Here is a 57671-nt window from a genome sequence, read left to right as displayed (position 1 = left end):
TAACAACAAAAACCAATAAAATATTTAATCTCCATTGCCTTGCTGATATTCTGTTGCCACCTAAAGGGATATAAATGTAATCTCTCAACCAAGTTCCTAATGTGACATTCCATTTCTTCCAGAAATCTCGAAATGTCCTGCTACAATATGGTGAATCAAAGTTCTCAGGAAGATCTATACCTAACAATTTACCAAATGCAATGGCAAAAATAGAATACGCATAGAAATCAAAGAAGAAAGCCACTCCATAACATAAAATGCTACATACCTCATTCAATCCATCATAGTCATCATTGCATAGGATATATAATCTGTCTGCAATGACAAATTTATAGAAACACGCAAAGATGCACATCTTGATTGGAAGATAAAGTTTCTTCAATGTAGGTTTCTTCTTCCCTCTCAGTTGCCTAACAAAATCATCGACTCTATCAATCGGGCCTGCAAATATCTTTGGAAAGAAGAATAGGTAGCAGAGAATTTCCAAAGCCGTATAATTCTTGTAATCACGATATTGGTTTATAATCAAAGATATTGCAGAAAATGCAAATACAGAATAACCTAAAGGAAGGATCAATCCCAATGGGCTTTTCAATGTAAAGAATGCCGAAACGAGAATAGCGATGTCAGTAATTACCACAGCTTTACTCAGGCTCCTTCCTATAAATTTGGAAGATAACACGATGATAACAGACATAACAAGGAACATCAAGATATACATCTTGACGAAGCAAGTCAATACACCTACACTTGACAACCATATTAATGTCTGATATAGTTTTGTCATTTTTTTAACTTTATATGGTAGATGCCATCATTGATGCCGAAGACACCTGCAAACCATAGTTCATTATCAGAAATGCCAAAAACAGGATCCCACTCATCACCAAGAGTATGTGTTATCTGTCGGCTTTGCTTCTGTTCCATGTCATAGATAAACAAATCCCAATTTGTATTCTTGTTTCCTGCATAAGCAATATACTTCCCGGAAGGTGATACCGCAATATCCCAAATATCGTATGGGTGCTTTAATACAACGCATTTCTTACCAGTTGCTATGTCATAGCTTTTAATCACAAAGTGGCTATCTTGTGTTTCTTTCTGAATATAATAGATGTGTTGATCGTCATTCGAGAATACTGGTCGCCAACACTCTACACCATCTTCAAATTGCGTTTGTCTGCCTGTTACGATATCATAAAGTACAATGCAGGGAGTCGTGTGATTCATTGTCCAGGAAGGAAAAGCTATTTTTGTTGCCGATTTATTGACACATGGAATAGCTCCCTTTGCTGGTTTCTTGTTAATGGCAACTTGATGTCCTTTAAAAAAGTCATAGAGAATAACATCTGTATTCAAAGACTCTTGTTCGCCTTCTGTAAACACAAGGTATCTACCATCATTTGAAATCATAGGATGCACCAGTTCACTAACACCTCTCCACAATTCCTCACGATTACCATTGTTCACATTCAATCTATTTATGGTATAATAGTGCTCTGTTTGAGACTGATACACCATAGTACCATCGGCATAAATCGTTGGATAACGCTCATGATAATTACCCTCACTCAAATAGTCATACCCACCACTTATTGAGCTTAACTCTTTGACAATCCTCTCTGCTATAAGCTGGTGTCCAACTACATTCATGTGCTCATCATGTGTAAAGAATGGAAATGAGTTGGATTGCCTGAACTCCGTTGTCAAATCATAAAGCTCCACTCCAAGAGCATTCGCTACCGATTGGCATAATTTGTTTGGAATAGAAAGGTCTATTTCTTCTTTGCTTATATTGTACTCATCCAAAACCTCCTTCAACAATTCTGGCGAAATCTGTTCTTTTGAAGGGATAAAGATAAGTACCAACTTACCACCGATAGATTCAACTTCTTTTTTGAATTCTGAGATACTTTCCTTGAATGCCCTCTTGTCGGCTTCCTTGTAATCAGACGTTTGTTTGAAGAAGATATTGTTGTCAATATTATCTTCCTTGTTAGGAAAGAATGGTTCCGTCCATCTGCCTAATGGCAACTCATCGCTATTGGCTATGTTATACTCGAAGTAGCGATATAGTGCCGACCACTCCATGATGTAATCCTGTAAGGATGGCTGATGTTCTCTGATATTCATAAAGTCGTTAAAAGCTCCTATCTGAAGGAACACAACTTTGGGAGACAACTTTTTGCCCTTGTCTTTGAAATAATTCAACTCATCATAAAGACCAGCACCACTTATACCTGCATTAACTATGACTTTATCGGGGAAGTCTTTATAAATCAAAGAGCTGAACAACTGATTGTATTCTACCTGAGCACCTTGTGTATATGAATCTCCGATAAATAGCCAATCACATTTTTCAATCTTCTGCTCCTGTGAGGATAAATCATCAACCCTATATCCTTGGCAATTTGTCTTGTATCGTGTTACAAATTCAGGATCATTGAACTGTTGGTCGAGATAAGGTTTATTGAAATAGTATTTCCCATGCAGTTCATACAGGTTCGGTATCTCTTTATATGCATACACCATCGTGAAAATCACCTCTGCATGAAAGAGTATACTCGCAATAGTTACAAGGTTGAATGCCCAAACTTTCAACCTCAAACTACGAACTCTCGAAATGGCTAAACCGATACTCACGATAGTTATTGTCAATAAAAAAGCAATGACCATACTCTGGTAGTATTGCCATAAAACTATTGGATTCCACAATAGCAGTAGCACCAATAGTAGGTTCATTACTTTCAGTCGCTTTCGAGTCATTCTACATTAAAAATGAAATCTGTGACTTAATCTGATTCTCAAATGCAGTTTTCTCAATGCTTTCCAGTTTGGAAGTGGTTTTCAGTACTTTTAAGTTAGAGACGTTGGGCCATGCCATAATGTCCAACAGAGGATCTAATGTTGAGAGATGCAATGTGGCAAACCTATTTCTGTTAAATTCCAACCAGCAGATGCCATCTGCCTTTCTCGCTGTATATAGAGCTATTCTACAGGTTTGTATGTTCGGAGTGATATTGAACACATTACATGCTATATAATACATGAGCGACAAACAGGTGTAGGCATAATCCCGTTGAACATCACCTTGTGCCTTTGCGCGAACAGATAACTTGCCCGTTGTCTTCAGAGTTGCTTTTTTCATTGGCATCTTCAACGAAGGATCTTCAGTCAGTTCTATGCTTACGTCAATACTCTTAGCTGCCTGATTGTATTTGTACTCCAACTCTATAATGAAAGGCACCATCAATGTATTAGAGAATGAGTGAAAGGCATCATCAACTATATGACTCTCGCCATCAATGATTTCTTGTTGCGCTCTTACACTCGCATCATATACCCTCTTGAAAGAAGCATTGGCTCTATCTGCTTGAGCTTTTTCAATGAGATTGAACAACTTCTGAATCTCATCCCATGCGTCCATACGTTGTTTCTTCACGCTCTCTAAGTTTGCCTTCACAAACTCAGATTCACTAACAGAAGAACTTTTGGGATTGTGAGCCAAATTTCTTGCTTCACTCATAACAAGCTCTTTTGTTTCGTTGTCCGTAGGTTTCTTTATATCCAATGTCTTCCACTGGTATACGCCTTGTGGTTTTACATTCTGCTGAACAGAATACGATGAAGCCAAACGTAATTTGCTCTTCTTTTGTATTGCAGTATAAGCATCCTGTGCATCCTCATACATCTTGAGCATAATGTTAGTCATTTTCTGCTCTGTAGCCTTATGGGTAGAGCTTCGTTTTGCTGTTGACTCGCCTATATCGCCATAGACTGTAAAAAGGTATTCACCATCAGGAGTCAAACGCAAGGTCGCTCTTCCCGACTTGTAAGAACTTAATACAGTGTACGTTTCTGAAAGCGAAACGATTGGCTTTGGCGGTTTTGAATATATTCTGATTTTTCCCATTATTGTATCGCTTTTAATCCTTCGTATGGTTTTATTGATGTTGTGAACAAGCCACAACACATTTCTTTCTTTTTACATTCTTGGCAGATGTCAGGATAGTCGTTCTTCCAATCTGATATGCTCTTTTGGGCAAAATCATGGAAGCTATCGGGCAAGAGGCACAACGGTATGTTGTATATACACACATTGTAGCGCCATTCATCCAGAAATTTTACTACATTCAATAGATGTGCAATATAATCCTTCGGCTCAATCCAAATATTTTTAGAATTCTTGATGGCATATCCTGTATATTCCATACCCATGAATGCTATCCATGCAACAAAAGGTAGATTCTTGTGGATAAATTCTGCCATAGGCAATAACCTTCTGTAGTTAAGCTTATTCATTACTATTCTCAGTTCAATACACGCTCCTACAGATGCCAAGTTGTACAGTCCTATTATGGTTTCCTCAAAAGCACCCTTTGCTCCTGCAATTATATCATGATCCTTGTAAAAATCGGAATGTAAAGGTATGCCGAAGATGATACGTCCTTCACCAGCTTCCACTAAAGCAGATGTGTAATCTGCATCTTTGAAATTGCGACCATTGCTAAGAATGTGAATATCAGTGTCAGGAAGTTGCTCACGAATATACTTTATGAGAGAGATTAGCTTTTCGCCTAATAAAGTTGGCTCACCTCCTGTAATACCTATTATGGGTAAATCCTTAGGAGCGTTTTGTATGCGTAACAGGTTTTCTTCGTACAACCAATCAATGTCATCAACATTTATCGGTGGTTGACAGCACATCAGACAATGATTGTTACACTGTTCCGTACAGAACAAAGTATTGTCGTTAGATAATATGTCTAATGGTCTTTGTTTCATACCAACCAACTTTTGAATATCGGCATCACCTCATCATGACGCGTTACTATTAATTCTATAATGTACTCGATGATGGCTTTGTTCTTCCTGCATAACCATGAGTTTGGTCTGTAACCATACGTATCACCTTGGGTAGAATAGTTACGTACTGGATCAGCACCACAATACACTCGTATCGGACAATCAGAGCAACCTGCTATCGTCTCGTTACACCATATCTTTCCCAATTCTCTTGCCTTCTGACCATAGACAATATCTTCATATTTGTCATCCACACTTCCCAAGCGGAAAGTGTAGTCATTGAATTCTGCCAGCATACGTGACTCATCTGATGCATATACATAGCCGTCATAATTATATACAAGGACAGAATTTATGATGCCTGCTGGTGATTGCAAGTCAACAAAACCTGTACAGAAAGGTGTTAGCATCTTTCGGAGAATGATAGCAGCAAACTCCTCAATGAAAAACTTTCCGTTAAGGTTAAGCTCTATAATGTAATTAAGGGCTTTCTTGTAGAAATCAATGAACTTGTCTGTATATACGTCCCAATCGGAATTGTCTCTTGCAAGTCCGTAAGGATTTAATGCTCTTAGGAAGATGCTGTTGAAGCCAAATCGATAGTATTCATCAACTATCTCAATAGGGTGAAAAACACCTTCTTCCGATGCGGTCATCAAAGCAGAGACTTGGTCATACCCTAATAATTCTCTTGCCTTTGTTATACCGGCAACAACCTTCTCATAACTATCTTTCTTGCCTCTGTTTCTATTATGTAGCCATTCAGGACCATCAAGAGATGTAGAAATCAGCACATGGTAGGTTTGGCAAATATCCATTATCTCCTCTGTCAGATTTATGCTATTCGTACAGAGAACGTAATCTATCTTCCTTTTCTCAGTCTTGTTTGTTTCTTCTGCGCGTTCTATGCCATATCTAATCAGCTTGGGTTCCAATGTAGGTTCTCCACCTTGAAACTCCATTGTAAGAAATGGAGAGCGAGACTTAAACATCAACTCCACAGCTTTGCCCATTGTATGAAAGCTCATAGAACAATGCTTGCTTACCTCATCTTGACTTGATGCTTGACAATACACACAATTCTGATTGCAACGAAGGGTTAAGACGAATATATGGAGTGAGGTAAAGTTGTCCAGAAAACCTTTCTTCTCTCTAAGTCTGGCGGCATAGACATTCATCAATGAGGAGAAATAATTGTTTGTTACAAAGAAATTGGCATAAAGGCTTTTGAACAACTCTTCCTCAATAACTTCCTTGTTCACTAAACGGCATGCGGTACCAGTTGGAACGACAATCATGTCTCCTAATTCATTTACCAGAACCTCTTTATTCTTGATCCTGATAAAGTTAAATGGAAGTATGTGATATTTATTAATCGAAATCATTTTCGTCTAAATTGTCAAATTCACCAAATGCCTTTGCATATAAAATTGTTTTAATGTCCTTGGTCTCTATATTGATGATTTCCCTTAACTTAAAGTCATTCATTTTATCCCAAAAATCGTTGACATCAAAATCATCGTCTGTTTTATGAATTATTGTAAGAATCTCGTAATTGTTGACAAAGGTTCTTGCTATACTAAATTTTTCAGACAATAAATATACAACCTTGGATATGCAAGAGTCCGAATATATATTTCTATCTATTTTTATTTCCATAGGTTATAGAATTTTGGAAAGAACTTCACGGGTGCATACTCCATCTACAGTCATACCATACTTTGCCTGTATATTCCTTATGCATTGCTCCATTCTAAAATCAAAGCATGTCATACCTTTGATTTTAGTCACGTGTTGTTTGTCGTATAGACTTTAGAGTCCAAAATCGCAGCTAACATATCTATGTCAGCTCCATACATTCCTTTTAAGATAGCCCTGTCTCCCAACACCATTTCTATAGGTGACCTAAATGAAGTACATCTGCTTCTTCTCCCTGAATAATGTGAGCGGTGAGAATAATGAGAACGATGGCCAGCGATCAAAGTAAACTTACCATTTCCATTTAATTTTATGACGTTTTTTATAATAGATTTCTTCTTACTCGTAACTGTTTGTTCATCATCATTATTTCCTATAGTATACATATAGTCGTTTGTATCTTCTACATCATTTCCCGATATGGAAAATACAGATGCAACTAATAAAGACTTTATTATATTTGATGCTATTTTATTCATGTTATTGTGCCTTTGTTTTTAACGCTTTGATAGTTGCCCCATTAGCTCTTCCTGTAACACTAAGGTTGTTGTATGCTTGGAAGAAACGAACTGCTGTTGCAATATCCTTAGTAAACTCTGTTCTACCATCATTTGTCATGACAATCTTCTTCGGATCAGGAGCGAATCCAGCCTTGGTCAACAAGTTCACAAGTTCTGTCACATCAGTACCCTTATCGGTTGATGATTCTGAATACGATAACTCACGAGTACCAAGGATAACGGTTGTCTTGCTATTATTCCATGACTTCAACTTATTAATGGTAGTTTGGTCTGCAATACCAGTCTGAGGTAAACCTGCATCCTTTTGGAAGTGCTTGACAGCGGATGCTATGGTAGCATCATAGAGACAATAGCCCTCCTTTTCCTTTATCCAAGAGCGGTTGATGTATAAAGCTGTTGCAAGGTAGCCTGTAAGTGAGGTTACGTCACTTCCATGGATACCTGTCTTTAATGTTCTATCACCGATTGAATAATCACCTGCAGTCTTTGGCTTAGGTTTGCTGTAAGAATACGAGCTGCTACGAGAACTTGATGAGTAATGACTTGAACCACCTCCGTATGATGAATAATGAGAGTAGTGTGACCTGTGACCAGATCCACCACCGCCACCACCTGAACGATGTGACATGTGCGAACGATGGCTTGCAATGTATTTCACCTCACCATTCTTATCGAGTTTTGCTATATTCTTGAATACCTTTCCCCATGAGCGTTTAGTCTCACCGAAGAAATCATCATTATTGCCAAGGTCAGGCATAAAAGTGGCGGTTTCTTCTGCTTGAGCATGAGTTGGCAATAATGCCGCAGCAGCAGAAAGCAACAATGCCTTTATTTTGTTTTTTGCTGAATTCTTCATTTTTCTTTCGTCTTAATAAGGTTCAACCAATAGTTGTCGGGAGATACAGCCAAAAGTTGATCAAGGTATTTCTTACCGTCCTCCGTTAGATGACCTCCGTTGAACGAAATTATTTCTGCCAGTTGGTCAACTTCTTCTGCTACTGTGTTTTGCAGATCTATTTTGGTCTTTTCAATCCAGTCGCTCTTATTCTGATTTGCAGCCAAGTATTCCGTTGGAATAGAATTCATAAGGGCAAGTATCTGTCCGTATTGCTTTCCATCTATCAAAAGGGTTACTTGGTCTTGCATCTTTGCGAAACAAACATCTGCCTGTGACAATGCTTCATCCTTATAAGATGATGTTCTGAAACTTCCGTCATACTGGTTGGAGGCTTGTATAAAACCTGCAATGGCTTTTCCGTAATTTCCATTAGCAAGATAACCGTCTGCTGCTTTCATCCTTTGCTCATAAGCGTTGATTTCGTCAGTAGATACTGCATAAGTTCCGCCATAATAGCCAACTCCGCAGAACATGGCTGCTGGCATTGCTATCTTCAACAGCATCTGACGAAGGCGACTACTATCAGAAACAACGTATGGTGACAAGATTCTGTTCTTTTCTATTTTGCACCAATCATCATACTTAACACCCATTTCACCATATAGACCTTTTATCTCTGATTCCAATTTTTCGATGTCAGACAGTTTATCAGAAGCATAGTGTCCAGACTTGCTGATGTAGGAAGCTGATGGCTTGACAAGTGCGGTATTCAATAGGTTAGTGAAATCTATCTTCTTTGCATCCAATACTTCTTTGACAGAGTTTACCTTCCTTTGTCTATGACTGTTCAAAGTCTTTTCCTTCAGATTCTTGCACCAGTTGTTATCGTTGATACCCAATTGATTGCTGATGACATGAATCTTGCCTTCTATCAAATACAGCTGATTCTCTGCTGACGCTGGATAATAAGCAACTGCATCCCAAATAATATCTTTTGGAAGTACAAGAAGGGACTTCAACGCCTCATCATATTCTTTCTTCAACTCTGCCAACATTCCTGGAAGTTTATCCAGTATGTTATCCGACTCGTTTATGTATGGATCAAAGCTATTGCTTGAAGGTTCCTTGACGGCTGTCTTTAGTCCTAAGCCGTAGCATATAGAGTCGAACACATAATTGACAACGTCTTTCTTGAACTTTGATTTTTTACTGTAATCTTGCTTAATCATTTCTATTTCCGCAAGATAATTTTTGCCAGACTCATTGAAGGTATTGTAAATGCGTTGCCCATAACCAGTGGTCAGTACATCTTTCAGAACAACCTTAGTGGCAGGATATTCATCGTAGGCTGAATAGTCAGCAAGGATATTAGCCAACTGAACGGTTCGAATGGGTTCTATACCATTCGTTTGGATAATATCCTTTATGCCTGTATGTAATTGATATTTCTTATTCATGTCATATGTCGAATTTATACATCGGATGACTCAAAACTCTCAAACGTTTTCTTATTTGTTCAGCAGTCAGAGTTTGGAGCTTTTCCTCCTCCTTATACTCATATAATCCTATTTCGTCATCGTAATCTGTATGAGACGATGTTGATGGGAGTTCACTTGTGAATCGGTTATACTTGGTAGCTAGTTCTCGTTTGGAAATAAACAGTCGTTCAATATCTGTCTGAGCATACTGGGCCTCTATCAATTCCTTCTTTGTATAAATTTTAAGAGGGGAGTATTTCGACATCTTAGCTTTTGCTACCAGAATTTTCTCATTAACAGCAGCAATCTGTTTCTCCACGTTGCTTCTTTGCCATAGTATGAGCTTAGGTAGAATGGATTCTAATTCCTTTTCGTCATATAGGCAAGCTACAGACATATCGTCCTGACTTCCAATCTTGCTTAACTGCGGAAGCGTATCTTCTATTTCTTTCTGTGCATCATTGTTTGACGTGTTAGCAATGAGCTTCAATATCTGAATATAGAAGTTCGCCTGATTGTATGACTCTCCGAAAGAGTCGTCCAATCCATCAGAAGCAAGGAAAACAGCTACAGGATAATCTCCATTGCCTTGATAGCAATAGCGGAATTCAGATAGCACATCTGTATCACAAATGGATGTTGTCTTATTCAGAAAACATCGTTCATCCCAAGGGATAGGTTCATTCCAATTACCATCTCCATCAAAAGAGAAACACTTCCCATCTCCGAGGTGGAAAGCAAACCAGTACATTGGTGTTCTGACATAACACATCAATGTACAGCCGTATGTCATGTCTATGGAGTGAGGATCTTGTGGGTCGGTAATCAACTTAAGTTCTTCATCGGTAAATGGATTTTCTTTTACATGTTGTTCTACCATAGTTCTCCATCCGAATATGATTGACTTAAACAACTGGTTCAGTTGATCATCCACTTTACTGTTCTTTCGTAGATTCTCTTCTTTGCGCTCGGTAGTCAACGCCGATACTGCTGTAAATGGTTTTCCCTCAAATATGCTGGAATCTATATTTTCAACAAATCCCATTACTTTCTTGAAAGCACATTCAACTATTGTCTTTGAACCGACATCACTTCTGAAATACCTGCTGCCACCATGTCCATCACTCAAGACAGCCACTGCAATACCATTATCAGTACTACACATTGCATAGTCCTGACATACTTTACCTGTTGCTTTATGGCTTTCTCCTTGACAAAAATGAACTAATTTCTCCATCAAAGAAAACTTGGTTTAATCCCAATCGTCGTAATTATCAGTATAATTCGCAGGAGCAGCCTCTGACTGAGCTCCGTCAATATCCTTGGTTGCTTCGGTTACATCCTTGATAACCTGTTCCTGCTTTGTGGTATCGCCAGCAGTACTACTCTTGCTACCAATCTGCGAAGAGGTAACGGCTACAACTCGAATGATTTGCTTTAAGGCATCAATATTGTGAACTGTAAATACTGCCTCATTCGTTCCAGTGAACTGAGTGAGAACATCCTTGTCTGCATCATCACCAATGGCGATAGCTATCTTAATCGCATTCTTGAACCAGTTGTTTGCCTTCAGTTTTGACAAACCTCCATAGAAATCGTCTGTAGGCCCACCATCAGAAAGGAGAATAATTGCAGGAGCAAAACTTCCGCTTGGGGTCTGCATAAACCCATTGCGAGAGAGTTTTGTGTTGAGCTCCTGACAAGCAGCACCAAGTGAAGTTAGACCACTTGCACTTACATCCTGCCATACAAACTCTGATGCAAGCTTTGGTTCGTCATAAAGCCAGTTACAGCCACTTGAAAACTCAAGAGCTGCTACCTTGATTTCGGCATCTGGATTGGATGCAGAAATCTCATCAAGTATAGGAAGTACGTTCTCAACAGCATCATTAACGGCACCAATCTTGTTACCTGCCATACTACCTGATGTGTCGATTACAAAGAAAAGTGTCATTGTTCTGCGTGGGACACTTACCACGTCATCTAAAAGTCCCATTGTTGTAAAAATTAAATATTTGTCATTTCTCCTCGATAAGGAATCTCACGGATTTTGAACATTATTTTTAATCCTTCTTTTACAGGCATAATACCTTGCGATTCTACGGTCTTGACCTTGCCACTTGGTGTTTCGACCGTCCATTTGTCTGATGAGATATTCCTAATTATCAATACGCCATTGGCATCTTTTGAAACAATTGCATCTGGCGTATTATCGTTATCAATAAAGATCTCTGTCTTATCGGTGAGAGGCAATGATCTGTTATTGATAAACAGACGCTTGGAGATGTCAATGTTGCATCCTCGGTTGATACACTTACCAACGGCTCCATTGGTTTCAACAAAGGTTTCTTCTTTACAAGTAGGACAGATGACCAATTGATCACGAACTCGTGAAATGATCTTCTCCCAATTCTGTTCAATCATTCGTTTCTCTGGATTATGTAGATAATCCTGACTGAACTCACGTTCGAAAGTTTCACGAAGGATAGATGGGAATACAAACCAACGTCTGATGACATTCTGATGGATTCCTCTCACAGGACGATTGGTATTATTTGTCGGATCATAAATAAAGATAGCTTCACTTCCATAGAACTTACGCTCATAGCTTTCCGTCATACAAGGACATGCAATGACTCGTTCTCCTTCAAATGGGTGGTTAGCATAGAAGAGCATAAACAGAATGACAGAAAGCGAAAATCTGTCGCTTCTCTTGTCTGGAATACCACCAGCAACAATCTCAGGAGCCATATAACGAGCCTTACCCATAATGCCAGATTTCTCGCCCTGAGGCATTACGTTGTCATTATCGCAGATTAGCACATCGCCATTGGTTGGGTCTATGAAGAAGTTGCCATCGTTTAGGTCTTGATAACTGTAGCCACAACGATGAAGCATCATGAATCCATCACAGATCTTCATAGCTGCAGCCAACATTGCTGTAAAAGACTTGAAACAAACCTTGGCGAGCAAATAATTGCCGAACTCATAGTAATTCTTTGGTCTCAGTTGCATAACATAACCAAAGCTACCAAGTTGACGGTTTGTCAAATGCTCTGGCCATAGGAATGCATCAGAAGGAGCACCATTCATGATATTCTTTTCGAGATTTCTGTAAAACTTCTCGTCTGGTGCAGTCAGATACCACTTCAGAACCTTTTGTTGGCCATTCAAATCTACGAGATAGACAATACCTTGTCCACCTCGACCTAATTCCTTGATGATGGTTACACAACCTCCATTCGTGAGAGATATTCTTGTTCCTTTTGCTAAATCTGCCATCATATTTCAATTTTAGTAATCTCCACCTTTGAGGTCAACCTGTTCTACTGATACCACATTTCCACTCGTTCCACAGTTGGGGCATGTAATATATTCCTGTCCATGGTAGCAGAAGAACTTGTTGCATGATGAGCAAACAATGTGTCGTTTTTCACCACAATAAGGGCATCCTGGATATTCTGTATCTAAAGTTATATTGCCTTTGACATTGATTTTGCCATAGCCTTCTCGTTGTGCTTTTTCTTTGTCAATCTTGAAAGCCCACACGAACTTGTATTGACCGGAACAAATCTTATCGACTGTTATACCGAAAGGTTGTTTTGTTCGTTCACAGGCTGCCATTACAGCAAAAGCTTCATTGCTTAATGTTGTCATAATCTGCTATGAGTTATATTTTTTGAGGTAAAAATAGTGCTTTTACTTCAAAACAACAAGATTTATACGCATTTTTCATTAAAAGCCTTTGTTTTTTGAGTATAAATTTTAATTTTGCAAGCAAAATTCGCGAAAAACAATGGGTTTATATTGGCGCAGAAGCACTAAAATTCTTCCAGGTGTACGAATCAACTGGAGCAAAAATGGACCAAGCATATCAATGGGACCTAAAGGGGCAAAGGTGAACATTGGCAAGCGTGGAACTTATGTGTCTGGAGGCATTCCAGGTACGGGTCTTTATTACCGTCAAAAAGTGGGTGGAAGATCAAAATTAAATAGTTCTTCAACTGCTGGAACAAATCCTCCAACCAGTGCCACTACTCAGACAACATTCGGATTTTCCAAACAGGGTTGCCTTGTGTTCATTGTTGCGTCTGTAATTCTTTCGTTGCTACTTTCAAGCAACTTCATAACAGCTGCATTGGTTGCAGTAATTGCAGGACTATGCTGGTTCTTCTTCATGTCACGAAAGAAGGCTTCTCCTCCACAACCAAACACGAATGCGACACAACCTACACAGCCTGCTCCAATTTCACCCTCATCTACACCAACTCCTTTTCAATCGGCTTCTTTGTCTAACGATATTGATGTAAAGGTTGCTGTAGCCGAAGTTGAGCATCTTATTACTGAGATTGACAATACGACAGACAAGGTGAAACTACCATCGATCTACCGTAAACTCATGTCAATCGTCTATAAGTTGGAGAAAATAAATGGCGTTGAAATTAAAGGACTTCCGATTGAGATAGCAAAGAAACGTATATTAGAAAACTATCGCAGACGTTTGAACTCTTAAAGATGTAAATTTATGCAATATGTTATAGCCATAGTTATAATAGCCATTATATTATATTGGACTTGGGAAATTCTTCTCTTGTTGTTTCTATTGTACGGAATAGGAATAATTGCCAAATCTATATATAAAAGTTCGAGCACACATGCTGTACTTTACATGTATTTGTGGATAGTATATGGAGGATTTGCCTTCCTTCTTCTATGTTTACCAATTACACATGTGCGCTGGTTCAAAGGCGAAAGGACTTGGTTGGAAAAATTGTATAATACAGAGTATCTGTCTAAGATAGAAAAAGATTGCGATAAATACATAGCATTTATTTTAGTAAACCAATTAAACGAATGTAAAGTCCATCCATCTACAGAGAGATATAATCTGTATAATAGAATTGCGAGTCAAAATGCCGAGAATTTGTATCTTGATTTTCGTGTCGGAACGCTTGCTAAAACATTCTATGATATGAACAAGAACGAATATGACAATGATTACTACCGGTATTCATATATGTATCCAGAGGTTTATGATAATGAATTCAAGAAGTACGAATTGCTTGATGGAGTGGATTTTATATTAGATGGTATTTTCATAAAAAAAGGTTGCAAGGCGTTGTGTTACGTGACTCGGAGAGTAGTTCTGAAGCCGGATGCTTTAAGGCGGAAAAGTTATCTAAGACAATTAGAAAGAAATTTGGAGATCCTATAGAGACCTCAAAAGATTCGGCTAATTATATAACAAAGTGGTTGTTTGATGATAAGCATATTATAGTAGCCTCGATACGTGAATTTAATGGGAATGGTGGTGATGATACATATTATTCGTATTACAACGAGTCTCAACGCTTCACAGGCGTCATAATATATAATCCGCATTCCGTCATATCTTTAATCGAACAAGAAAGATTAACACGTAGAGAAGCTGCAAGAGTCGCAAAAGAACAGAAAAAGAAGAAGCAAGAACAAGCACGGAAAGCATTATTAAAACAACAAGAAGAACAAAAGGTTGTTCGTCAGAAAGAAATTGCAGATAGTATTTTTGCAGCAAAAAAGAAAAACGACATTCAAAATGGTTTCTAATAATTTTATAATGCATATAGTATCAGCGACTACAGCAATTATATCGCTGATACTACTTATGGCATCTGTATATTATGGTTTGTATGAACAATGGATTTATGTGACAATTTGCATTGTTGCCATCGTATTGGATTTCTACATCCATACGGCGCTGATAAATAAAATCAACAACAAATACAATAGTAAACAGGCTAAGTCAAAGAAAACTACCAATCTGAAAGATTAGCGTTGGCCTCAACCTTTTTTTCTATATCGTCTGGTAAATTATAGAAGAAGTCAAAACCTGTGATACGTTCAACTTGGTCAATGCTATTAACATAACTTGACTGTGGATTGTTGCATGGATGATTTTTGTAGATAAAGCCAATAGCCTTTGGCGGGCCATTCATGCACAGAACCACCTTGAAGAATCCTTCAGGAACAGTCACTTTGTTAGGACCAATCGTTTCGTGCTTACCCTTATACAGAATGGGGCCTGCAACAATGTAGATGTCACCATACTTGTTAGCCCAATTACGACAAGCAATCTCCAACTCATTCCAATCACCACAGTTAAGATTATGATCCTGTGGACAAACATTTGTAAGGAAAAACGACTCCTTCATTGGCTCAGATTCCCATTTGTTGTCACCTGCAGGACACATGTGACCACGGTCATAACCAGAACCTTTGTAATCAACAAGTTCTGCTCGTGGCGCAGGTACCTTATCATCTATAATAAAGTTTGACAATCTCTTCTGATTACCATTTGTGTGGTCTGAAATTAAATGCCAAGCCACCCACTTCGGAATTTTATTCACTTTGTCATATGAGGTAGTATAAGCAGTCCTCTTTAGGATAAAATCGTTGTCAGAATAGGCCGGAACCTCCAAACCTTGATGATTTTGTTGGCTGATGCTTACGGATTCTGTCGCATTTTGCGTTAAGATTGTTTGTTTTGCCACTGGTGATTCCTGTGCATTTGCAAACATCCCAATTATCATCTGGTCTATCTTTCCTGGTTGACATCCAAACAAGGAAAAAGACATTATAGTAGTTAGGAGTAATCGTATCATAAATGCATGTTATTTTTTCTGAGTGCAAAATTATAAAAAATCACAAAAAATAGGCAAAACTATTCATTTTTCTTTTTCCAAATAATACATGCTTCCCAAAGATAGAAAAATCAAAACTTACCAAACCGTAGAAGATAATGATTGCCTTATGGTTCAGAACCGAATGCATCACACAAAAAGACTAATAATAATCATAGGGTGAAGATGCTTTACTTGGTTCTAATTTGAGATTTTTCATAAGTCCTTTCCTGTAAATGCTGATATTGTTCTTTCACCGCCCGATACATCGAATAATGTGCAAAGGATTCTTCCTTATACTTCACGCTACTAACTGACGTAGCAACAGCCCACGTAACAATAATAACAATAAAGGCTACAACATATCGGAGTTTAATATGATAGCCACGTATAAACATCCCATTGATATAGTGTGGAATAACCGTTACTGGAATTTTCAACTCATTGATTTTGGCAAATATATCATCCTGCCGTTTTAATATGCTTTCGGTATTTGCTTCAATAGTCATACGATTAAGATTGTAATCGCAAACATGCCTATAGAGGTATTCAAGAAATTTAGACTTCTGCTTGAATAATTCAATGAGTTTCGGGAACCACAGCGAAAACGGTAATGTGTCCGGCTGTTGCTTCCAGATATGCTTCTTCACCACTGATAACGCATCGTTCCAGCAAGTACAGAAACTTTTGGCGACTCCATTATAAATGGTCTTTTCATCAAAGTCCACTTTTACAGATTGCTCTGATTTAGAAATTGTGGTATTCTGTTTTTCAATACACTCTTTTAGCTCGTTGATACTTTGGCGCAAATTTGCAAGATTTGCAGCTACTACATCTTCTTTCATTATCTTCTACGTTTTGAGGGTTTATAAAAAGGTTCGTTTCTTTGGTTATCCTTGTCTTTGTCGTCTCGCCATCCCAGTTCATTACTTGCTCCTCCACCTCCACCGGAAGTTATGGCTTGATGAGGTTGAACAACCAGTTCCGCTGCCACATTACCCAATGTAGCGCAAAGACTGTTAAAACTCAAATCACGGTCAAGTTTAGAACCGGCTATACTATATTCATTTTGACAGAATGATATGCCACGAATTTTATCAGAGTTATCTGTACGATTAAAGCGCATATCTATACCCTGACTTTTGAGAATGCCAAGAAAATCATTCCATGAACGAGATACAGCCAGTACATCAAGAGTTGCAGAACGTAGATTATACTTCCGTAATTGATAAGGGCGCAAACGACTCTTATTTCTGGCTTTACTATTTTTAGGGGCAAAGTATAGTCCATATTCTTTAGTCAAAGCCCGACATACTTTAGTATTACGTATTCTTTCATTGCTGTCAGAGATAAGATTGCTATCATTGTCTATCCGATTGAACACCAAATGACAATGAGGATGTTTCGTGTCGTGATGTCGGGCTATGATATATTGAGTATTGCTAATCCCCATTTGTTCCATCCATTTCTTGGCAATTTCTACCATCAGCGCATCTCCTTCTTCGTTATCGGGAAAACGGCTAATGTCCTGCGAAGAAAAAGCAAGTGATACGTGTTTCACCGGACTTTTTACTTTCGGGCGCATGGACGCTTGTATCTGAAAAGAATCGGCTATGGTTTTATTGCTAATGACACAGACACCTTCGTGTGCTAAAAGTGTGGCACACTTCTTCTTGTTCTTTTGGTCATTGGCATAATTCACTATTCCTCCAAAATCTGCTCTTGTTTTAATCTTTGCTATCATGGTTATTGTTCTTTACTTGGGTGATAATTCGACTGACTTCTGATATGATTGAAAAGCATTGTTGTTTGACTGATTCCAAACCATAAGTGTGCATCTGATGGGCAATCTGATTGACATTATTAGCGATGCCGGAAAGGTCACGGATTGCCGATACCATTTCAGGACTGATACGTTGACAGACTTGACAATCCATTGCCGCCTGATGGCAAAATTCATTGACAGACAATCCAGCCTGTTCCGCTTTGGATTGGATATAAATGTAGTCGTTCTCGGTAAACATTACCCGAAAACATTTGGTACGTTTCTGATAGTTCGCCAACTTAGGGCGACCGCCTAGTTTCTTCTCCTTCATATTTATCTTAACTTTCGATGTTCATGAATTGATTTTTTGAGAGTGGCTGTTCCATCCGCTTGCCGCATAGGTTTTAGTGACACTAAAACACAAACTTGCCACTCAAAAAATCTTCCTATATTTCCCTTGCTCTATTCGGCATAGCTTACCATCTTTGATAAAGGCTTCTATCCACTTGTTTGCCGTACTTCCATTCTCACCCAAAGCTAAAACTGCCGCATCATAATCCTTCTTTGTGAAAGTATCAGGTAACATATTATAAAGGGTATTCCTTCGTGCATAAACGCCAGTCTCTTGCGAAACGGTATAGAATCGTTTGGATTGATTTCCTGATAAATTCTGATAAATGAATACGGCATGATAAAGTAAGGTTTCGCACATATTCATGGCTATAGAATAGTCATACTCATGGCAAACCAATCGCTCTGCCCCGTCAAGTGAGGAAGAATTACGATGTACATTCTCCAAATTCCGGACAGCGGTCAACACCATCATTATACGATAAGCAATAAGTCCCATCCGTCTGACTACTCCTTGCATCTTATTATCCACTTCGTCACAACACTCTTCATTCACACGGCTGAGATATTCAATAAAGTGTTCCTGTAAATCGGAGGGAAGGGAGAATGAATAATTTCCCTGTCGTACAAATTCCTCATGCAGATGGCAGAATTTATCTCCCAACAGTTTGAACATTGCATTTTTAGATTGAGAAATATCGCTTGTGGCAAACACATTTCTTATACCTCGCTTGAAGCGGATGATATAGAAGCAAAAACGGCTCATCAATCCGTTCTCCGCATCAGGTATCAACCTTCTTACCTGTTCGGGAGTTCCAGCCAAAGCTACTGACACTCTCGGATTAGCTACTTCGCAATACTCCCTATCCTTGCGACGGCTCAAACTGACCAACTCATGATGGAATGCCTTTCGCAACACATCGGAATAATTACCATAGTCCGACTTCAATGTTTGGCTTAACGTGTCGCCCTCCGATTCAAACAACAGTCCGACTCCGTCATTATCTCCCAATATCTTCAAGAAAGAGCTTGCGCTGCTATTGGCTGGAATGATAAGCATGCGCATGGGCGGCTCGGCTGGCATAGTTATTCCACTATCTTTCTTACCTTTGATATAAGCATTCATCGCTTCTTTATATTCCTGTTCCAATCGTTTTGAGAGTTCATGTAAATTGAGGTTAATGGGTACTACCAGTTCTCTGCATAGGGTTAATGCTCCTTTTCCCATACCTGCATCTGCCACAACGAACAGATAGAGATTCGGATAAACAATGCGCTCATCGTACACACCACAAACATTATGAAAGCATACCGACAAACACACAATAGCCCCAATCAGTATCGTATCACGGTCATCTGTTGAAATGGAATTATTGACAATCTCATTTAGAAAAGGAGGAAGATGCTCAAACACACATTCAGGGAATGCAGGAAGTTCTTCTTCTGATTTTATCCATTTACCCGTTTTTCCATTTTGGATATTTGGCAAAATGGATAAATGCTCTTTACTGAACGGAGCCAATGAGATTCCGGCTTGATTTGCCAAATGGAAGAAAGAACGGATAGTAATGCCTTGCCCTTTGGAGTGCAGACAGTGCGTATATTGTTTATCCGTTTCTTCCCTTTGATAGGTAGGGTAAAACCTGCTGATGCGGTGGTAATATTCTCGTCCGCTTTCTCCCAATCCGTCAACAAGCGCGAAACCCAACTCCACCCAATCTTTATAATTGGGGGCTATATCAGTGCCACATTGTTCTATCTCTCGAACAACACTTTCTACATCGTCTTTCACCTTATTATATATAGGAGCAATATCAGGCGTATGTGTTTGCAGCATTTCAGAAGGGACATTCTCCCAATCTTGGGCAGAAAATATTTTCTTCGACATCATCTTTGTATTTAGGGTTAATATATGCTTGTGGGTCGTATGGCAGAAAGCAAGAACGAGCCACATCACAGCCGGACATATCCACTGATGGCAAACCTGTTGCTTTGATACAGTTGGCAACAGCCTTGAAGTACCGGGAATGTTCCCATCCTTTCAAGTCAACAGGTATTATCCACTTCAATCCGCTACCGGATGGACTAACAAATAACAGTTCCGTATCGAAATATTCATGATTGAGCAATTGCTGTTTTAGCTCCACGATATTCTCCACATGGTCGAAATCCAAACACATCAATCCTGAGTGCATAATCAGTTCCTTTTCATTCCGTTTGCGGAATAATCCCGAAAAAGTACAATAGTCGAAATGGGTGGCTTTGTATCTTTTGGATTCGGAAGAAGATTGCATCAAACGCAGGGATTCAGTTTGTGGTTGCGCATAATGCCCGATGATATAGCGATACACATCCACAATGCCTACCGCCCTTATCGGTTCGATGTTTTGGATGGGCTTGCGAAAGAACGAAAAGCAATAATCTGTCGTTTCCATCATCTGATAATCTTTTTAGATTCGACAAATCGTCTGGCTTCTTCCATTAAGTCATCTTGGGTCTTGTGCGATTTGTTTTTCAACCAATCGTCAATCTCCGATTGCAGGAAAGCCAAAGCCTTATTTATTTTATGTACGGGAATCTGTTTGGTAGATACCCATCCATAAACTGTCTGTTTGGCTGGATGTGATGGCAGATAAGCACAAAGCTCGTCTATATCCATCCACTTGGGTGAATTACTTGCCTGCTTTTGTTGCAAGGCATTTACTTTGGATTGTAGTACTTCTACGGACTCAATCAAGTAGGACAACGCATTCGGCATTTCCTCCAATGAATTTACTTTATAAGCCATTTTCTTCGTATTAAAGTTGATGCCGTAAAAGTATAGGGATATTTATGAGTGCTAAATAGGTGCTTGAAAGCCACCAATTAGCCACTTATTTACCACCGATAGATTTAGTTTTCATTAACACAATGATTTACTGAAAAAGAAAATAAAATAGGGATAAACCACTATTAGACTAATACTCTCTTCACGGAGAACGTCTATACAACAAAATCCCCCTTAAAAAGCCGATGCTTTATGAGGGGGATACGGTGGTAAGTGTGTCGTTGATGTTATATAAGTCATTGGTGCTCAATGGTGGAAGTCTCCACTATAACCTATAAAGCCAAATTTTCTATATGCAGCGTATTAGCAGCTTTCTCTTTTTGTTCATTTACGATATGCGTATAAATCTGCGTAGTTTTGACGTTTGTATGTCCCATCAAAGACTTGATGGTGTATATGTCAACACCATTTTCCAACAATAGCGAAGCGTAGCTATGGCGACCACAATGGAAGGTAATATGTTTCTTGATGCCAGATGCTTCTATCCAAACTTTCAGGGGGCGGGAAATCCAAGAGGCATCGGTCAATCCTTCGAAGACAAGTGCTTCATCATCACTTGAACGTTCACCACATAGTTGAAGTGCTTGTTGGATGACTGGCTTATAATCGGGCCTTTTTGTCTTTTGCTGAACTACGACTGCTTGCCATGTGCCCTTACTTGTTTGCTGAATTTGTTTCCATTTCAAAGTTTGAATATCACTATGCCGCAATCCAGTGAGAATAGAGAACAAGAACGCACGTTTCAAAACATCATCCTTGCAAGGAGTATCAACCAACATTTGCACTTCATTCATGGTAAGCGCAACACGAGGTTTCTCTATATTTGTTATTCCCTTTACTTTCGCGCTTATATCAACGGTCAGATATTCATCAATGAATGCCTGTTTTAATCCGGCTTTGAGTATAGAGAAATAAGTCGATGCCGTGTTTTGTGAGATGGTACCTTTCTTATTCCCTCCCATTGGGGCACGGAGAAGGAACATCTTTATATCTTCAAGCAGTTTAACTGAAATCGTCTTGAATGGAATTGGCTGCCCTTGCGAATACATTTTCAATAATTCGCCTACACGCCTCCAATTGACTATTATTGAATCAGAGCTGTTGGGATGACGTGTGCTTATAATACTATTGAAATACTTGATAAAATCCTGTTCGCTCCGCTCATTCTGTGCAGCGATTTCGTTTTCCTTATCAGTGTATAGGATGGCACTATCATATTCATGTTGCCGCAACTTACGCACATTATCGGCATAGATACAAGCCTCTTGGTCTATCGTTGAACGGCATTGGATAATTCCATTCAAATCGCGCTTAGGCTTATAGTTGAATGTCCCATCCGGCAAGATGCGTGCAATGGACGATTTGTCCCAAATGGGTGTAGATATAGTCCGGTTAATGGATTCTACACACGGCTTGCACGGATTGAACCTCGTTTGTGCACTGGGTACGACTCTATAATCAGATACCACTCTTCTTTGTAGTTCGACCTTCTGAGCTTGACGGTCACTTTGGTATTAGGTAATGCTTTCTTCATAACGACTTATATAATTTATCAATTTCAGATTTGGGAACATAAACATAGTTACCGATTTGGCGTGTAGGAATAGAATGACGGCGTATGTGCTTAAATACACTGCTGTCATTGATATGGAACTTCTTTGCGATCTCTCCGATGGTGTAACAATCTTTGGGTTCAAAGGACAATGCTGCCTTTTTTCTCTTTCTACTCCCTGCCTTTGTTTTGAAGTGTTCATCCATATATTGCCGACTAAGGCGTATCTGACGCTGACCAAAATTATATGACGGTATCGAGCCTTGCCGTATCATACGATAAAGAACGTCTTTATTAATGCCGTAAATCAACATAGCCTCTTTTACGGTTAGATACCCCTTGCAGGATGGTATTCGTCTAATCAGTGCTTGGCGTATCGCTTCTTTCTCTTTTGCGACTTGTCTTTTCTTATACGCTCTCTTGGAACAAGCAGTGCAACAATACTTCGACACTAATGTGGGAGGAGTAAAGATTTTACCACACTCCTCGCAACTTCTTTGAATGGTGTAATTTCCTCTTGGCATATTCTTCTCGTTTTAAATGGTTTATATCAATTTAAGTTGTACCTTATCGCCAAATAAGACGTGTCGCAAACATGTCGCAAATAAGAGATAAAAAAGCCCATAGAAAACACATAGTAACCATGAACCCCATAAACGCAAAAAGCGTGCAACTCATTGAGCTGCACGCTTTTGCTTATTGTTTATTATCTGTATCCTTATCGGAATCATTTGACTTCCTCGAAGTCAGCATCTTGGACATTATCACCATGTTTATTATCCTGCTGTCCAGCACCTGCACCAGCATTAGGATCAGCTTGTGCTCCTTGAGCACCACCTTGCTGTGCATACATTTCAGCACTTGCTGCTTGGAACGCTGTATTGATTTCAGACATAGCAGAATCAATAGCAGCTAAATCCTGAGATTTATGAGCATCTTTCAGTTTCTGCAAAGCCGCTTCAATCGGAGCTTTTTTATCAGCTGGCAATTTATCCCCCAAATCTTTCAACTGATTTTCAGTAGAGAAGATAAGACTATCAGCCTGATTCAACTTATCAATCTTTTCACGTTCTTTCTTATCTGCTTCCGCATTAGCAGCAGCTTCAGCTTTCATCTTTTCAATTTCATCTTTACTCAAACCGCTAGAAGCTTCGATACGGATAGCCTGTTCCTTACCAGTTGCTTTATCCTTAGCAGAAACTTTTAAGATACCGTTAGCATCAATATCGAAAGTAACCTCGATCTGAGGAACACCACGACGAGCCGGAGCAATACCTGTCAAGTTAAATTGACCAATTGATTTATTCTGTGCAGCCATCGGACGTTCACCCTGCAATACATGAATAGTAACTTCTGTCTGGTTGTCAGCAGCAGTTGAGAACGTTTCACTCTTCTTGCAAGGAATAGTTGTATTAGCTTCGATCAATTTAGTCATTACTCCCCCCATTGTTTCGATACCCATAGACAACGGAGTAACATCCAACAATACAACACCTTTTATTTCATCTGTCAATACTGCACCTTGTACTGCAGCACCTACAGCTACTACTTCATCAGGATTCACCCCTTTAGAAGGAACTTTACCGAAGAGATCTTGTACCAACTTTTGAACAGCTGGAATACGTGAAGAACCACCCACAAGGATTACTTCATCAATATCAGAATTACTCAAACCTGCATCGCTCATAGCCTTTTTACATGGTTCCAAACAAGCCTGAATCAAATCGTGAGCCAATGATTCGAATTTTGCACGAGTCAAAGTCTTAACCAAGTGTTTAGGCACACCATTTACTGGCATGATATACGGCAAATTAATTTCGGTACTTGTTGAAGAAGAAAGTTCAATCTTAGCTTTTTCGGCAGCCTCTTTCAAACGTTGTAACGCCATTGGGTCCTGAGTCAAATCAGCACCTTCATCGTTCTTGAATTCCTGTACCAACCAATTGATAATTACCTGATCGAAGTCATCGCCTCCCAAGTGAGTATCACCGTTAGTAGAAAGAACTTCAAACACACCACCACCGAATTCAAGGATAGAAATATCGAATGTACCACCACCTAAGTCGAATACGGCAATCTTCATATCTTTATGAGCCTTATCTAAACCGTAAGCCAGAGCTGCAGCAGTCGGCTCGTTTACAATACGTTTTACTTCAAGACCTGCAATTTGTCCAGCTTCTTTAGTAGCCTGACGTTGAGAATCAGAGAAATATGCAGGAACGGTAATGACAGCTTCTGTTACCTCCTGTCCCAAATAATCTTCAGCTGTTTTCTTCATTTTCTGAAGAATCATTGCAGAAATTTCTTGCGGAGTATACAAGCGTCCGTCAATATCAACTCGTGGAGTATTATTCTCACCTTTTACTACTTTATAAGGAACACGTGAAACTTCTTTCTGTACCTGATCCCAATTTTCACCCATGAAACGTTTGATAGAGGAAACTGTACGTTGCGGATTAGTAATAGCCTGACGTTTAGCAGGGTCACCAACTTTACGTTCACCCCCATCTATGAAAGCAACTATAGAAGGAGTAGTACGTTTACCTTCACTGTTCGCAATTACTACAGGTTCGTTACCTTCAAATACGGCAACACAAGAGTTTGTAGTTCCTAAATCAATACCAATAATTTTTCCCATGATTATTATTTTATTTATTATTATTCAATTTCTTTTTGTCCGGTTGGTTTCTTCCTTTCATCAAAAGCCACGTCTCAAACGGACATTGATGAAAAGACAAACCTTATGCCAAAAAGGAATTAGACGAATACATGACATAATATCTGCCAAAAAGACAGTTACGCAATACTCTACCATTACCTCCTGCATAAATAAGCATGCAGGCAACTGATTCTTTAAACAAATGTAAGCGTCTCTGGTTCAATGAAGAAAAAAAATTCTTATTTTTGCTGCATCATATTTTAAAAATGAAATAAAATGAAAACACTACTATGCCTATTTGCCACATTTGTATGTATTACATTATCCGCCCAGTCTCAACAACTAAAAATCGGTGTTGCCGGTAATGGTTATGTTACCACTCAAACAGATGGTGCCGAAATCACACAATCCGGACTCTCGAATTGGACAAATCCTGCAAGTATTGTGAGCATATACTTTTATCTGCAACAACCAACAACAGCCGATTTGTCACTTTATGCAAAAGGACACTCAGTAATTAAAGTCAGTTATGGAAAAAGAACTTTCAAAATAAACCTCCAATCAAATGAATATACAAAAATTCCTGTAGGAAGCATTAACATCCCCCACTCTGGTTATGTACAAATCAATCTACAAGGTATATCAAAAGAAGGAGAAGATTTTGGCGAAATACAACAATTGATAGTAGACAATGTCTCGGGTAAAAGCAACTATGTAAAAGACTTCTCTGAGTATTGGGGACGTCGTGGGCCTTCAGTACATTTGGGATATACATTACCAGAAGGAGATACAGAATGGTTTTACAACGAAGTTACTGTCCCGAAAAAAGGTGAAATTATGTACAGCTATTATATGGCAACCGGATTTAGCGAAGGATATTTCGGTATGCAATATAACTCTCCAACTGAACGCCGGATTCTTTTTTCTGTATGGAGTCCTTTTGATACACAAGATCCTAAAAAAATTCCAGAAAACCAAAGAATTAAAATGTTACGGCGAGGTAAAGATGTGCATATTGGAGAATTTGGCAATGAAGGGTCTGGAGGACAAAGTTACCTAAATTATCCATGGAAAGCCGGTAATACCTATAAATTCTTAATGCATGTAAAACCGGATGGGAATGGTAACACAATCTATACTGCCTATTTTTATGGTGCAGAAGAAAAATGCTGGAGACTAATAGCCAGTTTCCAACGCCCAATGACTGACACGTGGTACAAATATCCCCATAGTTTTCTGGAAAATTTCAGTCCAGAACAAGGATATTTATCACGTGAAGTATTTTTTGGCAATCAGTGGGCACGAAGTAAAGAAGGAAAATGGACCCAATTGACCGAAGCTACCTTCACTCATGATGCAACAGCTAGTGCCAAAGTCAGATTAGACTATCAGGGAGGTAATACAAAAGATAATCGATTTTATCTAAAGATGGGAGGTTTCTTCAATGAATCTGTTCCAATGGGAACAAAATTCTACTGTAAACCAACCGGAAAAGCACCTGAAATAGATTGGGAATCATTAGATAAGTTATAATGCTTCCAGATTAATACCTAATATAATAAGGGAATGTAAATAGGCTCATACTACTTATAGTAGCATGAGCCTATTTTTATTTCTATATATAAGGCTTACTTTTCTAAAACGAGAACCAATGCACCATTAGCATCATATAGTCCAATTCCGCCTCCAGATAATACATCAAAGGATTTCACTTCATTCAGTGCTTTCAGAATTTTACCTTCTAGTTCCATATCAGGGCATGCCATCATTGTAGTAGCTACTCCTGGAAAAGAAATAGATTTAGCATTATCAGCATTTGTCTCATAGCCGCCATTTATCAAGTTACATCCGGCGTTTCCATGGATTGTTTTTTTCTTCACATCAAAAGCTAAAGAAGGTTGTTTTTCCATGCCTGAAGGAAGAGCTTCTCCGTTAACTTCTTTAATTTTCCATTCTCCACTTAAGACAGAAAGTTTCACATCCGACACTTTTTTCTCAAGTATCACTACTGGACGATTGGATGCATTACACAAATACATTTTGTTTTTACCAGCTTTTTTATATGCTGTCACTTGCCTCAAAGCGTTCAATACATTATTTTCAGTTGTCATATCCGGACACATCATTCGAGTACTCGCCATTCCTTTAAGGTCAATACTACCAGGTTTAGCATTTACATCAAAACTACCCATCATACGGTTACAACCACTATTACCAGATAATCGTCCTGTAGCAGTATCAAACACTATAAACGGAAGATTTTTACTTTCATCCGGAGCAACTTTTGAACCGTTAACCTCTATAATATTCCATTCACCATTGATAGATGATAAAGGAAGTGCCTTTTCTACAGAACGGCATGAAAACATTGCAAGTGCTGCACCTACAACGCAAATCGAAACAAATACTTTCTTCATTTTTGTTATAACGTTTAAGTTAAAATCGGAGGCAAAGATATCAAAAAGATTGGGAAATTTAATCCAATATAATATAAAATGTATACATTTGCCTTCAGGTATAAAACAAACGGGGATTTTACATAGTTCATTTTGAATATATTACTATGAGAATAATCATTCTGACTCTGCTTATATTTTTTTGTTGCATATTGAATATTACAGCTCAAAATGGTTACCTCGTCTCCACTTCTGACAACCTAGAGATTCCAGTCTGTGAGGAAGAACAATTCATAAAACAAAATTTTTCCTTGCAACTCCTATGTAATGGACGCTTGGAATAAAATTCATGTTCAATCCTTCCAGACGTGATCAATTTCTCCCTATCCTTTCTTTTTGCGAAAGTGAAAAAGAAATAGAAAATAAAACGCTTAAGCATAAAATACTCACATTTGTAGGTACTGAAGAAAGATCTAAAGAATTATCAATCGGAACAAACTATTCTACTCGTTTTCTTTTTGAATGTGAAGGAAAAAAGTATTATTACGAATTTAAGAATATAAGATTAGATGAAACTTGCGAGAAAAATCCACGTGCTTGTATCAATGGATTGGTATTTTTACAAGATGTGGATACGGCAAAAGATTTGCTGATAGGAAGAAAAGTATACATACAGCCTGAGAGTACTCGTATAGATGATACAAACAATTACTCAGGTTATCAAGATGTCGCTATTCCCACCAATCTGGAAGTAAGAATTACTGCTATTGGAATCGGCAACCAAATATGTCCTGTCAAAATTATTTTTAAAGATAATCAGGATCATTCTTTCTATCTGGAACTAGCTTTCTCACGTACAAACTCTGGCATGGATTAAAACAACTTCCAAGCCGAAAAGAAAATGAAATACTTTTCTAATGCTATCAGTTTTACTAATAAAAGATTAGACAATATTGAAGCATTGAAAAATAAATAAATATATAGGATTAACCATTTATCCTAAAAAGATGTTGGAAGCCCAGCGAATCACCTTTCATGAAGACAGTCCTACAAAGTCCCGAATACATCTACCCCGATACACAATTTTGAATATAAAAGATATTATTATCTCTTCTGTTCCAAATACACAAGCTGTCTTATCTGTGACTGATGAAAATGAAGCAGTATATGAAGTAGAAGTAGATCTCAAATATGACATAATCATTAAAAACAATAATTATATTGAAGACCTCTTCGGATTTGGAAATATCCATCAAAAATATCCGGATATAACCGAAGAACACTGGGAAACCATCTCAAAAAGAGAACTAAAAGATGGAATGAGTGCAGAAGAATGTCGTTTATCCATAGGCAATCCAATAGAAATACGATTGAAAAAAGATACTCGTTTCGAGACCTGGTTTTATAATGATAGGACCTTGAAGTTTGAAAACGGCACCTTACAACGTTTCTAATAAAAAGGAGTGCCTACGAATGATTATCTGAAAATAATCCCGTATATTTGCTCCATCAACAAATCTTAATTCTTAAATTTTAATTCTTAATTAAAGAAATGGGTAGAGTTCTTATTATTGGTGCAGGTGGTGTTGGCACTGTCGTAGCACACAAAGTGGCACAAAATGCCGATGTATTTACAGACATCATGATTGCCAGTCGCACAAAGGAAAAATGTGAAAAAATCGTCAAAGCAATAGGCAATCCCAATATAAAAACAGCGAAAGTCGATGCAGATAATGTAGACGAACTAGTCGCTCTTTTCAACGATTTCAAACCGGAAATAGTTATCAATGTTGCTCTTCCTTATCAAGATCTGACTATCATGGAAGCTTGTTTGAAGACAAGAGTTAACTATCTCGATACAGCTAATTATGAGCCAAAAGATGAAGCTCATTTTGAATATAGTTGGCAATGGGCTTACCATGACCGTTTCAAAGAAGCCGGACTGACTGCTATCCTCGGTTGCGGATTTGATCCGGGAGTAAGTGGTATTTATACTGCCTATGCTGCCAAACATTATTTTGATGAAATTCAATATCTGGATATTGTGGATTGCAATGCAGGAAATCATCATAAAGCTTTTGCTACTAATTTCAACCCGGAAATTAACATCCGCGAAATTACTCAGAACGGACGTTATTATGAAAATGGAAAATGGGTAACGACCGGTCCGTTGGAAATTCATAAAGACTTGACATATCCTAACATCGGCCCACGTGACTCTTATCTTCTTTACCACGAAGAATTAGAATCACTGGTTAAGAATTTCCCGACTATTAAGCGTGCCCGTTTCTGGATGACTTTTGGACAGGAATACCTGACCCACTTACGTGTTATCCAAAATATTGGTATGGCGCGTATCGACGAAGTAGAATATAATGGTACTAAAATTGTGCCTCTTCAATTCTTAAAAGCTGTATTGCCAAATCCACAAGATTTAGGAGAGAATTACGAAGGTGAAACTTCCATTGGTTGTCGTATCCGCGGTATTAAAAATGGAAAAGAACACACTTACTATGTTTATAACAATTGTAGCCACCAAGAAGCATACAAAGAAACAGGTATGCAGGGAGTAAGTTATACCACAGGTGTTCCGGCAATGATCGGAGCAATGATGTTCTTAAAAGGAGAATGGAAACGCCCTGGAGTAAACAATGTAGAAGAATTCAATCCGGATCCTTTCATGGAGCAGCTTAATAAACAGGGACTGCCATGGCATGAGGTGTTCGACAAAGATCTGGAACTATAATAATAAAGAACTAAAAATTAAAAATGAGGAATAATTGTGTTACACGATTTTATTTTTCATCTTTAATTTCTAATTATTTAAATATGAATATAGGAGACAAAGCACCAGAAATCTTAGGTATCAATGAAAAAGGTGAGGAGATTCGTTTAAGTGTTTATAAAGGGAAAAAAATTGTATTGTATTTCTATCCAAAAGACAATACATCAGGTTGTACGGCCCAAGCATGCAGTCTGCGCGACAATTATGCAGAATTGCGTAAAGCAGGTTATGAAGTAATCGGTGTGAGCACAGACAATGAAAAGTCGCACCAGAAATTTATTGAGAAAAATAATCTTCCTTTCACACTGATTGCCGACGTTGATAAAAAGTTGGTAGAAGAGTTCGGCGTCTGGGGAGAGAAGAAACTATATGGACGTGCCTATATGGGAACTTTCCGTACCACTTTTCTCATTAATGAAGAAGGAATCATAGAACGGATTATCACTCCTAAAGAAGTGAAAACTAAAGAACATGCCGCACAGATATTAAATCAATAAAATCCATCTAACTATAATAATAAGGTATGGCTAAAAAAGACGAACTTAATTTTGAAACAGATAATAAAATGGCATCAAGCGAAAAACTAAAAGCTTTACAAGCCGCCATGGAAAAGATAGAGAAAAATTTTGGTAAAGGCTCTATCATGAAAATGGGTGATGAAAGCGTTGAACAAGTAGAAGTAATCCCTACCGGTTCCATTGCCCTGAACGTGGCACTTGGCGTAGGAGGATACCCTAGAGGTAGAATCATCGAAATCTATGGACCGGAGTCTTCCGGTAAAACGACATTGGCTATTCACGCCATTGCCGAAGCACAAAAAGCTGGTGGTATAGCTGCTTTTATTGATGCAGAACATGCTTTCGATCGTTTCTATGCTGCTAAACTAGGCGTAGATATCGATAACTTATGGATCTCACAACCAGACAACGGAGAACAGGCGTTAGAAATTGCCGAACAGTTAATCCGTTCTTCTGCTATTGACATCATCGTAATCGACTCTGTAGCTGCCTTGACACCGAAATCGGAAATTGAAGGAGATATGGGGGATAATAAAGTAGGTTTGCAGGCACGTTTAATGTCACAGGCATTACGTAAATTGACCGCTGCTGTTAGTAAGACGCGTACCACTTGTATTTTCATCAACCAGCTTCGTGAGAAAATCGGTGTAATGTTCGGTAATCCGGAAACTACAACAGGAGGTAATGCATTGAAGTTTTATGCTTCCGTACGTCTTGATATTCGTGGTAGTCAGCCGATCAAAGATGGCGAAGAAATCCTTGGAAAACTAACAAAAGTAAAAGTTGTGAAAAACAAGGTGGCTCCTCCATTCCGTAAAGCAGAATTCGATATCATGTTCGGTGAAGGTATCTCCCATTCAGGAGAGATAGTAGACCTGGGAGCTGAACTGGGAATCATCAAGAAAAGCGGTTCATGGTATAGCTATAACGATACCAAGTTAGGCCAAGGACGTGATGCAGCCAAACAATGTATTGCAGATAATCCGGAACTAGCAGAAGAACTGGAAAAGTTGATTTTCGAAGCACTGAAACATAAATAATCGGCTACCGATTTTGAGTAAGAAAACTTCATTTATAGGCTGTCTCTCTCTTTTATTTTAAGAGACAGCCTTTCTTTTTTGCTCTTTGAGTATCTTTTTTCCTCCCCCAAAAACATTTCTCTTTTAGCCTTTTCATGTTTCTACTCATTATTCAAGCTTATATTCCAGGCTAAAAACATCTTCATTTTCCAATAACAACATTTCAAGGAAATAAACATAAAAGAAAAACAGAACAAATATGACCGAACACATAAAGCAATTAGCATAGTCATAATTTACAACTATAATATAATTTCTTCAAAAAGGCTGTATCAAATAACTACTAAATAATTTATTGATAGATATTACCCATACTTTTTGAAAGATTATACTATCGAGATCTATTAAAAGCTCTATACTTGCAGCGGAAAGACTATTAACAATGGTATTTTTAATTCATAGAAAGAATATCACTAAAATTAGTCTATCCCTAAAAAAGCTGTTTAACCTTCATTTAAATTATTACATGAGACCTATGAACATGTTTCTATTATTTATCGTTGGATTTTTATATCCACATCAAACAATTTCTTCTTATAAACAATCCCCCTATCAATTAGAAGATAACAGTTATTTCAATTATTCAACAACACACGTACAACAATCAAAATTCATATCGCCCCCATTGTTATGGCAAGCTTCTTGGGCCTACTCTTTGGAAGGAATAACCATTGGTCTATTGATATCTCTGATGGCCCGCCACAGAATGCTTCATAACAAAAGGTTATTTTCTAATGAGAAATTAGAAATCGTATTGTATCTTATTCAAAGAACTCAAACTCCATTATCATTAATACAAAGGTTATTAGAAGATATAGATTCCAATGAACTGCCTGAATCTACGTCGAAGAAAATGAAGAAGATACTCAGATACACTAATCATGTAATAAACTGTCATCAGAATATTATTACATTAGATAAAATAAAAGAAAAAATATACCCTGACACGTCAAATAATGAATCTGATCTATCTACCTTTATAAACACTGTCACTAATCAATGTCGTATTTATGCCAATGCACGTCAAATAGAATTTAGGATAATCAAAGACTTTAATTGTATAAAATGCCAGATTAATGAAACAGTCATGAATGCAGCTTTGCAATGCCTTTTAAACAAAATAATTGATGTAACTCCTTGTAATGGTTGCATTGAAATAACAGTATCACAGCTAGAAGATTACTGGAATATGAAAATAACGAATTGTGCGCATAATGAGATTGGTAATAGAAATACAAATTCATTAAATTCTGTACTAATGCCAGTATATTGTTGTGGTAGCCTACGAAGTATTAAAAAGATAGTTCATCTACATGGTGGAAAATTAAGTGGCAATAAACATGGAAAAGCAATCTGTTTTCAGATTCAAATCCCAATACACTGTTCTTGCAAAATGAAGAAACACATGGTATCAGAAAAGTCAAAAACGGGAAACAATGAAGTAATTTATCCGGTTAATACAAGCTCGGAAAAACAAATAAAATTAATCCAGAAAGCTAGTAAATTACCACATATTTTATTGGTGGTGTCGGATAAAGAGTTTAGTGATTATTTATGCGAAGCACTTACATCCTTTTATCAAGTAACTCTTTTGGAGGAGCCCGATAAAGTATATTCTTTTGCTTGCCAGAGAGGTCCCGATACTATTATTATAGATGAGATAGTCAATGGTACTTACGGAAATGATCTCTGCACCCAAATAAAATCCAATACTGAAATGTTCGATACTCCTATTATTTTATTACTCAACAAGAACATTAGTGAGAACTATCTCACATATATCAATAGTGGAGCAGATCGATTAGAACCACGTACTGTAAGTATTTATGCACTTCAAGCTGACATTCAAATTCTAATAAAGAAGCGGATTGCTCAACAAAAACAAAATCAAAAAGCTACTATCAAACACCACTTTAGTCAATCATCCTGAAGATGATATTAAAGACGATGAAAATGCTCAATTCCTAAAAAAAGTAGAAATGCTCCTTGAAAAGAATCTTTCGACTGAAAAATATAACGTAGATATATTAGGGTTAGATATGGGTATGAGTCGTACCGGATTTTACAACAAAATGAAAGAAATTACTGGGAAACCACCTGCAAACTATATGCTAACTTATAAGATGGCAAAAGCAAGAGCTTACTTATTGGAACAAACCTATAGTATTGGAGAAATTTCGACTATGTTAGGTTATTGTGACGCAAAATATTTCAGTAAAAAGTTTAAAGATTTCTACCATGTTTCTCCTACAAGACTTCTCAAAAATACATTAGGATAAAAATAACAAATAAGAGGTCATTCCAGTAATCTCAGAATGACCTCTTATCTTATAGATTTCAAAGTTTTATACGAAATAAATATATGCAAGTGTACTTATACTGATTACAATCCACAACAATATTCCTTGTATAAGTGGCTTGATACCAACAGCTTTCAGTACATCCAAAGAAAGAGAAGCACCAATAAAAAACATGGTAATCGTTAATGTCTTACGGGCAATTCCATTGATAGCAGCTCCCAATTCTGGAACACCATTCAATAAATAAGTATTCACTACCATAGCCAAAATAAAAAAGAAGATAAACCATGGAATACTAATTTTCTGTCCCTTGCTTTTAAAGATAAAAGAAGTAGCAAATGCCATTGGAATAATCCAAAGAGCGCGAGTCAATTTAATTGTAGTAGCTACCTTCAATGCTTCTTCACCATAAGCAGCTCCTGCACCCACAACAGAGCTAGTATCATGTATAGCTATTGCTGCCCAAGTACCAAACTGATGTTCAGTCATATTTAATGCATGCCCAATCGCCGGAAAAATAAAAAGTGCAATTGCATTCAGAATAAAAATAGTACCTAATGCAACTGACATTTCACTATCTTTTGCTCTCAATACAGGACCAACTGCTGCAATGGCACTACCACCACAAATAGCAGTTCCCGAACTAATCAGATATGATGTGTTTCGATCTATTTTGAAAAACTTACGTCCTATAAACCATCCAATTACTAATGTGCCAACCACAGATATAACAGTAAATTCCATCCCCTCTTTACCAGAAGCTAAAGCAGAATGGAGATTCATTCCGAATCCTAATCCCACTACAGAATATTGCAATAGATATTTAGAAGTCTTCTTATTAAATTTCGGATGAGCCTGCCCGCAAGTCAATGCAAATATAAGTCCAAGGAACAAAGCAACCGGAGGAGTCACCCATGCCGACCATGCCTGTAAACCCGGAATATAATCTAAAAACAGGAAAAAAGTTAAACTAGAAAGCAGAACAACATAAATCATCTTATTTTTTGCCTGCAATGTTTTTGTAGCCGTTGAAATCATATTTTTATCTTTAATTTGTTTTCCGGGTGCAAAGGTATGGCAAATGATTCAAATCGGCTAATCGTTTCTACTTATACATTATAACTTTTAGTTATCGAGTCGATTTCTTTAGTTACGATTCAACGATATCTTTACCAAAAGGTGTCAATGCTAACGCCGCCAACTTAAAGTGTTGCAAACCAAAAGGAATACCAATAATAGTAATACACAATATTGCCCCAAAAACCAAGTGTGAAAGACAAATCCAGATACCTCCCAAAAATATCCATAAAATATTCATCAGTATATAAAGACAACCACCCGAACGTGCCCCACTCCTTACCTCTTTACCAAAAGGCCATAATGCAAGTCCTGCCAACTTCAGTGTTTGTATGCCGAAAGGAATACCAATAATGGTAAGCATCATCAGTAAACTTGCAATAAGATATTCTATTGCAGTAAATATGCCACCAAGCAGTAGCCACAAGATATTCATTAAACAACCCATATATTTCCTTATTTTTTAAAAGTTATATTCACAAAGGTTCTATAAACTAACTACAAATTTTTATTATGATGCGATGCAAATCTCATAAAGACTTGAGATAATCCTCCTTCCTGCCCTTGCAACTGAACAAAATTAAATTCACGATTCATAGACATTTCTTTTATCTCAATAACACGCAAACTACCTGTAACCAGTTCTTTATGAACAGAACGAATAGAAACAATTCCCATACAATCTGTGTGTTCCAGAAAAAGTTTAATACTTTCTGTACTTCCAAGATACATCAGAACATTTAATGAAGAAAGTTTAAGATTATGCTGCAACAAAGCACGTTCAAATACATCCAATGTACCGGAACCTCTTTCGCGTAAAACTAACGGTATATTCAGTAAATCCTGAGGAGTTATTTCATCCGATTTTATTAATCTACTATTACTATGCACAACAGCCACTAATTCATCTTTTAAAAAAAAGTGTATATTTCAAATTAGGCAAGCGAAAAATACCTTCCACTAATCCTAAATCAATTCGATGTTCTTGCAAAGCTGTTTCTACCCCTCGAGAATTTCCATTTAAAAGAGATAAATTGATCTGAGGAAACTGAGAAATAAAATTGGCCAATAAAGGTGGAAGAACATATTGAGCAATGGTAGTACTAGCCCCTAATCTTAATTCACCGATATATTCATTATGTAATAAATGCATTTCATATTCCAACTGCTTATAGTCATCCATGATTTTCTCACTGTGTTTTAACAACAGTCTCCCCGCCTCAGTCAATAGAATCTTACTTCCCTGACGCTCAAACAAACGTACCTGATAGAAATTTTCCAACTCCTGAATATGTTTAGTAATAGCAGGCTGACTTATAAACAGTTCTTGCGAAGCTTTTGTAAAACTCAAATTTTTCGCAACACTCAGAAATACTTTTAAACGAAAATCAGACATTAAGCTAACTATTTTAATTGTTCAAAATTTAGCTGAAACCAACTATTGTAACTCGTCAGCTCTAATACCTAATGCTTGCATAACAGGAAAAGCCAACATATCCCACTTATACTCTACAGGTATTTGCGGTTCATTCATTCGGAATTGAATAATCTCTTTCTCCTTTACTTCACTTAAAACCGTTGTAACCTTATCCCCATACTCTTCATTGAAAGAAATAATAATCATTTTCTTCACATCCGCCGAATCAGAAATAATAGATAACAGATCCAGAAATAAAGCTTCTCTAGAAACCATTCCTTCTGAAGGAACACTAGCAAACAAATATTCGCCGTATGGACTTTGAAATGCAACTCCATTCAATTCATTCTTCAGGTCAGAAGGTTGGCAATTTTGCAGTTTATTAGAATCCTTATCGTAAACAAAAAGAAATTGTACCTCATTCTTTCCTTCAACAATTCCTGCATCTAAAGTCAGATAGGTGGTTAGCATAGAAAGGTCTATTTCCTGCAAAGTACGTTGCAGAGTCTCTTCAAAGTACCTTTTCATATCCATAATCACAAAATTCAAAAAAGCAGCATCTATTAATACCACAGTTTCCGAAAGCTTTATTTGAGGTTTATTAGTCATATACATTATTATATTGATACAGCGGATAAAGATACTACATTCCTTTTATTTATAAGCCTTACAAGGTTCATTTTCTTTCATTAAATAACTTGTTTCCCTAGACGTACATGTGGGTACTACCGAGATGTACGTCTGGCGATTACCCACATGTACGTCTCGGGAAGTCCCACATATACGTCCGGTTACAAACAGTTATTAGAAAACATATTAAAATACTAATAACATCTTGTAGTAAATTCGTCAGTATCATCCAGTTAAAAGAAGTCATTTTGTCTTTAAACTTCTAATAACAAATGAAATTCTGTCGCATTTTCCTACTTGGCAAATCTTTTGCGCCCTTTAAGGTGTTATTAGAAACATGAAATAAAAAGGAGAACAACGATATGAATTTTAACAATTTTACCATCAAATCTCAAGAAGCAGTTCAAGAAGCTGTAAACTTGGTGCAAAGCCGGGGACAACAGGCTATTGAACCTGTTCACCTCATGTACGGAGTGATCAAAGTAGGCGAGAACGTCACAAACTTTATCTTCCAAAAACTAGGGATGAATGGCCAACAGGTAACTTTAGTAGTAGACAAACAAATTGATTCACTACCTAAAATATCCGGTGGTGAACCATACCTTAGTCGTGAGTCTAACGAAGTGTTACAAAGAGCAACACAGTATTCCAAAGAAATGGGTGATGAATTCGTTTCATTAGAACACATTTTAATGGCCTTGCTAAAAGTAAGAAGTACTGTCTCCACCATCCTAAAAGATGCAGGAATGACGGAAAACGAACTTCGTAATGCTATCAATGAACTGAGAAAAGGGGAAAAAGTGACTTCTCAATCAAGCGAGGATACTTATCAATCACTGGAAAAATATGCTATAAATCTAAATGAAGCCGCTCGTAGCGGTAAATTAGATCCGGTAATTGGTCGTGACGAAGAGATACGTCGCGTGCTTCAAATATTGAGCCGACGCACCAAAAACAATCCGATTCTGATTGGTGAACCAGGTACGGGTAAAACTGCAATTGTAGAAGGATTAGCACACCGAATTCTTCGGGGTGATGTTCCTGAAAACCTGAAAAACAAACAGGTTTATTCATTGGATATGGGAGCGTTAGTAGCAGGTGCCAAATATAAAGGTGAATTTGAAGAACGACTGAAATCAGTAGTCAATGAAGTCAAAAAGTCAGAAGGAGACATCATTCTGTTTATTGATGAGATTCACACGCTGGTAGGTGCAGGCAAAGGTGAAGGAGCAATGGATGCTGCCAATATATTAAAACCAGCTTTGGCACGTGGGGAGCTGCGTTCTATCGGTGCAACCACTTTGGATGAATACCAGAAATATTTCGAAAAAGATAAAGCTTTGGAACGTCGTTTCCAGATTGTACAAGTAGACGAACCGGATAATTTAAGTACAATTTCTATCCTACGTGGTTTAAAGGAACGTTACGAAAACCACCATCAAGTTCGTATCAAAGACGATGCTATCATCGCAGCTGTAGAACTGAGTAGCCGTTATATTACAGATCGTTTCTTGCCGGATAAAGCTATTGATTTGATGGATGAAGCAGCAGCCAAATTACGTATGGAAGTAAATTCCGTTCCGGAAGAATTGGATGAGATTTCACGTAAAATCAAGCAATTGGAAATCGAGCGCGAAGCCATCAAACGAGAAAATGACAAGCCTAAACTTGAAATTATCGGCAAAGAATTGGCAGAACTGAAAGAACAGGAAAAGTCTCAAAAAGCAAAATGGCAGAGTGAAAAGACTTTAATGGATAAGATTCAGCAGAATAAGATTCAAATTGAGAATATGAAATTCGAAGCGGATAAGGCTGAACGCGAAGGTGATTATGGAAAAGTAGCTGAGATTCGTTATGGTAAACTTCAGGAGCTAAACAAAGAAATAGAGGATACTCAGAAAAAGTTACACGATATGCAAGGTGACAAGGCAATGATTAAGGAAGAAGTAGATGCCGAAGACATTGCTGACGTTGTTTCACGTTGGACGGGTATTCCTGTTAGCAAGATGATGCAAAGCGAAAAAGACAAATTGTTACATCTGGAAGAAGAACTCCACAAACGAGTAATCGGTCAGGATGAAGCCATTGAGGCTGTTGCAGATGCAGTGCGTCGAAGTCGTGCAGGGTTGCAGGATCCGAAACGCCCGATCGGTTCGTTTATCTTCCTCGGTACGACAGGTGTTGGTAAAACAGAACTTGCTAAAGCATTGGCAGAGTTCTTGTTTGACGACGAGTCTATGATGACTCGAATTGATATGAGCGAGTATCAGGAGAAACATAGTGTTTCACGTTTGGTTGGAGCGCCTCCGGGATACGTTGGGTATGATGAAGGTGGCCAACTGACTGAAGCAATTCGTAGAAAACCTTACTCAGTTGTTCTATTTGATGAAATCGAAAAAGCGCATCCGGATGTATTCAACATTCTCTTGCAAGTGTTAGATGACGGACGACTGACTGACAATAAAGGTAGAGTTGTTAATTTCAAGAATACCATCATTATCATGACTTCAAATATGGGAAGTTCCTATATACAAAGTCAGATGGAAAAATTGAATGGAGAAAATAAAGAAGAAGTAATCGAAGAAACAAAGAAGGAAGTGATGAATATGTTAAAAAAGACCATTCGTCCGGAATTCTTAAACCGTATCGACGAAACCATCATGTTTTTACCGTTGACAGAGCCAGAAATCAAGCAAATTGTACTTCTCCAAATCAAGAGTGTACAGAAGATGCTTGCCGAAAACGGAGTAGAACTTCAAATGACAGACGCCGCTCTAAACTTCTTGTCTAAAGTTGGTTATGACCCAGAATTTGGTGCCCGTCCGGTGAAAAGAGCTATTCAACGCTACTTACTGAACGACTTGTCAAAGAAATTATTGTCTCAGGAAGTTGATCGCAGTAAGGCAATCATTGTTGATACTAGTGGCGACGGACTAGTGTTCCGAAACTAAAATTTATCTAACTTCATAAAAATAGCCGGTATACCTTCAAAGGTATATCGGCATTTTTATATATTCGAATATACAATTCTTCTAACTTCCGGTTGGCAATTAGGATGACTCATGACCAAAACATACACACCTTTTTGGGGAATAGTCAAGGTAACAGAAGGCATTGTAAACTTACACTTACCACATAACTCCCCTTGTGAATCATACAAAAACAGCATTGTATCCACCAACAAGCCACTCACATATAAAGTCTCATTATCAAGTGAAACACTTGCCTCTTTATTCGTAATTGTCCGCATACTCTACATCTTACCTTCCAGTTCCCTTTGAAGGCCTTCATTATAAAAAAGCGTGGGAACTGCTGTCATTATCATACTTGAGGCTCTGGACTGCCGCTATTCAAATAATGTACAACAGCCCACGCTCAACACTATATATTTGCATATACAGCAGAGCATGAGCGTCTGTCTCATTATTCCTGAATAGCATGAAATTGTCCAGATTCCAAGTATAGAATAATATTCCAAAAACGCTTTTATTCTTTATTCTTATCTTTATCCATTACCGACGCTCGGCAAGAATGAACACAACAAAGATAAATAAAAACAGTGGTTCTGACTAGAGAAACCTGAAAATATTCATGCAAAGACAAGATAATCAGAAGAACAGCAGAGAGAACCTTTTGTTTGAAAACACATCTTTAAAAAAGTAAAAAGGTGATAACCATTTCACATGGTTACCACCCTTTTAGTTATTATTTATATTTAGCAGATTACTCCGCCACAACTTCTTCTTTCTCAGCCTCTGTTTCTGCCTTGAATTCTGTAATCCCATTTGATATCAAAAGATTATACCAAGAAATCAGTTTTTTGATATCAGCTATGTGCACCCGATCACGATCGAAGTCAGGCAATACTTCTGCCATATATTCGCGCAACTGTTCTGAAGTAGCTTTCTTTGGATCAATAGTAGCAACCGCAGCATTCTCTTTTGTTTTCATAGAATCCAATACATTGCACAAAGGTACTTCTGCATCATTAGTGTACATTGCTATATCTGCCAACGAAATAATTTTCTCATTACCATAGGCGGGAAAACGTTTCTTATCAGCACTGATTGATTCTACAATCAACATATTTTTTCCTTGCGAAATAAGTTTGTACAATCCCGGTTTTCCGGAGATAGACAAGATAGTCTTCAACATAGTATATATTCTTTTGTTAATTAATTATTTTTTTGCGGAGCAAAGGTAATGATTATTTTTAGAAAGCAAAGAAATAAGTTCTAAAACCTGTGGGACTAAAGGCGCTTCACCATCGTTCAGAATCACAAAATCAGCTTGTTCCCGCTTGGAATGATCGCTCATTTGTGACTCAATACGCTTCATTATCAACTCTTTTGAAGTGCTATCGCGTTTAACAGCACGTTCTATTCTTGTTTCTAAAGGCGCATATACCATTACCAGAAAATCCACTACATCTCTAAACCCGGCTTCCACAAGTATGGCAGACTCTATACCTACGATTTTATCTGCGCCAAAACAGGCACTCCATTGCTGAAAATCTTCTTTTACCCTAGGATGTATAATTTCATTCACTTCCTTTATACGTTCTGGGTGACCAAACATATAAGTTGCTAACAAAGAACGGTTTAATTCTCCTTCTTGATAAATTTCCTGTCCAACCAACGTACAAAGTTCACGACGAACGATTACATTAGTAAGAGTAATACGCTTTGCTTCCACATCAGAAATATAAACGGGAATTCCCATTATTTCCAACAATCTGGAAACCACACTTTTTCCACTACCTATACCACCGGTAATACCAATCTTAATTGCCATCAGTAGAAACTTGTTCGATCAAAAAATCAACTTGTTCGGGCACAATACGTATCTGACTGATTCCACGAGGAAATGACTTCAGCTTAACCGTATATTTATCCGAGCCTAATTTTAGTAGTTCTTCATAGGAGACATTTATCACAAAATCACTTTCTTTTACACTCAAAAAACTCTTCATGCCTACTTTGAATGTAATCTGAACTTTAGAAGGAAAAGCCCTTAGCACTTTATCTGCTGGGAAATTAACTCCATGTAATGGGACTTCTACTGTTTTTTCGGTATAAATATCCACAGGGAAAGTCAGTTCAACCATATTAGGAACAAACTTCACCCCTCTCACTGTAGCCAAAGCTACTTGCTGTCTAATCGTATCTGATATATTTTCCAGATCTACACCACGAATATAGGCAGCCGTCACTGTATCCAATATTGCCGCTGGAGCATAAGCTAATACAGAATCGGGAGTACAAATCGTATCAGATACATAATATTGAAGACCGGCCGTTACATTTCCTTGAAAACGCACTGGAACTACTTTAGATTTACCCGTTGAATAAATATAATCCAATGTATCAGGCTTCACTGAAAGGACCTTAGAAGACACACTTAATTGACTAATAATCTTTTTCTCAAACTTTGCTGCCGGAATCTTCACATGATTATCCTTTCCTTTATAATCAGCAAAGTTCAAATTTATAGGAAAGAAACTTTTTCCTAACATATAATTTAAAAGTACAGTTCCTTTATCCTTCACCCGAACACGAAGTTCGGAAGGAGGCTCCGAAGTTAGCACCACATTGTTGGGAATGTCTTTTATCCGAACCGGAATTGAGAATTCTGTTTCATAATCATTATTCAATGTTTGAAGCAACCAGAACCCGCCGGCTATCAGAAAGAAAAACAAAAAAATTAAGAACTCCCTGCTCTTATCACTAAGCAAGAAATTCTTAATTCTCTTAGATTGTTTTAAATATGCATATCGTATTTTCCTACGATCTAACATAGACATTTATTTACTAATCTTTATTTAGGCTGAGCAGCCGAAGCATCAGCAAAAATAGAATTCTTATCTATTTTAATCTTTACGTTAGGAGCAATTTCAAGGACTACATGATCATCATTAATCTCTTTAATTGTTCCATGAATGCCACCAGCAGTAATCACTTGCTGATTTACCTGAAGAGATTTACGGAAGTTAGCTATTTCTTTCTGCTTCTTATTTTGAGGACGGATCATAAAGAAATACATGATAACAAACATTGCTATTAACATGATCCACATCATACTTCCACCTCCTGCCGCAGCTGGAGCTTGCATAAATACAGTCAATAAATTCATAAATAATCAGTTTTTTAGTTTCTATTATATGGACAAAGGTATTAGTTTTTACTCAACTTACCTTCTTTTTTCAATTGATTAACTATTCCATCAAGAGTGCCGTTGATAAAACTACCGCTCTTCGCTGTACTATACAACTTTGCAATCTCTACATATTCATTTAACGAAACACTGACCGGAATGTTCGGAAAACTTAAAATTTCTGCCAAAGCAGTCTGCATAATAATGATATCCATAAATGCAATACGATCCAAATCCCAGTTCTTTGTATTTTCGCTAATAAGATGGCGGTAATAATCTGAATTCAAAATGGTACGACGGAATAAACGACGTGCAAATTCCTGGTCTTCATCATCCTTAAATTCAGGAAGTAATTCTTGGTTAGCGCCCCTCTTCTCTTCAAATCGTTTGATTGTTTTCAAAACAAATGTGTCTACTATTTCTTTATCATCATTCCAATAGAGACTCTGGTCTTCCAAAACCTGATCGAGAGATTCATTATTAAATATATATGTTTTATAAAGCTTTCTCCACAATTCACGGTCACTTTCGTAAGATTTATCATCAGATGCCATATAATCCTTGTATATATCGGATTCTACAATCTTCTCATAAAGCTCTTTGATGAAATCCTGATCATTAGCCCAAGTTCTTTTCTGATTGGCAATAAATTCCGTTAATTGTTTATTTACTTCCAATTGTGAAATAAACTTGTTTTCTACAAACTTCATGTTAGGATACAACTCTTCTCTAGTAGGTGCAAGTTTAGCTTTTGCCGTATCGATACGTTTTTGTGCATACTCTGTTAATGCTATCATCAGCATTAGCAAATAGTTGTAAAGGTCATACGCCTTTGAAAGACTAAAGAATAACTCTTTCTCCGCTGAGTCTAGATTTTTGCTGCCATTCTGATAATAGGCATACACGATCTGTATAATCTTAAGACGAATAAGAACTCTGTTGATCATAATTCTAATTAATACTGTTATTATCGAACTGCAAAAGTAGATATTTTTAATGAGTTTCCACTAATAAATCACATTTTTTAATGCAGTATTTCATTCTCTGCTCTTTTTCTTTTGACAGTTTAAAAAAAATATCCAATTTTGAAGCCGATTATAAATGGACAGAAAGATATGGAAGACTTAAAAAAGAAAATGGGTGCAGACATGAATGATAAGGAGATCGTTTTCTCCAAATCTATTAAAGCAGGTAAGCGCATTTACTATCTCGACGTAAAGAAAAACCGTAAAGACGAGATGTTTCTGGCTATCACAGAAAGTAAAAAAGTGGTAATGGGAGAAGGGGATGATTCCCAGGTTAGTTTTGAGAAGCACAAGATCTTCTTGTACAAGGAGGATTTTGAAAAGTTCACATTAGGATTAACACAAGCTATTGACTTCATTAATCTTCATCAGACTAATGACTCTGATTGTTTAATGAATGAATCGGAACAGCAAGATATTCTTTTGGAAGAGGTGAAAGATGAGAAACTGGACAATGAAATTAAGATTGATATTGACTTTTAAGTAAATAACTCTTTGATATTTCAAAAAGAAATCGTACTTTTGCACCGCTTTTTTGCAACATCGTGTGATAATCCACATCGTGTGATGGTGAATTAAGCAAACTAACTTAATTTAGAGTAACACAACTTTTTAAGAAATGAAATCAATTGAAGTAAAAGGAACTGCAAGAACAATTGCAGAACGCTCTTCAGAACAAGCAAGAGCTCTGAAAGAAATTCGTAGTAATGGTGGTGTACCTTGTGTACTATACGGAGGTGATGAAGTTATTCACTTTACAGTAACTAGCGACAATCTTCGTAACTTAGTTTACACTCCGCATATCTACGTAGTAGACTTGGTTATCAATGGCAAAAAAGTAAACGCTATTATGAAAGATATCCAATTCCATCCAGTAAAGGATACTATCCTGCATGTAGACTTCTATCAAATCAACGAAGCTAAACCTATCGTTATGGAAGTTCCTGTACAATTAGAAGGTCTTGCAGAAGGTGTGAAAGCCGGTGGTAAATTGGCTTTGCAGATGCGAAAGATCAAAGTGAAAGCTCTATACAACATTATCCCTGAAAAACTTACTATCAACGTTTCTCATTTGGGCTTAGGTAAAACAGTGAAAGTTGGTGAATTGAGCTTTGAAGGTCTTGAACTGATCAGTGCTAAAGAAGCCGTTGTATGTGCAGTTAAATTAACTCGTGCAGCAAGAGGTGCAGCTGCTACGGCAGGCAAGTAATTTGAGATTATCCCTATAACAGAGATATAACGAAACGCAGATTAATGCAGATTAAAGCAGATGTTCAGTCTGCATTAGTTTGTGTTAATCTGCGTTTCTCTTTTATATTTAAGAACTATCTTCTTTAGAAAAAGTAATGATAAAATATCTAATTGTAGGTTTAGGAAACATTGGTCCCGAATATCATGAAACCCGACACAATATCGGATTCATGACGGTAGATGCATTAGCCAAAATCAATAACGCTCCTCCTTTTATTGATAGACGTTATGGTTTTACTACAAGTTTCTCCGTTAAAGGTCGCCAATTAATCCTCCTTAAGCCTTCAACTTTCATGAACCTAAGTGGATTAGCTTTACGCTATTGGATGCAGAAAGAAAACATTCCATTGGAGAATGTGTTAGTAATAGTGGACGATTTAGCGTTGCCCTTCGGAACCTTACGCTTAAAAGGAAAAGGAAGCGATGCAGGACACAATGGTCTGAAACACATTGCTGCAACTTTGGGCACACAAAATTATGCCCGTCTGCGTTTTGGCATCGGAAATGATTTCCCTCGAGGAGGACAAGTAGATTATGTACTCGGACATTTTACCGATGACGATTGGAAAATAATGAATGAACGTTTAGAAACAGCAGGAGAAATTATCAAAAGTTTCTGTCTTGCCGGCATTGATATTACAATGAACCAGTTCAACAAGAAGTAACCATTTGATTTATTAACAAACTTTTAATTTTGCAATTAACATTATGGCTGAAGCAAGAATAGATAAATGGATGTGGGCTGTACGAATCTTCAAAACTCGTACAATTGCAGCTGAAGCTTGCAAGAAAGGTCGTGTCACTATGAACGGTTCACAAATAAAAGCAGCCCGAATGATAAAGCCCGGTGATGTGATACAAGTAAAAAAGCCACCTATCACTTATTCTTTCAAAGTTTTACAAACCATCGAGAAACGTGTCGGTGCAAAGCTCGTACCGGAAATGATGGAGAATGTAACAACTCCCGACCAATATGAATTGTTAGAGATGAGTAAAATAAGCGGATTTATAGATCGTGCACGTGGAACAGGACGTCCTACTAAGAAAGATCGTCGAAACCTAGAAGAATTCACGACTCCGGAATTTATATACGACTTCGATTTTGAATTTGATTTTGATAGCGCAGATTAAAGTTTCTCCACGACAACTTCCGAGAGGAGTTAATGATCAGCAACTTTTTACTTATCAAAGATCCACAAAATAAAAAAGAAGATGGCAAAAGTAAATTTTGCCATTCTTATGATTCTCTCAAAAGATTACAAATTAGCTTTCAAAGCATCAATTAATTCTTGATACTCAGCATCTGTCAAATAAACCTTTCCTGGATTCATTTGAAATGTACTTCCATAATCTGGTCCGCCTATATACTTTGGAGCCAAATGGAAATGCAGATGAGACAGTTTATCAGAGTAAGCACCATAATTTATCTTTTCCGGTAGGAAAGCCTTCTGCATAGCTCGAGTTACGCGAACTACATCTGCCATAAAAGCATTACGTTCTTCATCACTCAATTCATTTAAATCGTTCACATGATCTTTGTAAGCAACAAGACAACGTCCACGATAGGTTTGTTCTTTAAATAAAAACACACGTGACACACTCAACTGTGCAATCTCAATCATCAGATTATATAACATCTCGTTGTTCTGGCAATACAGACATTCTTTCGGATCGCTCTTCATATTATTATTATTTTATGTTTCAGTAAATAAATAAAAGTAGTTCTACTACTTTTATCCTACTTGTAATTTTTCATCTTTTTGATTTACTAATTGGTAGACATCTTCTTTCTCACCTACTACCCATACCACATCACCTTCCTCAAACGGTACATTTACATCCGGTGTAACTAATGTTCCATCCTCTCGTTCCACCCCTACAATCATACACCGGTATTTATCACGGATTCCAGACTCGCGAATAGTCTTACCTAAAAAAATAGAATCAGTATCAACAATGAACTGTTTCAAACTCATTTCACTCTGCTCATATACCTGCCAGTCAATCTTCGCACCATTTTGCATATCTTCACTGAATTTATTCAGTTGCTCATCCGTTCCAATTACTTGTATCTTATCCAATGGAAACAAACGTTCGGCACCACCGGGTATATTAATTCTCCTTCTCCCTCGAAGAATAGAAGCAACATGTACTCCATATCTTTTCCCCAGATTTAGCTCCATCAAAGTCTTTCCAGCCCAAGATGATTCTCCAGGAATCTCCAAATCCGCTAAATGTAAATCATGAGACAATAAACGCCCCGCATATTCCGGTTTCTTCTCCCCCAAATACTCCGCACGAACATCCCGAGAACGCAAATTTTGAAAAAAGCGTCGTTCAATCAAAATGGACTGTTTTTTCAAACGGCGAGACCATACCATAAGTAGTACTACCAATACAGCCACACCAATTATCAATCCGATAGAGGCTTTAAATAAACCTGAAATAATAAAAATGACAAATAATACCGCTATCATCACCCGAATAACAATCGTAGCAACCAATGGTGCACGATTAGCCCGGCTATCATGCCATAGAGTCATAAATTCTACTGAATGATTTTTCTTCACCATAATAGCACGCAGGAAAGGTGAAATAAAAAGTATAATAAATACCGCACCGAGCAATGAAGCCCAAAATGGAGGCAAGTTTTCCTTAAAAAACGGAATCACAAAACGGAAAGAGAGTGCAATAACAGATATACTGACTATTGAATAAACAACAGTGATTCGTATTATCGCCAATAATAATTTTTTCCACAGATTATCATGATTCATTGCCGTCTGTGAACCAGTATAACGTAATAACATCTTTCGCCAAGATGCAGGAAGATGAGCATCCACAAAAGTAAAAGCCGGTTCTGCAAAACGAATCATATAAGGAGTCAGAAAAGTAGTTATAACAGAAACTGCTACTACAATAGGATACAAAAACTCACTCGTCACATGCAAAGAGACTCCCAAAGAAGCAATAATAAAAGCAAACTCACCAATCTGTGTTAAACTAAAACCACACTGCATTGCTGTCTTCAAAGACTTTCCTGAAAGAATCACTCCGAAAGTTCCAAAGGTAGCCTGTCCCAAAATAACAGCAATTGTTATCACAATAATAGGCACAGCATATTCCACAATCATTGCAGGATTTACCATCATACCTACCGACACGAAAAAAATTGCCCCGAAAAGATCTTTCACCGGTTTTACTAAACGATCTATGGATTCGGCCTCAATCGTTTCAGCTAAAATAGATCCCATTATAAAAGCTCCAAATGCTGCAGAAAATCCTGTATGAGCAGCCATAACCACCATTCCAAAGCAAAGTGCCAACGAAACGATAAGTAACGTCTCCTCTCCCATCAATTTCCTGCAACGCTTTAGGAACTCCGGAATCAGATAGATACCCACTACAAACCATAAGATGAGGAAGAATAATAATTTACCGATACTTTCCAGCATTTCAGTCCCTTCAAAGTTATGACTCACAGCCATAGTGGAAAGCATAACCATTAATACAATGGCGAGAATATCTTCCAGAATCAGAATACTCAAGACAAGCCCGGTAAACTGTTTCTTCCTAAATCCTAAATCATCAAAAGCTTTATAAATAATTGTAGTAGACGACATGGCGATCATACCACCTAAGAAAAGACAATCCATACGATGCCAGCCAAAACCCATACCGACACCTATCCCTAGCAGAATCATACAAAAGATAATAGTACATGCAGCGATTACAGCAGAACCTCCAACCTTGACAATCTTCTTAAAGCTAAATTCCAATCCAAGTGCAAATAATAAGAAGATAACACCTATATCTGCCCATGTTTTAATATTAGCAGTATCCATCACTGAAGGGGTGTATGGCATATGCGGACTTGCCAGAAAACCAGCTACTACATACCTAATACCAGGGGTTGCTTTAATTTTTTAAATAGCAAAGTCATGATACCTGCACAGATTAATATCAGTGCCAGATCAGCTATAAGTGTAGGTAATTGAGACATCGATTTATCTTAATTTGCTGACAAAATTAGAATAAATCTATGGTATAAACAACATTTAAGGATATATTTACTGTTAATGAATATCAGAATGTATGATCATTTACTTCAAAACATGAATGACGTGAATAACATAGATTTATTAAACCCTTTTAAAGCTAAAAACCTACATTATCCACGTCACCTGAGACTAGTTTTTCTATATTAATCAATCCTATTTTATTTCCTAAATGGCGGTTTCACCACTTCGGCTTTCAATTTGCGACCACGCATATCAATATAAATCTCCGTTCCGACTTTACTGTATTCCGGCTTTACATATCCCATTCCAATACCAATCTTACGGGTAGGTGACATCGTTCCGGAAGTAACCACTCCTATCTTCTCCCCTTCTGCATTGACCAACTCATAACCATGACGGGGAATTCCGCGATCGATCATCTCAAAACCAACCAACTTACGAGTAACCCCTTCCGCTTTCTGTTTTTCCAACATTGGACGATTGATAAAATCTTTACCATCCACAAACTTAGTAATCCATCCTAAGCCCGCTTCAATGGGAGAAGTTGTATCATCCAGGTCATTACCATAAAGACAAAATCCCATTTCCAGACGAAGAGTGTCACGCGCACCCAAACCAACAGGTTTGATACCATACTCCTCTCCTGCTTGAAAAACGGCTTTCCAGATTTTATCTGCTGCTTTCGGATAAAAATAGAGTTCAAATCCTCCTGCACCGGTATAGCCGGTATTTGATATAATCACATTTTCTTCTCCTGCAAACGTACCAACCGCAAACGTATAATAAGGTATAGCAGACAAATCAATGTCTGTCAGTTTCTGCAAAGCGAGAATAGCCTTTGGACCTTGTACAGCAAGCTGCGCTGTGCAATCCGAAGAATTTTCCAATTCCGCTCCTTCCGTATTATGAGAAATGCACCAATTCCAATCTTTCTGAATATTAGCGGCATTAACTACCAATAGATATTTTTGGGGTTCAAAATGATATACCAATAAATCATCTACAATTCCTCCTTCTTCATTTGGGAAGCACGTATATTGTATTTTTCCCGGAGTAAGAGACACCACATTATTAGAAGTCACCTTTTGAAGAAAAGACAAAGCATGGGGACCTTTCACCCAGAATTCTCCCATGTGGGATACATCAAACACACCGGCAGCATTACAAACAGTCAGATGTTCGTCAATGATACCGGAATATTCGATAGGCATATTATAACCTGCAAACTCGTGCATTTTAGCACCGAGTGCAATATGTTTCTCTGTAAACGGAGTGGTTTTCATGGATATTATTTTAAGAATTAAGTATTAGGTGTTAATGATACTCATTATTGATTTTTATTTAGAAGTTACCAATTCGGCAATCTTCACAATAACGTTCATTGCCTTCTCCATACTCTGAATAGGAACAAATTCATAACGTCCATGGAAATTCAGTCCTCCTGCAAAGATATTCGGGCAAGGCAAACCTTTGAAAGAGAGTTGCGCACCATCCGTACCACCACGAATTGGTTTTACGTTTGGTTTTACACCAACAGCTTCCATTGCAGCAAAAGCGACATCGATAATATGCATTACCGGTTCTATCTTCTCACGCATATTATAGTATTGATCACGCAATTCCAGAGTAGCCGTACCTTCTCCATATTCTGCATTGATTTGTGCAACCATACGTTCCATTTCCTTTTTACGGTCCTCAAATTTCTCACGATTATGGTCACGAATAATATAAGTAACAGTTGTTTGTTCTACTTCTCCCTGAATACCGATCAGATGATAGAATCCTTCATAACCTGTAGTCTGTTCCGGAACTTCCTGAGCAGGTAGCAGTGAGATAAACTTATTAGCAACGCGAATAGAGTTGATCATTTTATTTTTAGCATATCCCGGATGCACATTACGTCCTTTGAAAACAATCTTAGCTACAGCAGCATTGAAGTTTTCAAATTCAAGTTCTCCCAATTCACCACCATCCATCGTATATGCCCACTCACAGCCAAATTTCTCGACATCAAACTTATGAGCTCCCTCACCGATCTCTTCATCCGGATTGAAACCTATACGAATCTTTCCATGTTTGATCTCAGGATGGTCTTTCAAATAAACCATTGCTGATACAATTTCTGCAATACCAGCCTTATCGTCAGCTCCCAATAGTGTCTTACCATTGGTTACAATCAAATCTTCCCCTTTATGATCCAGTAGTTCCGGGAACTGTGCAGGAGAAAGAATTATGTTTTCCTCAGCACAAAGGACAATATCCGATCCATCATATTTTTCCACAATACGCGGAGTCACATCCTTACCTGTCATATCAGGACTAGTATCCATATGAGCAATAAACCCGATAGTCGGAATTTCTTTATCTATATTAGCCGGAAGAGTAGCAAAAAGATAGCCATGTTCATCCAATGTTATATCTTCTAATCCCAAAGATTCCAGTTCAGTTTTCAAATACTCAGCAAAAATCATTTGCTTGGAAGTACTGGGAGTAAGACCTGTCGATTCATCAGATTGTGTATCGAAGCTTACATACTTTAAAAATCTGTCTACTAAAGTCATTTTATTTAATTACTAGTTATTAATTACAAATTACAATTTGATAGTTTATATTGCCGTAAAGGTAAAAAAAGAGCCGTAAATTACAAAGCAATTTACGGCTCTTTTTTATCTATAATATTCTTTAGAAATGGCTGCTGCCATCAAAACAATGTGTACAAACTTTGCATTTAGGCAAACCTATCGCTTCAATCAGCGTTTCTAGCGTATTAAATTTCAAAGAGGTCAATCCGAAACGTTCTGCAATCACATTGACCATTTTTTCATATTCAGGAGAACCGGTAGTAGCATATTTATCCAGATTCTTATTCTCGTCTCCTTCCAGTTCTTTGATAATTCGACGGGTAATCAATTCCAATGCATTTTTTGAAGCAGAGAATCCTACAAATGGACAAGCATAAATCAACGGTGGACATGCAATACGCATGTGTACCTCTTTTGCTCCATATTCAAACAAAATCTTTACATTGTCCCGCAACTGCGTTCCACGAACAATTGAATCGTCACAGAACAATAAACGCTTCCCTTCAAGCATCGCGCGATTAGGAATCAACTTCATCTTTGCAACAAGCGAGCGCAACTCCTGATTACTTGGTGTAAAGCTACGAGCCATGTCGGCGTATATTTAGCGATAGCACGATGGTAAGGCACACCTTTTCCTTCTGCATATCCCAAAGCCATACCAACCCCCGAATCAGGAATACCACAAGCACAGTCTACTTCCGACTCATCCTTCTGCCCCATCTTCAAGCCGCTAGTAAAACGAACTTCCTCTACATTCTTTCCTTCATAACAAGACGTTGGAAAGCCATAATAAACCCACAGGAACGAACAAATCTGCATTTCTTCATTCGGCTTGCGAAGTTGCTCAATATGATCGGCATGCATACGTACAATCTCTCCCGGTCCCAAATATCTATCAATCTCATAATCGAGATTTGGGAAACTAGTCGATTCGCTCGTTGCAGCATAAGCTCCTTCTTTCTTACCAATAACAATTGGAGTACGTCCCCAATGATCGCGGGCAGCGATAATGCTTCCATCCTCTGTCAGAAGAAGCATAGAGCATGATCCTTTAATATGTTTAAATACATTTTCGATTCCTTCGGTGAAAGTTCTACCTTGTATGATAAGAAGTGCGATAAGTTCCGTTTGATTAGTATTGCTCGAACTCAGTTCGGCGAAGTGCATATTTTTACTGAGGAGCTCTTCTTCCAGTTCCTGGATATTAGTTATTTTAGCAACAGTAACAATGGCGAAGCGCCCGAGATGAGAATTGATAACGATAGGTTGTGCATCTGTGTCGCTAATAATGCCGATTCCAGCATTTCCTTTGAATTTGTCCAGTTCTCCTTCAAATTTGGATCGAAAATAAGTACTTTCCAGATTATGAATAGAACGGATAAAACCTTTCTCTTGACTATAAGTAGCGAGTCCGCCCCGCTTCGTTCCCAAATGTGAATTATAATCTGTACCGTAGAATAAATCAGTCACACAGCTCGTTTTCGAGACTGTTCCGAAAAAACCTCCCATGTTGTTCTCTTTATTGATAATGTTTTAAAAAAGATGGCGCAAAATTACAAAAAAGAATCCGACCGATAAAAAAAGTCTTTGCCAAAGTTTTAGTTTTCTTTGAGAAATACGTATTATTATTCAATTTTCAGAAGAGAAGCATTGTGAAGGAAACAATAGACATATCTCACAAAAAAACATAGATACAGCTATATCAGAATTACAAAAATATTACCTTTGCAAAATCAACCATAAGAATAGAATGAAAGAAATACTCTATATATTTATAGGTGGAGGAATTGGAAGTGTACTCCGTTATTTAGGGCAAATAGCCATTAATGAACGGACTTCCGGTGTTGGTTTCCCTTTTTCCTGGGGAACATTCTCCGTCAATATCATCGGTTGTTTTTTAATCGGACTTTTTTATTCCTTATCCGAACGTTGGCAGTTGTCTATAGAAATCCGGTTATTTCTTACTGTTGGCATTTGTGGTGGTTTCACCACTTTTTCAACTTTCTCCAATGATAACTTAAGTTTGCTGAAAGGAGAATTTTATGGTATGTTCATTCTATATACATTATTAAGTATAGGTATAGGATTAGTTGCTGTAATGACAGGAGGATATCTAGGGAAACAATTTTAATTCAAAACCAACTAATTGTTACCATATGATAAAGAAAAATAACCTTAAACCTGTTCGAGTTGCACCTCCCATTTTAGAAGCTCAACAACACAGCACAATCACTTTACTAGAATGGCTTGAAAAAGAAGAAACGATCTCCGATCTTTTATTCTGCAAAAATAAAGAAGAAGAAATTAATGTTTCCCATAAGAGTATCAAGAACTGTACCTTTCAATATCAAACATTCAGCGAATGTCAATTCAATTCCTCGCAACTGACAGATATACGTTTTGAATATTGCGACTTATCCAATATTTCTTTTGCCGAAAGTTCTCTTTATCGGGTGGAGTTCATTTCATGTAAATTATTGGGAACTAATTTATCAGGAACGACTCTCAATCATATATTATTGCACGACTGTAACGCAAGTTATATCAATCTCGCCATGAGTAAAATGAATCAGGTTCGTTTTACAAACAGCCTTTTCAGGAATGGTACTTTCCATGATTGCCGCTTGACATCTGTAGCTTTTGATAGTTGTGATTTAGTCGAAACTGACTTTTCTCATACTCCACTTAGAGGAATCGATTTGCGTACTTCACGCATCAGTGGATTAACCTTAAACATCAGTGACTTAAAAGGAGCGATCATCACCTCTTTACAAACCATGGATTTACTTCCATTGTTAGGAGTTATTATCGAAGACTAACCTCACACAAAATTCATTGCATCTTATCCAAACAAAAAACATTATCCCTTTGTTATTTATAAGATAGGACTAATGACATTTAGGGAAACTAAGAGGAGATAATACCTATTTATAGTGATTTTCCACTCCCCGTCAAGTCTGTATTTTTGCAAAATCTTATTCATAAACAATAGAAACAATGAAAATAGAAAAAATTGTAGCTAGAGAAATTCTCGATTCAAGAGGTAACCCCACAGTAGAAGTTGATGTAGTATTGGAATCTGGCATTATGGGACGTGCATCCGTTCCGTCAGGTGCTTCCACCGGTGAGCATGAAGCGCTGGAACTCCGCGACGGTGATAAAAAGCGTTACGGTGGTAAGGGAGTACAAAAAGCAGTTGAGAATGTTAATAAAATCATCGCTCCGAAACTGATCGGTATGTCTTCCCTCAATCAACGAGGAATTGACTATACAATGCTGGCATTAGACGGAACCAAGACTAAATCCAAACTGGGTGCTAATGCAATTCTGGGCGTTTCGCTTGCTGTAGCAAAAGCTGCCGCTAATTATCTTGATCTTCCTCTTTATCGCTATATCGGTGGAACAAATACTTATGTGATGCCTGTACCGATGATGAATATTATCAATGGCGGTTCACATAGTGATGCACCAATCGCATTTCAGGAATTTATGATCCGTCCGGTAGGGGCTCCTTCTTTCAAAGAAGGTTTAAGAATGGGTGCCGAAGTTTTCCATGCACTGAAAAAAGTTTTAAAAGACCGCGGACTAACTACCGCCGTTGGTGACGAAGGAGGTTTTGCCCCTGAGTTGGAAGGAACCGAAGATGCTCTGAACTCTATCCTTGCCGCTATCAAAGCTGCAGGATATGAACCGGGTAAAGATGTAATGATCGGTATGGACTGTGCTTCTTCTGAATTCTATCATGATGGAATTTATGACTATACTAAGTTTGAAGGTGAGAAAGGTAAGAAACGTACCGCCAATGAACAAATTGATTATTTGGAAGAATTAATTAACAAATATCCGATAGATTCTATTGAAGACGGCATGAGCGAAAACGACTGGGAAGGTTGGAAGAAACTAACAGAACGCATTGGTAACCGTTGCCAATTAGTAGGCGATGACTTATTCGTGACAAATGTTGACTTCCTCGCAAAAGGTATTGAAAAAGGATGCGCCAACTCTATTCTGATTAAAGTAAACCAAATCGGCTCTTTGACAGAAACACTGAATGCTATTGAAATGGCTCACCGCCATGGATACACTACTGTTACTTCCCATCGTTCCGGAGAAACAGAAGATTCTACAATTGCCGACATCGCTGTAGCAACTAATAGTGGACAGATTAAAACAGGTTCACTCAGTCGCTCTGACCGTATGGCTAAATACAATCAGCTACTCCGTATCGAAGAAGAGCTTGGCGATCTGGCTGTTTACGGATACAAGAAAATCTAATAATGTTTTTCCCTTATGTGTTCCATATTCTTTCATTTATAAGAGACAAAGAACAAAAGGAGATATTCATATCTAAGAGTTTCTAAACATCTTTTTTATTATCATTTATCACTTTTGTGAGGTAAAGATCTAATTATCAATTGCAAACTGGTGATAATAAGAAGTGAGAATAAGGTGACAATAGACCAAAGACAGTGTTCTATTGTCACTTTTCATTTATTTAAATCAGAGATATACATCTGATTATCAACGCAAAACCTTCATTCTTATATATCACCTCTTTCTTTATGAAAAATCCTTTTTTCTATTGATAAATACAAAAAACACACTTTTTGTTTCACAAAAACTTTCTTTTGAATGATTCTAGCACAAAGTTCTAAACTCTTATCTTCGAAAAGAAAGAATGTTAATAAGGCATCAAGCGAATAAGTAACTCTAAAAAGTACATATATATTAATGCAATAATCATAGCTTTTAATATGATTCTATTAAAATAAGTTGCACGTCATAATTAATAATACGATAGATCATTTCATTTATCAAACTAATTGTGATTCAGTACCTATGACCAATTAATTCAGTTCGATTATAAGCACTCTTTGTTTCATGCTTTGAAACTCTTTGTTTCACCGCATGAAACTAACAGTTTCACACCGAGAAACTAAAGGTTTCAACTGCTTGAAACTATTGTTTCCACCCTATGAAACTAACAATTCTAAAGCATTTGAACTAAACAACTTCATTATTGATTTAAAATATATCAGCTTAAAAAGCTACAACTCAAAGATTGAATAATCACAAAAAAGCGGGAGATCCAAACAAGACAGTTACGTCTTTTAGATTTCCCGCCATCTTTTCCACCTACAAAGTGAAAAAATAAAAGGATGAGGTTGGTATTACTTTAATAAGAAAAGCATCCAGGAGAACTACCTGAATGCTTTCTTTTTTGAGCCTCTTGTCGGATTCGAACCAACGACCCCGAGATTACAAATCACGTGCTCTGGCCA

Annotated in this window: 53 protein-coding genes, 1 tRNA gene and 5 pseudogenes (2 of these 59 running past the window's edge); 19 read left to right on the top strand and 40 right to left on the bottom strand. The window is 37.6% G+C overall.

What is annotated here, in order from left to right:
- From JCM17102_RS02770 to JCM17102_RS02710, 13 genes are all read right to left on the bottom strand, one after another.
- On the bottom strand, positions 1 to 787 hold the 5' portion of the coding sequence (locus JCM17102_RS02770; RefSeq protein ID WP_025073891.1) for an MBOAT family O-acyltransferase. It extends 419 nt beyond the left edge of the window; only the first 787 of its 1206 coding nucleotides appear in the window; its start codon is at positions 785 to 787; its stop codon lies beyond the left edge, outside the window.
- Positions 784 to 2742, bottom strand: coding sequence for a GDSL-type esterase/lipase family protein (locus JCM17102_RS02765; protein WP_275564312.1), 1959 nt, complete (start codon positions 2740 to 2742; stop codon positions 784 to 786). The genes JCM17102_RS02770 and JCM17102_RS02765 overlap by 4 nt, the downstream gene beginning before the upstream one ends.
- A 25-nt stretch (positions 2743 to 2767) precedes the next feature.
- Complete coding sequence (locus JCM17102_RS02760; RefSeq protein WP_025073889.1) at positions 2768 to 3913, bottom strand: hypothetical protein; 1146 nt, start codon at positions 3911 to 3913, stop codon at positions 2768 to 2770.
- Positions 3913 to 4785, bottom strand: a complete 873-nt coding sequence (gene hxsC / locus JCM17102_RS02755; RefSeq protein ID WP_073349360.1) for a His-Xaa-Ser system radical SAM maturase HxsC — start codon at positions 4783 to 4785, stop codon at positions 3913 to 3915. The genes JCM17102_RS02760 and hxsC overlap by 1 nt, the downstream gene beginning before the upstream one ends.
- The gene (gene hxsB, locus JCM17102_RS02750) at positions 4782 to 6191 is read right to left on the bottom strand and encodes a His-Xaa-Ser system radical SAM maturase HxsB (RefSeq protein ID WP_025073887.1); all 1410 of its coding nucleotides are present in this window, start codon (positions 6189 to 6191) and stop codon (positions 4782 to 4784) included. Before hxsB ends, hxsC begins: the two co-directional genes overlap by 4 nt.
- Complete coding sequence (hxsD, locus tag JCM17102_RS02745) at positions 6178 to 6465, bottom strand: His-Xaa-Ser system protein HxsD (protein WP_025073886.1); 288 nt, start codon at positions 6463 to 6465, stop codon at positions 6178 to 6180. The genes hxsB and hxsD overlap by 14 nt, the downstream gene beginning before the upstream one ends.
- A gap of 128 nt (positions 6466 to 6593) precedes the next feature.
- Positions 6594 to 6983 carry a hypothetical protein gene (locus tag JCM17102_RS25910; RefSeq protein WP_275564311.1) on the bottom strand — a complete coding sequence of 130 codons (390 nt, stop codon included), beginning with the start codon at positions 6981 to 6983 and terminating at the stop codon, positions 6594 to 6596.
- Between the two features lies 1 nt (position 6984).
- Complete coding sequence (locus JCM17102_RS02735; protein WP_025073885.1) at positions 6985 to 7881, bottom strand: peptidoglycan-binding domain-containing protein; 897 nt, start codon at positions 7879 to 7881, stop codon at positions 6985 to 6987.
- Entirely contained in the window at positions 7878 to 9320 is a 1443-nt protein-coding gene (locus JCM17102_RS02730) for a hypothetical protein (RefSeq protein WP_025073884.1), read from the bottom strand. Before JCM17102_RS02730 ends, JCM17102_RS02735 begins: the two co-directional genes overlap by 4 nt.
- Before the next feature lies 1 nt (position 9321).
- Positions 9322 to 10578 (bottom strand): protein phosphatase 2C domain-containing protein, encoded by a 1257-nt coding sequence (locus tag JCM17102_RS02725; protein ID WP_025073883.1) that lies wholly within the window; start codon positions 10576 to 10578, stop codon positions 9322 to 9324.
- Between the two features lie 15 nt (positions 10579 to 10593).
- Positions 10594 to 11337 carry a vWA domain-containing protein gene (locus tag JCM17102_RS02720; RefSeq protein WP_025073882.1) on the bottom strand — a complete coding sequence of 248 codons (744 nt, stop codon included), beginning with the start codon at positions 11335 to 11337 and terminating at the stop codon, positions 10594 to 10596.
- Between the two features lie 11 nt (positions 11338 to 11348).
- Positions 11349 to 12626: a serine/threonine protein kinase gene (locus JCM17102_RS02715; protein ID WP_275564310.1), complete on the bottom strand. Its 1278-nt coding sequence runs from the start codon at positions 12624 to 12626 to the stop codon at positions 11349 to 11351.
- 9 nt (positions 12627 to 12635) lie between these two features.
- On the bottom strand, positions 12636 to 12998 hold the full coding sequence (locus JCM17102_RS02710; protein ID WP_025073880.1) for a TerY-C metal binding domain-containing protein: 363 nt from the start codon (positions 12996 to 12998) through the stop codon (positions 12636 to 12638).
- A gap of 139 nt (positions 12999 to 13137) precedes the next feature.
- Between JCM17102_RS02710 and JCM17102_RS02705 the strand changes: the two genes are divergently transcribed.
- From JCM17102_RS02705 to JCM17102_RS02690, 4 genes are all read left to right on the top strand, one after another.
- A complete protein-coding gene (locus JCM17102_RS02705; protein WP_025073879.1) occupies positions 13138 to 13854 on the top strand; it encodes a DUF4236 domain-containing protein in 717 nt (238 codons plus the stop codon).
- Positions 13855 to 14073: 219 nt separating this feature from the next.
- On the top strand, positions 14074 to 14556 hold the full coding sequence (locus tag JCM17102_RS30595; RefSeq protein WP_206778284.1) for a hypothetical protein: 483 nt from the start codon (positions 14074 to 14076) through the stop codon (positions 14554 to 14556).
- Positions 14557 to 14594: 38 nt separating this feature from the next.
- Positions 14595 to 14927, top strand: a complete 333-nt coding sequence (locus JCM17102_RS02695; RefSeq protein ID WP_025073877.1) for a hypothetical protein — start codon at positions 14595 to 14597, stop codon at positions 14925 to 14927.
- Between the two features lie 10 nt (positions 14928 to 14937).
- On the top strand, positions 14938 to 15153 hold the full coding sequence (locus tag JCM17102_RS02690; protein ID WP_136498529.1) for a hypothetical protein: 216 nt from the start codon (positions 14938 to 14940) through the stop codon (positions 15151 to 15153).
- Here the strand turns inward: JCM17102_RS02690 and JCM17102_RS02685 are convergent.
- From JCM17102_RS02685 to dnaK, 10 genes and pseudogenes are all read right to left on the bottom strand, one after another.
- Positions 15134 to 15955, bottom strand: a complete 822-nt coding sequence (locus tag JCM17102_RS02685) for a DNA/RNA non-specific endonuclease (RefSeq protein ID WP_025073875.1) — start codon at positions 15953 to 15955, stop codon at positions 15134 to 15136. The two genes, JCM17102_RS02690 and JCM17102_RS02685, sit on opposite strands and share 20 nt — an antisense overlap.
- Before the next feature lie 236 nt (positions 15956 to 16191).
- Positions 16192 to 16845: a hypothetical protein gene (locus tag JCM17102_RS02675; protein ID WP_025073874.1), complete on the bottom strand. Its 654-nt coding sequence runs from the start codon at positions 16843 to 16845 to the stop codon at positions 16192 to 16194.
- Positions 16845 to 17744 carry a relaxase/mobilization nuclease domain-containing protein gene (locus JCM17102_RS02670; protein WP_025073873.1) on the bottom strand — a complete coding sequence of 300 codons (900 nt, stop codon included), beginning with the start codon at positions 17742 to 17744 and terminating at the stop codon, positions 16845 to 16847. The genes JCM17102_RS02675 and JCM17102_RS02670 overlap by 1 nt, the downstream gene beginning before the upstream one ends.
- Positions 17728 to 18096 carry a MobC family plasmid mobilization relaxosome protein gene (locus JCM17102_RS02665; protein WP_025073872.1) on the bottom strand — a complete coding sequence of 123 codons (369 nt, stop codon included), beginning with the start codon at positions 18094 to 18096 and terminating at the stop codon, positions 17728 to 17730. The genes JCM17102_RS02670 and JCM17102_RS02665 overlap by 17 nt, the downstream gene beginning before the upstream one ends.
- A gap of 102 nt (positions 18097 to 18198) precedes the next feature.
- Entirely contained in the window at positions 18199 to 20004 is a 1806-nt protein-coding gene (locus JCM17102_RS02660) for a DUF3987 domain-containing protein (RefSeq protein ID WP_033886470.1), read from the bottom strand.
- The gene (locus tag JCM17102_RS02655) at positions 19955 to 20554 is read right to left on the bottom strand and encodes a BT4734/BF3469 family protein (protein WP_033886468.1); all 600 of its coding nucleotides are present in this window, start codon (positions 20552 to 20554) and stop codon (positions 19955 to 19957) included. Before JCM17102_RS02655 ends, JCM17102_RS02660 begins: the two co-directional genes overlap by 50 nt.
- Positions 20551 to 20904 (bottom strand): methylation-associated defense system helix-turn-helix domain-containing protein MAD1, encoded by a 354-nt coding sequence (mads1, locus tag JCM17102_RS02650; RefSeq protein ID WP_025073869.1) that lies wholly within the window; start codon positions 20902 to 20904, stop codon positions 20551 to 20553. The genes JCM17102_RS02655 and mads1 overlap by 4 nt, the downstream gene beginning before the upstream one ends.
- Before the next feature lie 311 nt (positions 20905 to 21215).
- Positions 21216 to 22477 (bottom strand): annotated as a pseudogene (locus tag JCM17102_RS21695) (site-specific integrase).
- On the bottom strand, positions 22474 to 23019 hold the full coding sequence (locus tag JCM17102_RS02640) for a helix-turn-helix domain-containing protein (RefSeq protein WP_025073868.1): 546 nt from the start codon (positions 23017 to 23019) through the stop codon (positions 22474 to 22476). Before JCM17102_RS02640 ends, JCM17102_RS21695 begins: the two are co-directional and overlap by 4 nt.
- A 203-nt stretch (positions 23020 to 23222) precedes the next feature.
- On the bottom strand, positions 23223 to 25133 hold the full coding sequence (gene dnaK, locus JCM17102_RS02635; RefSeq protein ID WP_025073867.1) for a molecular chaperone DnaK: 1911 nt from the start codon (positions 25131 to 25133) through the stop codon (positions 23223 to 23225).
- Between the two features lie 297 nt (positions 25134 to 25430).
- On the opposite strand from dnaK, the gene JCM17102_RS02630 reads away from it, so the two are divergent.
- A complete protein-coding gene (locus tag JCM17102_RS02630; RefSeq protein WP_025073866.1) occupies positions 25431 to 26687 on the top strand; it encodes a DUF3472 domain-containing protein in 1257 nt (418 codons plus the stop codon).
- A gap of 95 nt (positions 26688 to 26782) precedes the next feature.
- Here the strand turns inward: JCM17102_RS02630 and JCM17102_RS02625 are convergent, their stop codons facing one another.
- Positions 26783 to 27571 (bottom strand): META domain-containing protein, encoded by a 789-nt coding sequence (locus JCM17102_RS02625; RefSeq protein ID WP_025073865.1) that lies wholly within the window; start codon positions 27569 to 27571, stop codon positions 26783 to 26785.
- 146 nt (positions 27572 to 27717) lie between these two features.
- Here JCM17102_RS02625 and JCM17102_RS25905 point away from each other — a divergent pair.
- The 6 genes and pseudogenes from JCM17102_RS25905 (at position 27718) to JCM17102_RS28780 (ending at position 34211) form a co-directional block, all read left to right on the top strand.
- Positions 27718 to 29004, top strand: a pseudogene (locus JCM17102_RS25905) (hypothetical protein).
- A 98-nt stretch (positions 29005 to 29102) separates the two neighbouring features.
- Positions 29103 to 30296, top strand: a complete 1194-nt coding sequence (locus JCM17102_RS02615; RefSeq protein ID WP_025073864.1) for a saccharopine dehydrogenase family protein — start codon at positions 29103 to 29105, stop codon at positions 30294 to 30296.
- 83 nt (positions 30297 to 30379) lie between these two features.
- Entirely contained in the window at positions 30380 to 30832 is a 453-nt protein-coding gene (gene bcp, locus JCM17102_RS02610) for a thioredoxin-dependent thiol peroxidase (protein ID WP_025073863.1), read from the top strand.
- A 26-nt stretch (positions 30833 to 30858) separates the two neighbouring features.
- The gene (gene recA / locus JCM17102_RS02605) at positions 30859 to 31893 is read left to right on the top strand and encodes a recombinase RecA (RefSeq protein WP_025073862.1); all 1035 of its coding nucleotides are present in this window, start codon (positions 30859 to 30861) and stop codon (positions 31891 to 31893) included.
- Positions 31894 to 32314: 421 nt separating this feature from the next.
- On the top strand, positions 32315 to 33862 hold the full coding sequence (locus JCM17102_RS25900) for an ATP-binding response regulator (protein WP_051572684.1): 1548 nt from the start codon (positions 32315 to 32317) through the stop codon (positions 33860 to 33862).
- Positions 33801 to 34211: a helix-turn-helix domain-containing protein gene (locus tag JCM17102_RS28780; protein ID WP_148302034.1), complete on the top strand. Its 411-nt coding sequence runs from the start codon at positions 33801 to 33803 to the stop codon at positions 34209 to 34211. Before JCM17102_RS25900 ends, JCM17102_RS28780 begins: the two co-directional genes overlap by 62 nt.
- Positions 34212 to 34277: 66 nt before the next feature.
- Here the strand turns inward: JCM17102_RS28780 and JCM17102_RS02595 are convergent, their stop codons facing one another.
- The 4 genes and pseudogenes from JCM17102_RS02595 to JCM17102_RS02580 form a co-directional block, all read right to left on the bottom strand.
- Positions 34278 to 35270 (bottom strand): YeiH family protein, encoded by a 993-nt coding sequence (locus JCM17102_RS02595; RefSeq protein WP_025073861.1) that lies wholly within the window; start codon positions 35268 to 35270, stop codon positions 34278 to 34280.
- A 112-nt stretch (positions 35271 to 35382) separates the two neighbouring features.
- Positions 35383 to 35757, bottom strand: coding sequence for a YccF domain-containing protein (locus JCM17102_RS02590; protein ID WP_025073860.1), 375 nt, complete (start codon positions 35755 to 35757; stop codon positions 35383 to 35385).
- Between the two features lie 50 nt (positions 35758 to 35807).
- A pseudogene (locus tag JCM17102_RS25895) lies at positions 35808 to 36705 on the bottom strand (LysR substrate-binding domain-containing protein).
- Between the two features lie 42 nt (positions 36706 to 36747).
- A complete protein-coding gene (locus JCM17102_RS02580; RefSeq protein ID WP_025073859.1) occupies positions 36748 to 37335 on the bottom strand; it encodes a DUF6621 family protein in 588 nt (195 codons plus the stop codon).
- A gap of 383 nt (positions 37336 to 37718) precedes the next feature.
- On the opposite strand from JCM17102_RS02580, the gene clpB reads away from it, so the two are divergent.
- A complete protein-coding gene (gene clpB, locus JCM17102_RS02575; RefSeq protein WP_025073858.1) occupies positions 37719 to 40307 on the top strand; it encodes an ATP-dependent chaperone ClpB in 2589 nt (862 codons plus the stop codon).
- Positions 40308 to 40363: 56 nt separating this feature from the next.
- Here clpB and JCM17102_RS29435 read toward each other — a convergent pair whose 3' ends face one another.
- From JCM17102_RS29435 to nusB, 6 genes are all read right to left on the bottom strand, one after another.
- Positions 40364 to 40606 carry a hypothetical protein gene (locus JCM17102_RS29435; protein WP_073349354.1) on the bottom strand — a complete coding sequence of 81 codons (243 nt, stop codon included), beginning with the start codon at positions 40604 to 40606 and terminating at the stop codon, positions 40364 to 40366.
- 473 nt (positions 40607 to 41079) lie between these two features.
- Positions 41080 to 41511, bottom strand: coding sequence for a DUF5606 family protein (locus JCM17102_RS02570; RefSeq protein ID WP_025073857.1), 432 nt, complete (start codon positions 41509 to 41511; stop codon positions 41080 to 41082).
- 24 nt (positions 41512 to 41535) lie between these two features.
- Positions 41536 to 42150 (bottom strand): dephospho-CoA kinase, encoded by a 615-nt coding sequence (gene coaE, locus JCM17102_RS02565; protein ID WP_025073856.1) that lies wholly within the window; start codon positions 42148 to 42150, stop codon positions 41536 to 41538.
- On the bottom strand, positions 42140 to 43153 hold the full coding sequence (locus tag JCM17102_RS02560) for a CdaR family protein (protein WP_025073855.1): 1014 nt from the start codon (positions 43151 to 43153) through the stop codon (positions 42140 to 42142). The genes coaE and JCM17102_RS02560 overlap by 11 nt, the downstream gene beginning before the upstream one ends.
- Before the next feature lie 20 nt (positions 43154 to 43173).
- Positions 43174 to 43488, bottom strand: a complete 315-nt coding sequence (gene yajC, locus JCM17102_RS02555) for a preprotein translocase subunit YajC (protein ID WP_025073854.1) — start codon at positions 43486 to 43488, stop codon at positions 43174 to 43176.
- 41 nt (positions 43489 to 43529) lie between these two features.
- Positions 43530 to 44456, bottom strand: a complete 927-nt coding sequence (nusB, locus tag JCM17102_RS02550) for a transcription antitermination factor NusB (protein WP_025073853.1) — start codon at positions 44454 to 44456, stop codon at positions 43530 to 43532.
- A gap of 168 nt (positions 44457 to 44624) precedes the next feature.
- On the opposite strand from nusB, the gene JCM17102_RS02545 reads away from it, so the two are divergent.
- From JCM17102_RS02545 to JCM17102_RS02530, 4 genes are all read left to right on the top strand, one after another.
- The gene (locus JCM17102_RS02545) at positions 44625 to 45017 is read left to right on the top strand and encodes a PUR family DNA/RNA-binding protein (protein WP_025073852.1); all 393 of its coding nucleotides are present in this window, start codon (positions 44625 to 44627) and stop codon (positions 45015 to 45017) included.
- 136 nt (positions 45018 to 45153) lie between these two features.
- Positions 45154 to 45744 (top strand): 50S ribosomal protein L25/general stress protein Ctc, encoded by a 591-nt coding sequence (locus tag JCM17102_RS02540; RefSeq protein WP_025073851.1) that lies wholly within the window; start codon positions 45154 to 45156, stop codon positions 45742 to 45744.
- A 139-nt stretch (positions 45745 to 45883) separates the two neighbouring features.
- A complete protein-coding gene (gene pth / locus JCM17102_RS02535) occupies positions 45884 to 46450 on the top strand; it encodes an aminoacyl-tRNA hydrolase (RefSeq protein WP_025073850.1) in 567 nt (188 codons plus the stop codon).
- A gap of 43 nt (positions 46451 to 46493) precedes the next feature.
- Entirely contained in the window at positions 46494 to 46916 is a 423-nt protein-coding gene (locus JCM17102_RS02530) for an RNA-binding S4 domain-containing protein (RefSeq protein ID WP_025073849.1), read from the top strand.
- 125 nt (positions 46917 to 47041) lie between these two features.
- Here JCM17102_RS02530 and JCM17102_RS02525 read toward each other — a convergent pair whose 3' ends face one another.
- From JCM17102_RS02525 to JCM17102_RS25885, 5 genes and pseudogenes are all read right to left on the bottom strand, one after another.
- The gene (locus tag JCM17102_RS02525) at positions 47042 to 47467 is read right to left on the bottom strand and encodes an HIT family protein (RefSeq protein ID WP_025073848.1); all 426 of its coding nucleotides are present in this window, start codon (positions 47465 to 47467) and stop codon (positions 47042 to 47044) included.
- 51 nt (positions 47468 to 47518) lie between these two features.
- A pseudogene (locus tag JCM17102_RS25890) lies at positions 47519 to 49788 on the bottom strand (monovalent cation:proton antiporter family protein).
- Between the two features lie 216 nt (positions 49789 to 50004).
- Positions 50005 to 51090, bottom strand: coding sequence for a glycine cleavage system aminomethyltransferase GcvT (gene gcvT, locus JCM17102_RS02515; RefSeq protein WP_025073847.1), 1086 nt, complete (start codon positions 51088 to 51090; stop codon positions 50005 to 50007).
- Between the two features lie 54 nt (positions 51091 to 51144).
- Entirely contained in the window at positions 51145 to 52368 is a 1224-nt protein-coding gene (gene pepT, locus JCM17102_RS02510) for a peptidase T (RefSeq protein WP_025073846.1), read from the bottom strand.
- Between the two features lie 121 nt (positions 52369 to 52489).
- Positions 52490 to 53898 (bottom strand): annotated as a pseudogene (locus tag JCM17102_RS25885) (amidophosphoribosyltransferase).
- Between the two features lie 241 nt (positions 53899 to 54139).
- Between JCM17102_RS25885 and crcB the strand changes: the two are divergent.
- The 3 genes from crcB to eno all read left to right on the top strand — a co-directional run bounded on the left by crcB (position 54140) and on the right by eno (position 56664).
- Positions 54140 to 54520, top strand: coding sequence for a fluoride efflux transporter CrcB (gene crcB, locus JCM17102_RS02500; protein ID WP_025073845.1), 381 nt, complete (start codon positions 54140 to 54142; stop codon positions 54518 to 54520).
- 25 nt (positions 54521 to 54545) lie between these two features.
- On the top strand, positions 54546 to 55208 hold the full coding sequence (locus tag JCM17102_RS02495; protein ID WP_025073844.1) for a pentapeptide repeat-containing protein: 663 nt from the start codon (positions 54546 to 54548) through the stop codon (positions 55206 to 55208).
- A gap of 178 nt (positions 55209 to 55386) precedes the next feature.
- Entirely contained in the window at positions 55387 to 56664 is a 1278-nt protein-coding gene (eno, locus tag JCM17102_RS02490) for a phosphopyruvate hydratase (protein WP_025073843.1), read from the top strand.
- A gap of 949 nt (positions 56665 to 57613) precedes the next feature.
- Here the strand turns inward: eno and JCM17102_RS02485 are convergent.
- A tRNA-Thr gene (locus JCM17102_RS02485) sits at positions 57614 to 57671 on the bottom strand (it continues 16 nt past the right edge of the window).

The sequence above is a fragment of the Bacteroides faecichinchillae JCM 17102 genome (assembly GCF_000614145.1).
In the GTDB taxonomy this organism is placed as follows: Bacteria; Bacteroidota; Bacteroidia; order Bacteroidales; family Bacteroidaceae; genus Bacteroides; species Bacteroides faecichinchillae.
This window is presented reverse-complemented; position numbering and strand designations above follow the sequence as displayed.

Bases quoted from the DNA above. Each gene is read 5' to 3' on its own strand.
- coaE (WP_025073856.1), bottom strand. From the start codon at position 42,150: ATGGCAATTAAGATTGGTATTACCGGTGGTATAGGTAGTGGAAAAAGT.
- JCM17102_RS02660 (WP_033886470.1), bottom strand. From the start codon at position 20,004: ATGTCGAAGAAAATATTTTCTGCCCAAGATTGGGAGAATGTCCCTTCT.
- JCM17102_RS02590 (WP_025073860.1), bottom strand. From the start codon at position 35,757: ATGGGTTGTTTAATGAATATCTTGTGGCTACTGCTTGGTGGCATATTT.
- JCM17102_RS02730 (WP_025073884.1), bottom strand. From the start codon at position 9,320: ATGAATAAGAAATATCAATTACATACAGGCATAAAGGATATTATCCAA.
- bcp (WP_025073863.1), top strand. From the start codon at position 30,380: ATGAATATAGGAGACAAAGCACCAGAAATCTTAGGTATCAATGAAAAA.
- JCM17102_RS02630 (WP_025073866.1), top strand. From the start codon at position 25,431: ATGAAAACACTACTATGCCTATTTGCCACATTTGTATGTATTACATTA.
- JCM17102_RS02640 (WP_025073868.1), bottom strand. From the start codon at position 23,019: ATGCCAAGAGGAAATTACACCATTCAAAGAAGTTGCGAGGAGTGTGGT.
- nusB (WP_025073853.1), bottom strand. From the start codon at position 44,456: ATGATCAACAGAGTTCTTATTCGTCTTAAGATTATACAGATCGTGTAT.
- clpB (WP_025073858.1), top strand. From the start codon at position 37,719: ATGAATTTTAACAATTTTACCATCAAATCTCAAGAAGCAGTTCAAGAA.
- dnaK (WP_025073867.1), bottom strand. From the start codon at position 25,133: ATGGGAAAAATTATTGGTATTGATTTAGGAACTACAAACTCTTGTGTT.
- hxsD (WP_025073886.1), bottom strand. From the start codon at position 6,465: ATGGAAATAAAAATAGATAGAAATATATATTCGGACTCTTGCATATCC.
- JCM17102_RS02735 (WP_025073885.1), bottom strand. From the start codon at position 7,881: ATGAAGAATTCAGCAAAAAACAAAATAAAGGCATTGTTGCTTTCTGCT.
- JCM17102_RS25910 (WP_275564311.1), bottom strand. From the start codon at position 6,983: ATGAATAAAATAGCATCAAATATAATAAAGTCTTTATTAGTTGCATCT.
- JCM17102_RS02580 (WP_025073859.1), bottom strand. From the start codon at position 37,335: ATGACTAATAAACCTCAAATAAAGCTTTCGGAAACTGTGGTATTAATA.
- mads1 (WP_025073869.1), bottom strand. From the start codon at position 20,904: ATGGCTTATAAAGTAAATTCATTGGAGGAAATGCCGAATGCGTTGTCC.
- recA (WP_025073862.1), top strand. From the start codon at position 30,859: ATGGCTAAAAAAGACGAACTTAATTTTGAAACAGATAATAAAATGGCA.
- JCM17102_RS02625 (WP_025073865.1), bottom strand. From the start codon at position 27,571: ATGAAGAAAGTATTTGTTTCGATTTGCGTTGTAGGTGCAGCACTTGCA.
- JCM17102_RS29435 (WP_073349354.1), bottom strand. From the start codon at position 40,606: ATGCGGACAATTACGAATAAAGAGGCAAGTGTTTCACTTGATAATGAG.
- JCM17102_RS02715 (WP_275564310.1), bottom strand. From the start codon at position 12,626: ATGATGGCAGATTTAGCAAAAGGAACAAGAATATCTCTCACGAATGGA.
- JCM17102_RS02560 (WP_025073855.1), bottom strand. From the start codon at position 43,153: ATGTTAGATCGTAGGAAAATACGATATGCATATTTAAAACAATCTAAG.
- JCM17102_RS02675 (WP_025073874.1), bottom strand. From the start codon at position 16,845: ATGAAAGAAGATGTAGTAGCTGCAAATCTTGCAAATTTGCGCCAAAGT.
- pepT (WP_025073846.1), bottom strand. From the start codon at position 52,368: ATGACTTTAGTAGACAGATTTTTAAAGTATGTAAGCTTCGATACACAA.
- JCM17102_RS02710 (WP_025073880.1), bottom strand. From the start codon at position 12,998: ATGACAACATTAAGCAATGAAGCTTTTGCTGTAATGGCAGCCTGTGAA.
- JCM17102_RS02530 (WP_025073849.1), top strand. From the start codon at position 46,494: ATGGCTGAAGCAAGAATAGATAAATGGATGTGGGCTGTACGAATCTTC.
- JCM17102_RS02495 (WP_025073844.1), top strand. From the start codon at position 54,546: ATGATAAAGAAAAATAACCTTAAACCTGTTCGAGTTGCACCTCCCATT.
- JCM17102_RS02685 (WP_025073875.1), bottom strand. From the start codon at position 15,955: ATGTCTTTTTCCTTGTTTGGATGTCAACCAGGAAAGATAGACCAGATG.
- JCM17102_RS02545 (WP_025073852.1), top strand. From the start codon at position 44,625: ATGGAAGACTTAAAAAAGAAAATGGGTGCAGACATGAATGATAAGGAG.
- JCM17102_RS02525 (WP_025073848.1), bottom strand. From the start codon at position 47,467: ATGAAGAGCGATCCGAAAGAATGTCTGTATTGCCAGAACAACGAGATG.
- crcB (WP_025073845.1), top strand. From the start codon at position 54,140: ATGAAAGAAATACTCTATATATTTATAGGTGGAGGAATTGGAAGTGTA.
- JCM17102_RS02670 (WP_025073873.1), bottom strand. From the start codon at position 17,744: ATGATAGCAAAGATTAAAACAAGAGCAGATTTTGGAGGAATAGTGAAT.
- JCM17102_RS02690 (WP_136498529.1), top strand. From the start codon at position 14,938: ATGCATATAGTATCAGCGACTACAGCAATTATATCGCTGATACTACTT.
- gcvT (WP_025073847.1), bottom strand. From the start codon at position 51,090: ATGAAAACCACTCCGTTTACAGAGAAACATATTGCACTCGGTGCTAAA.
- JCM17102_RS02615 (WP_025073864.1), top strand. From the start codon at position 29,103: ATGGGTAGAGTTCTTATTATTGGTGCAGGTGGTGTTGGCACTGTCGTA.
- hxsB (WP_025073887.1), bottom strand. From the start codon at position 6,191: ATGATTTCGATTAATAAATATCACATACTTCCATTTAACTTTATCAGG.
- JCM17102_RS02720 (WP_025073882.1), bottom strand. From the start codon at position 11,337: ATGGGACTTTTAGATGACGTGGTAAGTGTCCCACGCAGAACAATGACA.
- JCM17102_RS02760 (WP_025073889.1), bottom strand. From the start codon at position 3,913: ATGGGAAAAATCAGAATATATTCAAAACCGCCAAAGCCAATCGTTTCG.
- JCM17102_RS25900 (WP_051572684.1), top strand. From the start codon at position 32,315: ATGGTATTTTTAATTCATAGAAAGAATATCACTAAAATTAGTCTATCC.
- hxsC (WP_073349360.1), bottom strand. From the start codon at position 4,785: ATGAAACAAAGACCATTAGACATATTATCTAACGACAATACTTTGTTC.
- JCM17102_RS02570 (WP_025073857.1), bottom strand. From the start codon at position 41,511: ATGTTGAAGACTATCTTGTCTATCTCCGGAAAACCGGGATTGTACAAA.
- JCM17102_RS02665 (WP_025073872.1), bottom strand. From the start codon at position 18,096: ATGAAGGAGAAGAAACTAGGCGGTCGCCCTAAGTTGGCGAACTATCAG.
- eno (WP_025073843.1), top strand. From the start codon at position 55,387: ATGAAAATAGAAAAAATTGTAGCTAGAGAAATTCTCGATTCAAGAGGT.
- JCM17102_RS02595 (WP_025073861.1), bottom strand. From the start codon at position 35,270: ATGATTTCAACGGCTACAAAAACATTGCAGGCAAAAAATAAGATGATT.
- JCM17102_RS02725 (WP_025073883.1), bottom strand. From the start codon at position 10,578: ATGGAGAAATTAGTTCATTTTTGTCAAGGAGAAAGCCATAAAGCAACA.
- JCM17102_RS02655 (WP_033886468.1), bottom strand. From the start codon at position 20,554: ATGATGGAAACGACAGATTATTGCTTTTCGTTCTTTCGCAAGCCCATC.
- JCM17102_RS02765 (WP_275564312.1), bottom strand. From the start codon at position 2,742: ATGAACCTACTATTGGTGCTACTGCTATTGTGGAATCCAATAGTTTTA.
- JCM17102_RS02705 (WP_025073879.1), top strand. From the start codon at position 13,138: ATGGGTTTATATTGGCGCAGAAGCACTAAAATTCTTCCAGGTGTACGA.
- yajC (WP_025073854.1), bottom strand. From the start codon at position 43,488: ATGAATTTATTGACTGTATTTATGCAAGCTCCAGCTGCGGCAGGAGGT.
- JCM17102_RS02540 (WP_025073851.1), top strand. From the start codon at position 45,154: ATGAAATCAATTGAAGTAAAAGGAACTGCAAGAACAATTGCAGAACGC.